Here is a 57,671-nt window from a genome sequence, read left to right on the forward strand (position 1 = left end):
TTTAAAGACAGCGAAACATACGAAACGGAGCAAGAAAAGCGCCGACTAAAACGCAGTAAAGGCAAGCCACGCTTATTTACCTCAGACGATTTTCATTATGATGAAGCAACTCAAACCTGCCGCTGCCCTGCAGGTAATGATATGTGGCGAAGTGGGATTAATGTAAAAAGTCATAACCAGCAATACACGCGATTCTGTGGTTACTTAAAAGACTGTAAAACGTGCCCGCTACAGCAGCAATGCATGCGAAAACCACCGATAGAAAGGGGACGACAAGTTCAGTTTATAAATAATGAATCACGCAAAAAGCTGAGCTATGTAGACAAAATGAAAGTAAAAATAGACAGCCCAATCGGACGACGACAATACAGTAAGCGATTAGGCTGTATTGAACCCGTGTTCGGCAATATTACCGTCAACAAGGGCATGAATAAATTGACCTTACGGGGTCAAACGAAAGTTAATACGCAATGGCAACTGTATTGCCTTGTTCATAATATAGAAAAACTGCAAAACACGATGCATTAAGAAGGGGAAGTCCTTTTAACCTAAATAAAACCACTCAACCACTCGTAATCGCTTCCAAAACGCCAATTTAAACAACACCAAACACTTCTTTATATGCTGCGTAAAAATACAGTAATCAATTGAACCAAAATAGGAACTCAGCTATGGTTTGTTTATCAATAAAACAAATTTTAAAACGAGTTAATCTACAGGCTCGTTAGGTTTCTTATTAAGGTTCTGAGTATGCTTAAGAATATATTTTCTTTTATTGGTGTTTTAGCCTCTGTTTTCCTTATATTAGACCTCTTTACAATGCTCACACCTAAAGTTGGAAATACACCGACAGAACTTTTCGATTGGATAGTTGTTGGAGAGTATTCGAATGAAAATAACACCGTTATTGCTATTTTAGAGTACGGAGTTATAAATACAGGTGCGAACACCGCGCCTATTTATAGGTTAAAGCTTAAAACTCAGGAAAATTCAGAGCATTGGCTAAATAATCAGAATGTGTGGAATAGCCAAGTTCGAGTAAAGCCTATTATTTCATGGCTCAATGAAACTACTGTCGAATTGAGTCAACATCCAGCTACAATTTGGGATTATAATCCAAGTATTGAATTAAATAAAAATTGGTATAACCTACAAATAAAGGTGCTACCAAAAACCTAACAAGCAATTCAACAAGGACAAAAAACAGTTGGCTTTTTGTTCACTACGTTCACTTATTTTAGCCAACAATTTTTTGCCTGTTAATTGGGCGTTAGTTTTAAAGGGATGTTCATGCGTAAATATTTAGTTTTGTTTCTTTGTCTCATTTCAAATTATGTATTTGCCTCATTTCCATTGGAAGTATCTGATAAGGCTTTAATTGAAAAAACAGATCATGTTTTAATTGGTCGTGTCATCGGTGTTGACATGATTGATGGAAGCGGCAAACAGATACATGACTTAAAAGCTAAAACTGGCCCCAAGTCCCCAAATAGTATCAGACTAATTTTTGTTGTTGATGAGGTATTAGAGACTAATTCAAATAGTGTACCTACAAAACTATTTGTCCCATTAGACAGTTTTATGCATTTTAGTTTCGCTCAAATCAAAGAAGACTACCCAGAAGTAACAGAGCAAAGACTTTTATTATTATCTGGTAATAAATTTCAGCCGCCAGTTGCAGGGCATTTTCAACGCAATTTACAAGACAAAGAATACTACTTGGAGTTGTTTAAAACTAACAAGTCACTAAAGCAGGACAAATAACAGTTGGTTTTTGCTCCTGCGTCGCTTATTTTAACCAACTATTATTTGCCTCTTAGTGAGGCGTTGAGGCTGTAGAATTACTCTTTTTAGGAACGTATCCTACTATTTTCAATTGATTGCTTTTTAACCTTGAATCCATTCATTCGCTGTGATCTAATAGATATTATTCACCCACGGTAAACTGTTATGGCTAACTATAAGCCTGACTTATCCTGTCAAAATAAATTCATTCCTATCAATTTCGCTGAGCAAATTTTGCCTGGCACCTTTGAATATGCCCTTTGTTATATCGTCGAAAATAAACTCGATTTATCGGGATTTGACGCGTGGTATAACAACGACAAAACAGGCGCGGCGGCGTATCCGCCTTCGGTAATGCTAAAGATTATTTTACTGGGTTATGCACATGGATTTATCAGTAGCCGTCGGATTGCAAAGGCTTGCGAGCATAATATTTTATTTATGAGTGTGTCGGGAGATATTCAGCCGCATTACACATCAATAGCGGGATTCGTGGCCAAAATGCATGAACAGATTGAGCCGCTTTTTACGCAAGTACTGATGATATGTGATGAGGAAGGCTTGATAGGCCGCAACATGTTTGCCATTGATGGGTGTAAATTAAAGTCCAATGCAAGTAAGGAGTGGAGCGGCAAATTCGATGAGTTAGACCGCAAAAAAGCAAAACTAGAACGCGCAAGCAAACGTATTATTGAACGCCACCAATCACAAGATGGACTGAGTGAAGAGTTGATAACTCAGGATTTAAAACAAAAAGAGAAGCTGGATAAAAGTGCAGATAAAATCACCGAGTTCTTAGCCACTCACAAAGAAAAAACAGGCAGTAAAGGCAAGCCAGTTAAAAGTAATATCACTGACCCAGATAGCGCAAAAATGACGACCTCAAAAGGGACAATTCAAGGCTACAACGGCATCGCGATAAACGATGATAAACATCAAATTATACTGCAAGCTCAAGCGTGGGGCTCAGTGGGTGAGCAACAAACCCTACAGCCAGCTGTTAAGCAATTAAAGCAGCAGCTTGATAAATTGAACACTGACAAGCGCAAAGACGATCACACGATTAANTAAATAAAAAAACGAGTTAATCTACAGGCTCGTTAGCATTACAAGGAGGTTTGGTGACAACATCTAAAAAAGAACTACCGTTTCTTACAACCTATATGACTCTGCTGTTTGTTTTATTAGGTTCTGATTGGATATTACCTTTAATAGGTTTTGAATATAATATATGGTCAGATCCTTTTGATATTATTAAATTTATAATTAAACTCATGACTATTTATCTTTTTTACTTTATTGGTATTAAGTTTTTTAGTTGGTTGTATTCTGCATCACCACAAAAAACTAAAGAGTAAACTTGGCAGTTATTTAAAGTAAAGCTAACAACACGCCCTGAGGTGGACGACTAGTCAAATTTAGCTATTAATTGCAAATTTTAAAAGTGGTGAGCCTCTTTGTTTTTCAACACTTAAATGTAATCCTTATCAATTTAAATACCACAGTTCTATATAGGCTTACCCTTCACTTTTTACTGCTTATAATACGCTTTAGCCCAAATCAACTATGTAACTACAACGAATAGAAAAACCAGCCACTCTACAAGTATTTGCCTTGGAATAGTGGGCAACTAAAATCTAAATATATCCATACCTCTTGACGGCTTCGTCCAATAAACTGCGCTATTTCCGTTTATTTTCACTTCAGCGATATCATTAAACGCGCGCAATCGCCCTTAAAATTAATTCCCGTAAAAACAAATTAATTATGGGAGGTCCTGTAGTCAAATAACAATACCTTAGTAAACGCTAGTTCATATTACGTCACGTAATATCCATACAGAACTTTAAGTTAAACATACGTTCGTGCAGCGTTCCCATTTTTATTTGACTCAATTTATTGGACATTCTTTTTATGAAATTAAAGTTATTTATCGCAATTATTTTTAGCACTTCGATGTCGTCTTACGCGACAGAAGCATTAGATAAAACGGAGTTTTCATTCGAAGACTTAAAAGTACTGGCAAAAGCCTCAGCCGAAAAGCCCTATACGGCAACCAAGGTTCCAGCGCCGGAGTTAATCGATAAAATTACGTATGACGAACACTGGAAAATACGCTTTAAAGAAGATGAAACCTTATATCCAAGTGGAAAAAACGCACCTGTACAATTATTTTACCCTGGCCGATATTTTCCTGAGCCAGTAAGTATTTATATCAGAGACGATAAAAATCAGGTGCAAAATGTACCTTTTAGTAATGACGTTTTTGATATGCCTGATGACAGCCCAGCTCACGAACTCCCTGAAGGATTTGGATTTGCAGGCTTTAGAGTAATGCGCCCAGATATGAAACCAGATTGGATATCTTTTTTAGGTGCGTCTTATTTTCGTACTGATGGGCCAGAGGGGCAATATGGACTGTCGGCGCGAGGTATCGCGATTAATACGGGTATGAATCAACCAGAAGAATTTCCGCGTTTTTCTGCATTTTGGATTGGTCCCGCAGAGAAAAAAGGCGAAAGTGTGTCTGTTTGGGCATTGCTTGAAGGGCCTTCTATCACCGGTGCTTATCGTTTTGGTTTAAGCAAAGATAACAAAGAAGATAAAGGGCATATCACCTCTGTGAGCGCTAATTTGTATATGCGCGCCGATGTTGAACGCTTAGGCGTAGCGCCGCTTACGAGCATGTATTGGTACTCACAAAAAGATAAAACAACTGCTAAAGACTGGCGCCCAGAAATTCACGACAGTGATGGGCTGGCTATTCACACAGGATCGGGTCAATACATTTGGCGCCCATTAAATAATCCTCAGTCGGTGTCGACCAATAGCTTTATTGATGAGAACCCAAAAGGGTTTGGTTTAATCCAAAGAGACCGTGACTTTAATAACTACCAAGACGACGGCGTATTTTACAATAAGCGTTCATCAGCGTGGATTAAACCTACTGACGATTGGGGGAAAGGGGCAGTTCAGTTAATCGAGATTCCAACAAAAGATGAAACGTTTGACAATATTGTTGCCTATTGGGTGCCTGAAAAAGAGGCGCGCAAAGGTGATGAGTTTACCTTTTCTTATGATATAGAGTGGCGTCCACTCGATCCAAAATCAAAAACGCTTGCAAGCGTTGTAAATACTCGCCAAGGCTTAGGCGGAATTCCCGGCCAGCCAATTCCTGAAGGCGTTAACAAAATGGTGATTGATTTTGAAGGTCCAGCATTTAAAGACTTAGATAACAAAAGTGGTATAAAGCCGATTGTTGAAGCCAGCAACGGTGAAATACTAGAACCTATTGGGGTTTATCCGGTAGTTGGTACAAACCAATGGCGATTAGCGTTTGACTACAAACAAGCTAACAATAATCCGGTAAACATACGCGCGTATTTAGTTGATAAAAATGATGAAGCTATAACTGAGACATGGGTAAGTGATGCAAAGGTTACGATTAAATAAGCCCTTAAATAAGCATTAAAGTAAAACGGGTGGCTATATTTTGATTTTCTGTCAATTATAGCCACCATAATGTCTTTTAAAACGCCAATCAAAACACCATTAAAACTCCCTTTTATATCCCACGTAAAATACAGTAATCGATTGAATCAAAATATGAACTCGGCTATGGTTTGTTTATCAATAAAAATAAAAAACGAGTTAACCTGCTGCTTGTTAGGTGTATCTAGGAGTTTTATGTTTTTTTTGAGTGAATTATTTTGTTGGGAGCGAGGCAGGCAAAAGTCAGGCTACGATAAAATGTTGATTTGTGGTGCTACGTGGCCAATTAAATTTGATACATATTTGCTTAAATTTCCACAAGGAAGTGAAATAGCACCACATACAGACAAGGTTGAATCTGGTAAACACTATCGATTGAATATAGTGCTTAAAAAGGCAGATTTGGGTGGTGAGTTTATTTGCACTAATCCGATATTTGAAACAAAGCGAGTTAAGCTATTCCGCCCTGATGTAAGTGAGCATCAGGTATCAAAAGTTATAAAAGGTAATAGATATTTACTCAGTATTGGGTGGATAAGAAGGAGCTCTAAATGCTAGATTTAAGACCTAATTGTGAATGTTGTGATAAGAATCTACCTGCACAGTCCACAGAGGCTTTTATTTGTTCATTTGAATGCACATTTTGTTCTGGCTGTGCTCAAACGGTGTTAAATAACGTGTGCCCAAACTGCTCAGGTAATTTGGTTCAGCGGCCAATTCGCCCTTTGGCTGCACTAAAAAATTACCCAGCACCAACTAAGCGGGTATTAAAAGAAAGTGGTTGTGCGCCAAATACATAAGAACACAAAGTATAATAATTACATTTTCTGGGTATGGAGATCTGATGAGAAAATCCTTTGAATTTACCGTTAAGTCAATCAAAGTTAAAATAATTAACGCTTGGTTTAGTGGTGCTAAATTATATGTGGATGGTGACTTACGAGATACTGACAAAACTTTGTTAGCTATTAGGAATAATACTTTACTATCTGCAAATTTAGGTGAGTTGGGTGTTCTAGAAATCAAGCCATTATCGGGTTTAATTACCGTTGAAATGGATGCATATTTGGTCAATGGTACAAACATTCAACATGTATATAGCTCACATAAACGCCTTAGCCTAAAAGAGCAAAGGGCAGTCCGATAAAGCTACTTTAAATAACGAATATTCCTGTATTTAGTAACAACCTCCAAATGACTTTGAGGAGGTTTAAGCCCCTAAGCATACCAAGTTAATATACTTGGTTTACTCGATTACCTTAAAATCACTCACACTCTTTCACATAAAGTAAAAGCGCGCTGTACATTACACTGAGTGCCTTTGTTACATCGCTGTCGGTAACGGCTTCTCCTGGGTGATGGCTTATACCGCCAGGGCTGCGTATAAACAACATGCCAACGGGGCAAATTGGAGCGATTGCCATTGCATCGTGCCCTGCGCCTGAGGCAAGTGAAGGCGATGCTTGGTTATTGAGTTTACATGCGCTTGAAAACAAATGCTGAATTTGAGTATCGCACGCAACGGCATCTGCTGCATGCGTCCATTGCCAATCGAGTGTTAAATTGCGTTTGCTTGCTATAGATTGAGCGCTGCTTTGTATGGCGCTTAGTAAGTTAGCGAGATCGGTGTCGCTCTGAGCGCGTGCATCTAGGCTTATGGTCGTTTTGCCTGCAATCACGTTTGTAGCCCCAGGGCGAGATTGTATTTGCCCTACGGTGGCAACTTCGCCATTACTCGCGTTTTTTGCTAGCTGCTCTATGGCAAGAGTAAGTTCGGCGCAGCCTGCTAACGAATCCTGTCTCAAGTTCATTGGCGTTGTACCCGCATGACCACTTTGCCCTGTTAGGGTAAGCATAGCGCGTTTAGCACCTGCTATAGCCGTTACTACTCCGAGCGCCTGATTAACCGATTCGAGCACCGGACCTTGTTCAATATGAGTTTCCCAGTAACCTAGTAATTCGTTTTTGTTTAGTGCGGCCTTTGCGTAGTCATTAGGATTTAAGCCAAAATCGAGCATGGCTTGGCGCATAGTTATGCCGTTTGTGTCTTCAATGTTTAGCCACTGTGGGTTAAATTCGTTAGCGAGGGCTTTTGAGCCAATTAAAGTTGTGGCAAAGCGGGTGCCTTCTTCATCGCAAAAGCCCACTACATCTAAATGAAAGGGTAGGTCGAGCTTTAACTTATTTGCAAGCGCTGCAATTTCTATCCCCAGTAGTACACCTAAAATACCATCAAACGCACCTGCATTCGGTACTGTGTCGAGGTGTGACCCTATAATTAAACGTTTAGCATGTGGGTTTGATGATTTAAGCCGACCCCAAAGGTTGCCCACTTCGTCTTGCCACGATTGCATGCCTGCCTCAACCATCCATGATGCAGTAACGGCGTTACACTCTTTGTGCTCTTTTGATAAGTACACGCGGTGAATACCACCTTGCATTTGCGATAGTGCGCTGAGAGTTTTACAGCGAGATAAAGCGCGTGTTGCGTATTCATCAGCAAGTTCTTTGTTTAATAAAGGCTTTAAAAGGGGGCTTACAATCGTCATGCTAAATCCTTTTTTTATTTATAGTGAGTGAGGGCGGCAATGGCGGCTTCGCCTTTAGGACCTTTGTAACCGTTGGCATGCAAGCAAGCGTCTAGGCTGGCAAGTGTTTGTAGTACGGTATCTTTTCGGGCGTTGTAGCCCATAGTGCCAATACGCCAAATTTTGCCATGAAGTGGTCCAAACGAGGTGCCAATTTCTATTCCAAAATCGGTTAGCATTTGCCCGCGTACGTGATCGGCATTAATGCCCTCGGGTATATAAACACCCAGTACGTTGTTCATTTTATGCGTTAAATCGCCAAATACATTTAAGCCCAGTGCTTGAATGCCGGTTAGCATGGCATCGCCATGTAATTTGTGGCGCGCTACGCAGTTATCTACGCCTTCTTCAATGACTATGCGGGCGCATTCTGAGGCGCAGTACAGCATGCTGGTGGCTTCGGTATGATGATTTAGGCGCTCTTCCCCCCAGTAATTCATTATCATGCCTAAATCAAAGTAGTTTGAGCGTACAAATGGCTCTGTGCCGTCGGTATGATCTGCAGTGCGAATACCTGCTTCTACTTTTTTACGTTTTTGGATCCACTCTGCGCATTTGTCACTGAGTGTTAAAGGTGCTGAGCCAGACGGCCCGCCTAAACATTTTTGCAGACCAACAGAAAGTGCATCGAGTTTCCATTCATCGGCAGGAAGTTCGTTACCCACAATGGATGCGGTGGCATCGCAATAAAATAGTACATCGTGCTTTTGGCAAATATCGCCAATATACTCAAGAGGTTGGTTCATGGTGGTGGATGTATCGCCTTGTACCATAGCAAGTACGTGGGGTTTTACATCAACAATGGCTTTTTCGATTTGTTCGGGCGTAAATACTTCGCCCCACGGTACTTCTATTGTGTGCACCTTTGCGCCAACGCGTTCTGCTATTTCAGCCAGTAAATGCCCAAAACGCCCCATAATTGGCACCAATACTTTATCGCCTGGGCGCAAAATAGAGCACAGTATGGCTTCAATCCCTGCGCGCGATGTGCCATCTATTAGCATGGTCCATTCGTTTTTGGTTTTAAAAATTTCGCGATAGCGCGCCATGGTTTCGTTCATAAAGCCGGTCATTACTGGGTCGTACTGACCTATAAGCTGCGCCGACATAGCACGTAAAACACGAGGGTCTGCATTAATAGGACCTGGTCCCATTAATAAACGCTGTGGTGGGTTTAAGGTTTGAACTTGCGTGTTATTAAACATATTTAGGCTCCTAGAGTCTGAATAAGCATACGAATACCGGTTATCATTAAGACAACGGCAAAGGCGCGTTTTAGTTGTTTTTGATCCAGCTTGCTACCAATTTTTACGCCAATAGGCGCAAATAAAATAGTCAGCGGAATAATAAGAAAAAAGGCCGGGAGGTTAACTAACCCCCACGTACCTAGGGGAGCATCGATTGGCGTTGTGCCAATACTTAATAAGGTAATAACGCCAGGTAGCGCAATCAATAAACCAAAAACGGCCGCAGTACCTACCGCAACATGGGCGCGTACGTTAAATGCGTTTAGCATAGGTACGCCAATCGTGCCGCCGCCTATGCCAATCATGACCGACAAACCGCCTACAATACTTGCCATAATGCCTTGCCCAAATTTACCAGGTAGTTGTTTTACAAGTGCAGGTGCGCCGGCTCTAAATAACATGTTTAAACTGACTAAAATAGCAATACAGGCAAACATGAGTACTAATGCGTTACCGCGAACAGTATGAGCAATAATGCTACCCACAACCGCCATAACTAATATAAACGGTGCCCAATATTTTATTAGGGCAAGGTCAATATTACCTTTGCTATGGTGCGAGCGAATAGATGAAAGCGAGGTAGGTACTATAGTGGCAAGTGATGTTGCGGTTGCTATCATCATTGCCGACTCTGGGCTTACGCCAAAACCTTGTAGCAGGAAGTACAGTACAGGCACGATAACAATACCGCCGCCTACGCCAAATAGTCCAGCTAAAATACCAGCAAAAATACCGGTTGCTATTAAGGCCATTACTATTGGCCATTGGTTAATTATTTCTGACATTGTGTTCCTGCTGTAGTTACTGTTGCACGTCCATCTGAACGAGGATCTGTTGCAGCTTCAAGGCTTGTAGGTGTATCTAAAATAGCCCCAGCGTGCCCCATCATTTCGTTATTATTATCAACGCTTACCCAATCGTGGTCACGTTGATTTAATTCATGTTCTATATGAAAAACTAACCCTTTTTCAATTTTTAAATTTGTACTTGTATCGCCCCATGTTCTTCCAAGTAACCAGCGAGGGTCGCTAATTGCTTGTTTTATTGATTTATTTCGCCATGCATAACCTGCAAAAACAGCGGCTTGGGTTTGTGGTTGCCCTTCACCGCCCATTGTTCCGTAGGCAAGGCGACGACCATCGTTAAATTTTGCCATTGCAGGGTTAAGTGTATGTGCAGGCTTTTTATTTGGGGCAAGGTTATTGACATCTTTATTGTTTAAACTAAAGCTTAAACCTCGGTTATTCCACACAAAGCCGCCTTTGCTCATTAATATGCCGCTGCCAAACTCCCAGTAAATACTTTGAATAAAGCTTACTAATTGCCCGTTTTTGTCTCGTGCTGCCATCCATACGGTATCGCCAGGCTCTGTATTAAATGGCCATTGTTGTGCTTTGCTCATATCAATATTGTTGGCAAGTTTGCTTAAGCGCTCATTAGTTAGTGCGTTTTTATAATCATCCCCTAATACGTTAGGATCGGCCCAAAGGGTAGGGCGATGGGTAAAGCTTTGTTTGGTTGCCTCTACAATTAAGTGCGTCCAGTCGGCATCGGTTTTAGCTAAATGCTTTAACTTATTTACGGCACCAATTATTTGTAGCGAATGCACGCCCTGTGTTGGCGCAGGTAAGTTGTAGCAGTCAATACCACTTAGGTTTGCACTTAGCGGGATAACTACCTCGGCTTGGGTATTTGCAATATCGTCAGTGGTAATTGAGCTGCCTGCTTTTGCTAAATCAGCGGCAAACGAGTTGGCAAGTGCACCTTCATAAAATGCGTTTAAACCCTGTTTTGCTAAGTGCTCAAATGTTGCTGCAAGTTGTGGGTTTTTAAAATGCTGACCCGCTTGCAAGGGTTTACCATTGGGTATGTAGAGGCTTTTAAACGCGTCATTGGTATTTTCAACCGCCGCTAGCTTTTCGCAGCCTGCTTGCAAGCTTTTTGTAACGGTAAAACCCTCGCGAGCAAGCGCAATGGCAGGCGCTAAAATTTTTGAAAGTGGCAGTGCTGCGTGTTCATCTACCTCAAGCGCTTTTTGCCAACCGCGTATTGTACCCGCTTGAGTTAGTGCGCTTAATCCGCCGCGCTCTGGTATTTGCGTGAGCGAGTTATACGCCGTTGTGTTAGTTGCTGCGCGGCCGCAGGCGTCAATAGCGGTGGGCGTTTTTTGGTTTGGGTTATCGATAAGCCAAAAGCTGTCGCCACCAATTGAGTTCATATGTGGATATACAACACTAATAGCAGCGGCAGCGGCTACCATAGCCTCGGTGGCTGTACCGGCTTGTTTTAATATATTTATACCCGCCTCTGTTGCCGAAAAATGAGACGCGGTAAATGCAATGTTGTGTGTGGTCATGCCGTTGTGCCTTGTTTAAAGTGTGCAGCTAATTGTTGTACGCAAGTAAGTAGGCTTTTATCGTTACCGTGGCTCATCATTAGCGAAAAACCATACGGATGATCATTTGCTAAATCAGCCAGCGGTAAATGCACTTGCGCTGAGCCACTAAGTCCTGCAATTGCCGAAAGTGTAATAATTTGCATACGTAAGGCGCTTGTGTCGGCGCCTAGTTTTGGTGCGGTTGTAGGGGTGGTTGGTAAAAATAAGCAGCTGTGTTTATTCAGGTTTTTAGCGACGATTGTTTGCCACTCGTGCTGTATTTTTAATGCCTCTTGTTCTTCTTGCTCGGTTAAAGCCAGTGCCATTTTAAAACGAGCCGCAATTGCTGGCGCAAAATGAGAAAGCTGATCTGGGAGTTCAAGCCAGTCTCGGTGCGTTTTAGCAATCGCACTACCTTGTAATATTCTAAAGGTATCGGCAAGCTCACTTAGCAGGCTGCTTTTGGGGAGCTTAAAATCGATATGATGATTAAAATAAGGTTTGGTTTTTTCAAGCAATTGTTTAAGTGGTGCTTGTAAAGAGGGTTCAACGAGTTCAAATAGTGCTTCGCAAATAACCAGCGTATTTACTTCATTAATAGGTTGTTGTGGTAATAATACATCGCCAACGCTGCTTAATAGCTCGGCGCTTTGGGTAAGCCAACCTATGGTATCAAAGGGCGGAGCCAACGGTATTAGGCCGTCTTTTTCAATTATGTTATGGCTTGGCCTTATACCAAATAAACCACAATAGCTGGCGGGTATTCTAATTGAGCCGCCAGTGTCGGTGCCTAAGCCAATGTCAGCTAAATTAGCAGCCACTGCAGCAGCAGACCCCATACTCGAACCACCGCAAGCATGCCCTTTTAATGTAGGATTTTGTGCAGCGCCATAATGTATATTATTACCCTCTAAGCTATAAGCCAGTTCGTCAGTATGGGTAAAGCTTGTAAAATTACAGCCTTCACTCATTAATTTGTTTATGGCGCTGGATGTTTGCTGTGCCGGTTTAGCTGTTTTAAGCCAGTGTGGGTTACCAGCGCTGTTACGCTCGCCTTTAATAGCAAATACATCTTTTACCACAAGGCGCTTATTAATAAGTGTGCCTTGGTAATGTGTTTGCCATGCTTTAGGACCATGGTCACAAAAAATACCGGGCGTATTATTATTTTTGGTACTCATATCACCACTCGTTATAAAAAATCTGACCAAGCAGTCCAGATTTAGGGTGATTAAAAAGACAGATTAATTTTTATTATTTTTCAGCCCACTGCGTAACATCTTGTTTTTATTTTACAGAGCCTGATCCGCTTTTTAATCGGTTAGCTTATTATATTGTTTAAAACCTAAGCAAGAGGAATGCCATAAATTAAAAACCTGTCCAACTGGTCAGGTTTTGGTGGGCTGTATGAGGTTTATAAATGTGGGCTATAAAAATAGTGAGATTAAAAATGAGTTAAAACAAACCAATTTGGTGCGAAGGTGCACCAAGTTGGTCTTTATTTATATGGTTTTAAGTGCTAAATAAGGGACGTTTTACTGATGATTAAACCGTTAATATCGGCGTAAACCCAATCGTTAGGTTCTATGGTGGTGCTAAGCATGGTAACAGCTTGGTTTTTATCACCAAAGCCGCGCTTTAAGGTACTGCGCGGGGTAGAGCCTAGCGCCATTACAGGTAAATTCATCGTGGCAAGTATTTCTATATCTCGGCAACAGCCATTTATTATTATGCCTTCCCAGCCATTACTTAAGGCCCGCTCAGCCATAATATCGCCTATAAACGCAAAGCGTTTGCTCGCAAAACCGTTAATAACTAACACTTTACCTTTACCGTTTTCATGCAATATATCGGCGGCAAAAGAGTTGTCTTCTGGGCAGGTAACGGTCACTACTTTGCCATAAAACGTGGTTTTTTTACCAAAGTGATAAAGGCCGCTGTCTGCTACTTGCACGTTATCGCGATGATCGTCAAATAAATCGGGTGTAGTAAAGGATGTCATGGGTTAAGTCTCACTTTGCTCAGGTATTTTAAGACCAATACCTTTTAAAATTATGTGGGCAATTGATTGCGTAATTTGTGCCACATCGGTTTCGTCGTACTCTAATTTGTTCATTACGAGTAAAACCTCCGCCTGAAAGTCGGCGTAATATTGCGTGGTAGACCAAATAGTAAAGAGCAAATGGTAGGCGTCAACCTTATCCATTTTATCTGCGTCCATCCATGCTTGAAGTACATCAACCTTTTGTTTAACCCAAGGGCGGGTATTGGTTCTAAAGTAGTTTTGTAAATAAGGTGCACCGCGCAGTATTTCACTGGCAAATAAACGCGATTGCATTGGCTGATTTACGGCAAGTATTACTTTGCTTTTAATATAGTTATAAAGCACGGTAGCTGGATCGTCGTTAATTGTGACGTTATCGAGCCCTAAGTTCCAATTAGCTATTATGCGGTCGATCACAGACTCGTACAGACCATCTTTACTTTTAAAGTAATACAAAATATTAGCTTTTGGCACCTGCGCTTCTTTAGCAACCATGCTCATACTTGCTCCGTCGTAACCTAATTGCGAAAACAATTGCTCGGCGGCATCTAAAATTAGTTTTTGGTTTTTCTCGCGTGTAACTTCTTTTTTATTTGGTTTTATTTGTGTGGTCATTATAGAGTTTGCGTGTTTAACGTATTGATTGATTGTAGCTTTACTGACCAAAAGGTCAATTACTAAAAAGGGTGAATGTTAAAAACAGACGAGAGGTTTAAGCTATTAACTTTAATTGTTTAATTAAATAATTACTGTTAGTTTAGTTTCAAATTTACGGGTAGTACTTTTAGGTTGGCAAATGGGTTTTATAAGCAAAAATAAATATACACTATATGGAGTCGCTGCAATATTACTGTGGAGTTGCTTAGTTGCATTACTACGAGATATTTCTGAGTTGTTTAGCCCCATAGGTGGTGCTGCGGCTATGTATTCTGTCAGTGCGATATTTTTAATTTTGGTTATGGGAGTGCCCAAGTTTAGTGGTTTTTCGAAACGCTACTTGGTAGTAGGTACTTTATTATTTGTATCGTACGAAATTTGCTTGGCGCTTTCTATTGGTATGGCAAATAGTCGTCATCAGGCAATGGAAATGGCGGTTATTAATTATTTATGGCCCACGCTAACAATATTGCTCTCTATTATTATTGGTCGTAAAAAAGTAAGTTACTGGGTTTACCCAAGCATGATCATTGCTTTTTTAGGCGTTGCTTGGTGTATTACGGGCGATCAAGAAATGTCGTTGGATACGCTTGTGACTAACTTTGCTGATAATCCTGCTACTTACCTAATGGCATTAGCTGCGGCGTTTATATGGGCTATTTATTGCGTAGTAACGCAAAAGCTGAGTAATGGTAAAAATGCGATTACATTATTTTTTACTATTACGGCAATGAGTTTGTGGGCGCAATATGGTTTTAGTAATGAAGCGCCATTAACGTTTTCGCTCAGCTCAAGCATGACGTTATTATTAGCCGGTGTAGTAGTGGGGAGCGGTTATGCGCTGTGGAATCAAGCTATTATTGGCGGTAACTTAATGCTTTTGGGAACGCTTTCGTACTTTACACCGGTGTTTTCTACTATTATTTCGGCGCTGTATTTATCTATTACGCTGAGTGCTTCGTTTTGGCAAGGGGTTGTACTGGTAACAGTGGGCTCGCTAATTTGCTACTTTGTAACGCGAGAAAAGCCTAAACGCACAGTAAACTAATCTACGTTAGTTAATGTTTTTATATTTTAAATCTAAATTTATACCTTTAATGAGGCGTGCAATACGCCTCATTAAGTTTTTCTTTATAATTTTGCAGGTATAACTGCATAGCTTACTGATTTATTTCTAACTTTTTTTGCACAATAATAAAATATTAATGCAAATACTGCAGCGCTAATATCAACAAAACCGCTTTGATAATATTTTAAAAAATCATCAGCTAATAAAGCCTGTATAAGTGTTGACCCCCCCATACCAGCAGATAAAAGTGTAATACCCATTAAGCCCCAATAGCTAGCGTGGTGAGTTCCTTTAAAAAAGGTATAAACAACAAAGGCAAAAAATACCAAATAGTAACTATAGAGATAACTATAATTTGCGTTACCCATATATTGGTTAGTCCATTTAGCTTGTAATAAGGTTGCCGTTACCGCAATCATTGAACCCAAACACACACCAATTGTTAAATTTGCCATAAATCGTGTGCTTCGTTTGTTTGCATCTTGTTTAAAGCGCTTGTCTAGCCATAATAAGTTACCAGAATAAAATAAGAATGCGCCAAGTAGTCCCATCACAAAATAGCCCCAACGTCCCCATTCGCCCCCATATGTACCAAAGTGAAGTGAAAAGAAACTTCCTACTATATTACCCCAAACACCATCATCTCCTTGCGGATAGCTTGAGTTAAGTACTTTTAATGTATAGGGGTGTAAAAATAAGTAGTCGGTATCAGGTCCGCGAACGACAGCGCTGCTATTACTCATTTTTAATGTTGCTGTTGGACTGTTTGTATTTAAACGACTAAATGTAATGTGAATTGGCTCATAACCTGGGGCGTAGTTTTTTGCCGCTAAGAGCTGCTTATTTATGCTTGGTAAGTTTGCAATATGATAATTATGTGCTGCTGGGGCAGGTCGTTGAAAAAAGGATTTATCGTCATAAAATGCTGATAGACCATCATAAACCAGATCATGAAATGCAAATACCACCACAGTAAACGCTATAATTAAATGAAAAGGCAAGCTGGCGATCCCAACTAAATTATGACTATCGAGCCAAAAGCGACTGGCGCCTTTTTCTTTTCGAATCGCAAAAAAGGTTTTTACAAGCGTAGGTAGTAAAATAATTACGCCAGACACCAATGCTAAAAAGTACAGCGCAGATGCTATACCAAGTATATATACGCCTGATTGGTCGTGCCCAATTTCGCCTAAAAACCCTGCGGTTCGATGTAAGTAATCTATTAAATCTGCAAGTTTATTCTCACTTTGTTGCTGTATTACAAGCTCATTTTGTTGGTTTAGATAGATCACCTGTAATTGATTATCAAGCTTCATCCCGCGCTCTTTACCTTGGCTATACCAAGATAGTGGCGCTTGATTTGTTAATATATCGAGAGAAAAACCATTACCCATTTGCTCAGGGTACTTAGCTATTGCTTGGTCAACTAATGTTTGGTGATTGTTAGTGTGTGGTTTAGTCACTGGTGCACTGGCGGGATTTGCCCACTGCGCTAATTCGTATTTAAACATGGTTAAACTACCAGCATAAAAACCTATAAAAAGTACTAAACCTGCAATTATTCCTGTCCATGTATGCACGCCTTGGTAGGTACGCAAAATATCGGCTCTTACTCTCATAGCCAATTCCTTAAAATTATAAATAAACTATATAGCGTTATATTTAAGCCCCCAAGTGTCAGCCAAGCATTTTTTGCTGAACTAAACAGGTAGGTAAAGCTAAAAATAGTTAACCATAAAATGGGTATCATCCACATATTAAATTGCACTTTGTCGGGCGCATCTATGCCTCCCGCTCCGTACCATGCAAAAAAAGCAACGAGAATAAACGCTAGCGCTAGCCCTAAAAAACAACCAGCCAAACTTTTGCCAAGCCAAGTTGGTTTTATTTTTTGCCTTTGTGCAGATGACATTATTTTACTTCCTTGTGTTTAATCAGGCCTACGAGCGGAATTATTATTAAAGCGAGCATTATCATTAAAATGATAAAAAATACGGCTGCCGCATTAGAAAAAGCATATAAGGCTAATGGTATGGCAATAACAAAAAGGATAAATGCGAGCTTGCGCCAGCTTTTGTTAATGGGTTTGCTTAGAAGTCGTTGGTGGCGGTTACTAAGATAAAACAGGGATGTAGCAGTAAATAAAATAAGAGAAAGGGTAAGTTGCAACATAAATTAAAACACTTATTAACGATGTTACTATTCTAAATGATAACTAAACTCAATTGCAACAAGTGTGTGTTTGTGCTATTTTTTCGAAAAATAAAACAACTATCCATAAAAGGAAATAACTGTGGTAGCTTCATTTAAGCCTAATAAACTTTCACTACTGGTTACAAGCTCTTTGTTATTGGCTCAAAGCAATGCATTTGCTGATGAAACAAGTCGAGAATCAATAGATACAATTATTGTAACAGGCGAAAAAATCGAAAGGTCACTCAAAGATACGATTACATCGGTTGCCGTGGTAGATAAGTCACTATTAGAAAATGGACAACTAGGTTCGGTTTCAGAAGCTTTGGCAGAAATGGCAAATGTAGTGGTACTTACTGGAGCCGTGCCAGATATGCGCGGTGTGTCGGGTAATGGTGGTGCAACAGGTTTTAACTCATTTAGTGGAGGCTCTAAAGCAAGAGTATCAACGCTTGTTGATGGTGTAAGTCAGCCATTTGTAGCTGATTTAACCGGTGATACAGGTTTGTGGGATATAGATCAAATCGCGGTATACCGTGGACCGCAGTCAACTAGCAATGGTCGTAATAGCATTGGTGGTGCAGTTTATATGACAACCAAAGCACCAACACAAGATTTTGAAGGTGCTGTACGCGTTGGGTATAGAAATCAAGATAGTTACCTTGATACAGCCGCTGTTGTTTCGGGGGCTTTAATTGAGGATGTACTAGCATTTCGTTTATCTACTCAATATGTAAATGGTGAAACCTTTAGCAACCCAACGATACATGAAACCAATCCAACAGATAAAAACTTAAATCAGCTTAATACCAGTAGTACGCGTGCAAAATTACTGTATACCCCAACGACCGATTTAGCTGTACAGCTAACTTACTCTACCTACAGTGAAGAGGGTAATACAGGTCGTAAGTACTTTGAAGGTGATGAACCGTTTGATTATGTACCGTTATTTCAGCGCGATATGGATACCCAGTCAGACACGACCCAGGTAAATATTGATTATAAAATAAATGATAACTTTTCGTTCGATATATTACTCGCTTATATGGATTATGACTGGGGCTTTGAAGCATATGAGGCACTTGCCAGTGCGGAGTCTGATATTTCTATGGATGAAAAAAATATCACAATTGATAGTAAATTAAATTTTGGCTTAAATAGTGATTTTTATTCGGGTTTTGTAGGTATTGCTTATTTTGACCGTGAACAAGACTTTAAAAGCGTTGGTGCAACCAATTATTTTGGTGACGATAGTAGTGACTCTAAAGCAATTTATGGCGAAACAAGCTTTGAGTTAACAAATGAGCTTACGTTAACAGCGGGGCTGCGAGTTGAGCGTGAAGAACAACTTCGTAATTTTGATATGGCTTTTGGCGGCAGTAGGTTAGTTGAGCAATTAGATAATTCTAATACGATAAAACTACCTACGTTAGCTGTTCAATATAAAGTAACTAACAACACTACCTTATCGGCAAGTGCTCGTCGTGGTTATAACGCTGGTGGTGGTGCCTTAGATTTTGCTGCACAAGAATATTATTACTACGAGCAAGAATCAGTAAATACCTATGAAGTAGGCTCGCGTAGCGTACTAAATAATGGTGATTTAAATATTAGTGCTAATATTTTTTACAATAACTTTAATGGTTATCAAGCCTTAAGCTCAAGTCGAAAAATCACTAATATTGACGATGCGCATAGCTATGGCTTAGAGCTTGAAGCATATAGCATGTTAGGTGAGCAATGGCAGTTACACGCAGGGCTAGGTTTGTTAAAAACTAAAATAGATGAATCAGCGACTTATTCAGATGCAGTGGGTAACGAATTAAACTCAGCACCAGAGCTAACTGCAAGTTTAGGGTTATCGCATTGGTTTACAGATAGCTTAAAGTTAAATGTGAGCGCTAATTATGTAGACGATTACTATGGAGATTTAACTAATACAGAAGAGCGTGTTGCCGGAGGTTATACAATTACGCGTGCAACAATAAGCTATAACAGCGATCATTGGTTGGTGAGTGCTTTTATTAATAATGCATTAGATGAAGAAGCATTTACGTCAGTTGAACCTGCAAGTGGTCCCTACCCAACAGGTTATGTTGCGGTAGTGAATCCTCAAACGTTAGGTGCTTCAGTAACGTATCGTTTTTAACGTGCTTCTAAAATAATGAATTGGAAATTGTAACGCTACTTTTTAAAGGTAAAATAATTTAAAGCCCTAAAGCCCTAAAGCCCTAAAGCCCTAAAGCCCTAAAGCCCTAAAGCATTAGGGCTTTTAAATAAAGGGGGAACTTTAACCGAGCTTAAATTAAATAATGTCGCGCACTTGTTGTTTAAATGACTTGCCAATTTTAACTGACACGCCTGATGCTAGTTGAACGCTTTCAGTACTTAACGCGACCACTTTATTTTTGTTAATCACGTAAGATTTGTGGACTTGAATAAATGAAGTATCAAGTTCCTGCAATATGTATTTGAGAGTACTGCTTGCAAGTAATGATTTTTCACCTTGCCATACTCTTACGTAATTTCCATACGCTTCAAACATGTCTATGTCGCTTAATTGAATTTTATGTTTTTCACGATCGATTTTAAGCGTAATAGTCAGAGGTGCCTTGGGATTTAGCGTTATGTGTTTTCTTTTTTTCCGTACTTTATTGAGTGCTTGTTCAAGGCGTTGCGCAGAGACTGGTTTTAGTAGGTAGTCAGTTACGTCAAGTTCAAAACCGGCTAAAGCATATTCTTGATACGCACTAATAATAATCACTTGTGGTCGATTCGCGAGCACTTTTAGTAATGCAATCCCTGATAGTTCGGGCATGTTTATGTCTAAAAATAACAAATCAATAGATGATGTGGCTAAAGCACATAATGCATCTTTAGCGTTAAGGTATTGTCCGCTTATATTAATATCTTTATGGGCACTTAAATGATGCAGTATAACGTCATGCGCGAGCGGCTCGTCATCAACAATTATTGTGTTTAGCATGCAGCCAGCTCCAATTTAAGTGTGGTTTGCCAAAGGTTTTTATTTTCATTAATAATTAATGTGTGCTTATTTGGATATAAAAGAGTTAGCCTACGGCGTAAATTGTTAAGTCCCATCCCATGCTCTGAATTGTTATTAGGTAGAATAGGGTTAGAGGAAAATAGCGTTAGTATGTTATCGGCCATGGTGATTTTAAACACAACCGTTACTTTTTGTGACGTGGGCTCTACACCATGCTTTATCGCGTTTTCTAAAATCATTATTAACAGTAGCGGCGAAATTAAATAGTGTTGTTGATGTTCAGGCCATTGCACATCAAAGTTGCAGCGCTCAGCGCTTCGCAAACGCTGTAATGCAATAAAACCTTTTAAGTAATTGATTTCTTTTTCTAAACTCACCTGTGCTTTTTGGCCTTCATAAACACTGTAACGCAGTAAATTAGCTAATTGCATAACAAGATCTGGTGCATTATCTGCTTTTTTTAATGTCAGCGCGTAAAGGTTGTTTAATGTATTAAATAAAAAATGAGGGTTAATTTGCTGCTGAAGTAGCATTAGCTCTGTTTTTGTTTGTTGCTGGGCAATGTTGCTAATTTGAACGTGTTGTTGCTGTCGTTCAAACGCTAAAATAATCGGTGTGCTTATAGCTAAAAACAAAAATACGAACTGATAATTTTCAGGGCTGAAAATATTATCATTACCGCCTGGTGTTAAGTTAGCAATGCCTGAGGGTAAATCGTTAATAGGTAACAGTAGCAAGCACGATGTTAATATAGGTGTAAGTACAACGAGGCTTATTAAACTTGCAAACAAAAATATTAATACGCCATGATAGGTTAATACGTAGCGTATTAATAAATATCTATTTAATAAATACACTCCATATACTAATCCGGCACAAACAGTAATTTGCCAAAGGTAACCCAAAAAAGTATCAAACTGTGTGAATACTTTATAAACATCAATAACAGGCTCAATAGGCTGGTTTAACATAGGATCAGTGTGCGTATTGAGTATGCTTGATGTAACTATTGCCCAACCTAAAAGTACTATAAACACGACTGTATCAAGTGAAAACAAGGATTTAAGCCATTTATTACTCAACACATTGTTATTTTTATTAGTGCGTTTAGTAATAAGCCATATACCACTTGCAGATGCGCACAGTGTCCAACATTGTGCATCAAGGTATTGCCATTGCGAAAAGTTAAGAAGTTGGTTATTAAATACTAGCAAGAGAGATGGATAGGCTAAAAAGCCTAACAGCCAAACTATGATTGCGGGTGTAAGTAATAAACGATATGCAAACGCATGGGCAATAAAAAAGGGAATACACTGTAAAAAAAGTTGAATATTAATAGCCAGATATTGGCTAGTTGAATCCATATGTGATGACAAAAAGCGTATATGAGAGTCGAGCATAATAGCGGCTATTAGCGGTAAAAAAATTATTAGCTGGGTAATGCTAAAGCGTTGCCATATTGGTGTATTGGCTTGCTGCATATGTGACTCCGTTTTTATTATAGTTTCTGAGCAGATACGCTTAGATAAAATTGTCTTTTTATTTTAAACATTACCTTTGCACAATTCACTACGCTGAGCGCGCTAGTTTATCCATAAAACTGTTTCAATCATAATTTATTTTTAAAATAATTATTTTATTTCATAGGGTTAGTAACCGTTTTAAGCATACTAGGCCGTTTATTTAAATGATGAAAGGTCATATTTAAATGACCAACGTTACTTTTTTATGTTCATCATTTATTTCAATACGTTAACCATTATTTTCTCGCTTGTATTGACTTGCTTTCTTAAGCTGGTGCTATACCAATTAAGGATGAAACTAATGCTTACACTGAAAAATATCAACAAAAAATACGCAGATGGTACGCAGGCTTTGAATGATGTGACGATCACTCTACCCGCCGGTATGGTCGGTCTACTTGGCCCTAATGGAGCGGGTAAATCAACACTTATGCGCACACTCGCGTGTTTACAAAATGCCGACTCCGGACATATTAATTTTAATGGCCTTGATGTGATTAGCCAACCAGATGCGCTTAGATCGCAGCTAGGTTATTTACCACAATATTTTGGTGTGTATCCCAATATGAGTTGTCGAGCGTTACTTGAGCATATTGCCGTATTAAAAGGTATAGATGGTAATGCACGCAAAAACCAAATTAATAGTTTACTTGAACTAACCAATTTGACTCAGTTTGCTAATAAAAAAGTTGTTAATTTTTCGGGAGGAATGAAGCAGCGTTTTGGCGTGGCTCAGGCTTTGTTAGGCAACCCAAAGCTAATTATTATGGATGAACCCACTGCTGGGCTTGATCCTGTGGAGCGAGAAAGTTTAAATAATTTACTCGTTAGTATTAGTCAAAATAGGTTGGTATTGTTATCGACCCATATTGTTGAAGATGTTGAAAATTTATGTCACTACGTGGCCATTATAGATCAAGGAGCACTCATACAAAGCGGTGACGTAAAAGAGTTACTAGTTCCTTTAGAAGGTAAGATTTGGCAGCTCGAAAGTTTACCCACGGGCATACCGAATCAGTATGTATTAAGTAAGAGCCATCGCTATGGTAGAGCGTCATTTCGTGTGTATGCAGACACGGCTCCTGCACAAAATGCAATAAACTCGCCCGCTACGCTTCAAGACAAGTACTTTTTTGCACTTAATGAAGGAAGTCAAACATGTTAATTTTTAATGAGTGGCGATATGCAGTGCGCCAACCACTTGTTTGGCTGTGCATTATTATCCCTTTGGTATTTGCGGTTATGTTGTCCTCTGGGCTTGCAGCAGTTGAAGTTGATTCGTTAAAACAATTTAAGTTAAATATTACAATGCTACAAATGATGCAGTTACCTGTGCTTGTAGGAGTATTGGCACCCGTTATATTTTTACGAGATCAGCACGCGTCAATGCAGGAGCTTATTTATGCTACGCAAACTAGTTTATTTAAGCGCAGTTTAGCAAGAGTATGCTTACTGATTTTCTTGGTTTTTATTATCAGCTTAATTAGCGATTTAGTAATGATATACATGCATGTAAGGCAATTGGGCTATATACCAAATGTGGTTTATTTTACTGTATTTAATAGCTTTTTAGTATTGTTACCAAATAGCTGCTTTTTAGTTGTTATTGCCTTTTTTGTTTGCCATAAATCAGCTAATTCATTACCCAATTATGTTGTTTTTACGGTGTTGTGGATAGGCTACATAATGCTTGCAAGTATTACCGGAAATCCAATGCTTGCTGGAAGTAGTATTATAAGCAATCGCTTTTATACATTATTTGTTTGGCTTGACCCTTTTGCATACACTGCCGTAATAAACAGTTTAACCAATTCATTAGGGGCTTCATTTGCTATTAATCGCGTTGTTGTGAGTATGCTTGCTGTTGGTATTTTTTATATTACTTTTAGTAAAAATAAAAAACACACATTATTAAAGAGTAAAAAAACTAAAAATACTAACGAATACATTCGTTACAACACGTTAAAACCCGCTGAATATAAAACAGCGAGAGTCACGCAAAAGCCATTTTTGATGATGGCCAGTTTATACAAAACTACGCTGGTTAATTTGGTTTCACACCCTGTTACTTTACTGATTATTTTTGTTTGGCCGGTGATGGTTTTTAATAGTGTTGCCTCGTCGTCTGGTTATGTTGAACCAATGAGTGTTATGAGTACCACAAGCCTTGATGCAATTAGCTATTATGCATTTGATATGCAATTGTTGTTTGGCACTTTATTAATGGCTTTGTGGAGCTGGCAAGTAAGCTGCTTTGCTAAATACTATAATATAGCTGAGCTGATCGCTGCTACACCGCTCAAAACATATTACTTTTTAAACAGTCAGTTATTGGTCCTAGGTACTATGATATTGGTTTTTTTAACAATGAGCTTATTAGGGGCAAGTGCAGCTCAGTGGTTTTTACACAGTGCATATCAATTTGAAGTACATTTAACCATTTTATTTTTGATGGCAATTGTGCTTGCCATTATTGCGTGTGTATTTTTGTGTGTATTTAATTTGTGTCGTTCGCAGCTTATTGCGGGTTTGCTAATTGCTGTTATTTTACTGATCAAATTTACACCGATAATGACTTATCTTGGTCTTACGCATACATTGTGGAGTGTTGGTTGGACGCCTTTGCAGGCACCTGATAACTTTTGGGGTTATCGTGCAAGTATAAGTAGTTATTGGCCTTATATATCAGTTTGGTTAGTGGCGTGTATAAGTTTAGTTATAATTACGGGAGTTTTTAATCACCGAGGTGCCGGGTTGAGCCAAAGAGTAATGGGGGTTAAACATTTTTGGTTACTTATACCTTTACTTATCACTGTGGCGCTATTTACTCAATTACATTTAAGACTGGTTGAGGAGAAGCCTTTAACCAACTCGCATAAACGCGAGGCATTTAAAGCACAATACGAAAAAGCATTCTCACAATGGCGCAATGTAGCACAGCCAAGCATTATGCACATTGATGCTAATGTAGACTTTTATCCGCATCAGCAGCAAGCTCATTTTTCCTTAATATATACCTTAAAAAACACCCATCAAGCCCCTATTAAAGAGATATTGGTTGGGCGCTCTGGTTTTTATAAATGGGCCGATATTGAAATCGATGGCGCGCAAAGGGCTAAAAGCTTTCCCTTGCTTAATCAAGCTGTGTTTAAGTTTGAGAATGAAATGCAGCCAGGAGAAATACGTAAACTAGTTACACGGTTTGATGTTCATCAAGCTAAGCTTTGGCCAGTAAGAGGCCATCAGATAATAACCCCTGAATTTAGCTATATACGATCAGTGCCTTTATTGCCGACTGTTGGCTATCAAGGTAATTATGAATTAACCGATCCGATACTTCGTCAGCAACACGCACTTAAAGTGAAGTCGGTTATTAGACCCACGAAGCTATTTGCTAAAACGGTGAAAGCAAGTACTCATTACCAGTGGCTTACTATGTCGAGTAAAGTGAGTACAACAAGTGGTTATCAGGTTATAACCCAAGGAGAGGAAATATCACGTACCAGCAAAGATGACCGCGAAATATTTCATTTTGAGACTCGTGCACCCATAAATGCAATCCCAGCTTGGGTGACGGTGCCTTATTCCCCTGTTACCAAGCAGCAAAATGGCGTGATGTTAAACGTGTTTGCTAAAGATAAAAACGAGCCAGCACGAGCGGAGTCTATAGCTATAAACCTCAGCGCAATGGGCGATACAATAAAATGGCTTAATAATATAAGCCCTTATAGAGCAAAACAATTGAGTTTAATAGGCTCGCCTAGTGTTGGTGCTAAAGGTTATGCATTGCCGCAACTTATACTTATTGAAGACAGTGTTGGTTTTAGATCAAAGCCAAGCGCTAATGCAGGCTTTGATCAACGCTATCGCCGTGCAGTTCACGAAACCGCTCATCAATGGTTTGGCCATGATATTGGTAATGGGGTACTTTCAGATAGCGCTTTTTTAGTGGAGTCTATGGCAAAGTATATTGAGCTTGTTGTTATAGAGCAGCGTTATGGGAAAGCGACAATGCAAGCGCTGGTTGAGTATGAAACAACACGCTACGAGCAAAGTATGTTGATGAACATAAAGGAGCGATCAGCCTTAGTTGATGCTACACAAAGCTTTGACCAATATTCGCAAGCAACTATTGTCTTTGCTAAGCTACGCGCTGCTATTGGGGATGAACCCATTATTAATGCGCTCAAGTTGGTTTGGGAAAATCATGGTTATCCAAACAGTCCCGCCAATTCTATGGATTTTATACGAGCATTAAAACATGAAGCTGGAAAAGAACAAGAAAGCTTAATAAACACACTGTTTTTAGAGTAAGTACGTTTAATTTGAACATATATTTAGTAAATCAAAAGCCCTATTATTTTAGGGCTTTTTGTTGCGTGCAGATTATTTTGCATTACTTACCTGTGCTAGTAACTCTATAACTTTTTGTTGACCAAATGTTTGTGCAAATTGCTCTGCCGTTTGACCTGCTTTGTTTTGATGCGCGTTGTCGCAATCAAGTGATACAAGTGTTTTAGCTATACTAAATTCACCTCTAAAAATAGCAGCCATAAGCGCTGTGTTACCTCGGTTATCTTCTAAACAGGCATTAGCGCCTAAGTGCAAAAGCGTGTTTACCGTGTTTTTATTGCCATGATAAGTGGCAATCATTAATGCGGTGTAACCTTTATTGTTGTAGCTGTCGATAGGAATACCGGCATCTACAAATTGCTCTATTACGGCTGTATCGTTTGTACGAGCTGCGGCAAAGTAATAAGCAAATAAGCTTTGGTATTGTGTTTTTGCAGAATGTTGGCTTTCAACTTGCGTACTGGGTGTTTGTGTACTTGGGGTATTTTGAGCGTAAACGTTACTGGTAAAGCTCAGTAGTAGAGCGACTATAATTAATAAATTACGCATAACAATTGTCTCTTATAAAAAGAGGAAGGGGGGGTTATCCCTTCCTCATAATTGTGGTTGCTTATATAGCAGCTTGCTTAGTTGGGACTAATTTTTACAACTGATTACTTACAGCTAGTTAATTACAACTAGCTACTTACAAGTTAGCTGCTAGTTGTTTAACCATTTTAATATCGCCGTTTACAGCTTTAGTTAAACGTGTACCGTACTCACTGTCTGCTTTGTAAAAGTGGCTAAGCATTTTGTGTTTAACATTGCTGTTTTGCACTTTGCCTAAATCGCCTGCAAGGTTATTAACGAGGTTTGTACGTTCTTGCTTGCTAAAACCACGGTATAAAACACCGGCTTGCGCGAAGTTTTGTTGCTTTTTAATCGCGGCTTGCTGTACGTAGCCTTTAAGCTCGGTTTGGCTTCTACGTGCAATTGGGTTTTCAGCAACGTTTTCTTGACTTGGCTGGTAGTTTACATTGCCTGTAGTGTTACCAATATTCATTGCGCCGTCTTGGTTGTAGTTAACTACTTCAACTTTTGCACGGTTAATTGGCAATTGCTGGTGGTTAGCACCTAGGCGGTACATTTGTGTATCAGCGTAAGAAAACATACGACCTTGTAATAGTCTGTCTTCTGATGGCTCAATACCTGGAATAATGTTTGCCGGTGCCATTGCTACTTGTTCTGTAGATTGGAAGAAGTTAGTTGGCATACGGTTTAAGGTCATTGTTCCTACTTTAGTTTCTTTAATGTCTAACCACATTTTTGTTGCATCTAACGGGTTGTAATCAAAGTCATCAAGTTGCGACGGATCAAGCGTTTTAATGTACAGATCCCATTTAGGGAAATTACCTTTATTAACTTCAGTGTATAAATCGTGAGTTAAGTGCTGGAAATCTTTACTTTGCACCTTTGCTACTTCTTTTGCGTCAAGGTTATCAATGCCTTGTTGGCTTACCCAATGAAACTTAACGTATTTAACATCACCCGATTTATTAATCATTTTGTAAGAATGAACACCCCAGCCGTCCATTTTACGAAGGCTTGCTGGTGTACCGTAGTCGCTGTAAACCCACGTTAGCATTTGTGTAGAACCTGGTTCGTGGGAGAAAAAGTCAAATACACGGTTAGGATCTTGAATGTTATCTACCGGAGATGGTTTCAAAGAATGGATCATATCTGGAAATTTAATCGCATCACGTATAAAAAATACCGGTAAGTTAAGGCCGACTAAATCCCAGTTACCTTCATCAGTATAAAACTTAATTGCAAAGCCGCGTGGGTCACGCAATGTTTCTGGGCTGCCTTTAGAATGAATTACTGATGAAAAGCGAACAAATACGTCTGTTTCTTTACCTACTTCTGAAAAAGGGGCTGCAATTGTTAAATCGTCTAACTCTTTAGATGCTACAAACACACCATGTGCACCAACACCACGGGCATGAACAACACGCTCAGGAATACGCTCACGTGCAAAGCGTTGTAGTTTTTGAATTAGTTGTACGTCTTCTAGTAATACACTGCCACGTTCGCCAGCAGTAATCGAGTTTTGGTTGTCGCCAACAGCTGCGCCGTTATCTTTAGTAAGTGTTGTTGCTGCGCTTGCCGGTAATGCCATTGCAAGTGCTAGTGCAGTTAGTGTTAATTTTGTTTTGTTTATTTGAGTATTCATTGTCGACCTCATCTATTTAAAAGTGCCGGCAGTGGTGCAGGCTGTTAATCTGTTAACGATAGTATTGACTTTATTAACTTCGGTAAAACTGATTAATTAGATTGATGTGATTTGTAAAACAGATGAAATAAATTAACAGGAGCACTTTTTACGTTAACGGAATTTTTTTACTACGACCTTGGTCGCAATATGCTTTTATAAAGTTGATTAAATACAAAGGTTTTTAGTTTTATCTGAGTGTATTTTCACCAAGCTGGTGCGTTTTATACTTACAGTGTGTTGACATATTCGTGCAATAAAGGGAATATGCTCAATCGATGGGCTTATGCTCATTATTGAGTTGCACTAAAAAGCTGCACAATATTAATCGCGCTTAACTCGTTATACTTAAATTAGCTAAACCAAACAGTTTTAATAAGGTGACAAGATGAATACTAACATTGAGCTAGTGATATTTGATTGTGATGGCGTTGTTATTGATAGCGAAATTTTAAGCGCACAAGTACTCATTAATATGCTTGTTGAAAAAGGCGTTGATATTGACCGTGCTTATGTACAGCAACACTTTTTAGGCTGCAATTTTAAAACAGTAAGCCAAAAAATAGCGGATGCATTTAATGTCACTCTTCCTGAAAGCTTTGAAGGTGACTACCGCGAAGCACTGTTAAACGAATTTGAAACCGGGCTAACCACGACTGACGGTATAAAAGACGTACTTAACAATTTAGCTGTGCCTATTTGTATAGCTACTAGCAGCAGCCCAGCACGCACCGCAAAAGCGTTGAGCGTAGTGAGTTTAAGTAAGTACTTTAGCGATACGGTTTTTACCAGCAGCGAAGTTAAGCGTGGCAAACCAGCACCCGATTTATTTTTACATGCAGCTAAACAAATGGGTGTAAAGCCAGAGCATTGTTTAGTGATTGAAGACAGTAAAGCCGGCGTAAATGCAGGAATCGACGCCAACATGCAAGTACTGCATTACAGCGGTGGGCAACATATGCAAGGCTCTGTTAATCATGTGCACAGTGCTTACCCAAATGTTGATCATTTACCGCATTGGCAAGATTTTTTTAGTGCATACCCTGCACTTAAAAAGCAGTAAACACGCGGCTTTTTAAATAAACAAAGTTTTAAACGTGATTTGCTCGCCTTACACACTGACAGGCAAGCAAACGCAAAATATAAATGTAGATGGTTTTGCTTTACTAAAAATAAAACAAGACATGGCGAAACATCATGCGTTTATAAGCCAAATTATAAAAGGCAAAGTATTTAGGTATTAAATCTTTTGCTGTTAACAATAGGAAATACCATGGCAACGAGTCCACACACACAAACATTTAAAGATGTAAACGAAGAGCAACTTCCTGTTGCTAATAATAAGCTTCACGGCTGGAAACATTTTGCAGGGCTATATGCTGGCGAACATGTTGCGGCTACTGAATTTGTTATTGGTGCAACGTTTGTTGCATTAGGCGCTTCAACCATCGACATTCTACTGGGTTTATTAATAGGTAACCTGTTAGCAATGTGTTCTTGGTGGCTGATTACTGCACCCATTGCAGTAGAAACCCGCTTAAGTTTATATAACTACTTAAACAAAATTGCTGGTAACTCAATGACCAAGCTCTATAACTGGGCTAACGTGGTTATTTTTAGTGTTATATCTGCCGCGATGATCACGGTATCCTCCACCGCCGTGCGGTTTTTGTTTGATATACCTGCACAACTTGATTGGTATCCAAATAGCTTTTGGTTTGTAGCCATTGTTTTAGCTGTTGGCTCTATTGTTGTGTTTGTTGCGATGTATGGCTTTTCTACGGTTGCTGACTTTTCGAAACTGTGTGCGCCGTGGCTATTTGTTATATTTATTGCAGGTTCGTTCGCGTTATTCCCTGAGCTTTCAAATCACGTATTAGGTTCTACCTCTTTAACTAGCTTTAGCGACTTTATGACCATAGGCGACTCCTCCATATGGACGGGCACCAATGCCGATGGTGAAAAAGGTATTGGCCTATTAGAAGTGATTGGCTTTGCATGGGCTGCTAACTCAATTACTCACTTTGGTTTAATCGACATGGCTATTTTTAGATTTGCTAAACGCAAAAGCTATGGTTTGTTTTCTGGTGTGGGCATGTTTTTTGGTCATTACTTAGCGTGGATCTCTGCCGGTATTATGGGCGCAGGTGTTGCGGTATTACTTAAAACAACTATTTCATCACTTGATCCGGGCGATGTTGCATACCATGCATTAGGTTGGACTGGTTTTGTTATTGTAATTATTGCCGGTTGGACTACAGCTAACGCAAACCTTTACCGTGCAGGCCTTGCAGCACAATCTATATTTGTTAATCAATCACGTGAACGCACAACCGCTATTGTAGGTGTTGTAACCGTGATTATTGCGTGTTTCCCGTTTGTATTTTCACAAATGCTTCCGCTACTTACCTACGCAGGCTTATTAGTTGTGCCAGTAGGCGGCATTGTGTTTGCTGAACATGTGTTATTTCCTAAAATTGGCCTAACACGTTACTGGGCTAAATATAAAAACATTACTCGCAGCGTACCGGCTATAGCATCTTGGGCGTTAGCGCTTGTGTTTGGCTTTGGCTTAAACGCAATTGATGTAATGTCGTTTTACTACTTGTTTATTCCTACGTGGATTTTCACAATTGTTATTTACACGCTTTTAGCTAAAAAATACGGCGCCGGTGAAGATTACACACAAGAGATTGAAGCAGAAGAGCAAGAGCAACGTGATATTAAAGAATATCAAGCCGCTGAAGCTAAAGACATTCCAAAGCCAGTAATTGACAGCTCTGTATTTACCAAAGTACTTAATGCGGTTTCTACGGTTTCACTGGTTATTATTTTTATATTTGCCAGCCAGGTGATGTTTTTCAGTGAAACTATGAGTATGTACAGCGCTAATAAATCGCAATTCGAAATAGCCTGTTTTATTTGTACTGTTATTTATTTTGTTACTGCGTACTGGTCGTTAAAACGCCATAAAGTACTCAATACAGCATCGTAATTACTTATCGTAATACAGTATCGTAATTTATATTTTATTTTTGTTTAGTAAGGTCGCACCATGACGCAACATCAACACACTGACGCTCTAGTTACAGGGCTAAACCAACTAAGCTTGGCTCAATTACCAAGCCATGTTGATACACCAACCTACGACCGTAGCGCAGTTAAAGCCGGTATTGTTCATATTGGCGTGGGCGGTTTTCATCGTGCTCATCAAGCGGTATATGTTAACGAGCTTTTAAAAACCCCAGGCTCTGAGCAATGGGGCATATGTGGTGTTGGCCTTTTAGAGGGTAATCGTGGTCTGCGTGATATTTTAAAGCAGCAAGATTACCTTTATACGCTTACTGTTAGACACCCAGACGGTAAAATAGATAACAAAGTAATAGGCTCAATGATCGACTTTTTGTTTGCTCCAGAGGACAAACAAGCGGTAATTAATAAGTTAGCGCACAGCGATACTAAAATTGTGTCGCTTACTATTACCGAGGGCGGCTACAACTTTAACCCTGCAACGGGCGAGTTTGACACCAGCAATCCAGATATTATTAACGACATTAATAACCCGAACGACCCAATTACAGCGTTTGGTTACATTACGGCTGCGTTAAAACTGCGTAAAGAGCAAGGCTTAGGCGCATTTACAGTGCAGTCGTGCGATAACATTCAGCACAACGGTAACGTAACACGCAAAATGCTTTTAGCCTTTGCTACAGAGCAAGACAAAGACCTAAGTGAGTGGATTGAGCAAAACGTATCGTTTCCAAATGCGATGGTTGACCGTATTACACCGGTATCTAAAAAGAGTGATATTGATTACGTGGTTGATGCATATGGTGTTAGCGACGAGTGGCCAATTACCTGTGAGTCGTTTACACAATGGGTAATAGAGGACACATTTAGTGACTCTCGTCCAAATTGGGATGTTGTTGGTGCTCAGTTTGTTACTGATGTAACGCCTTATGAAACCATGAAAATACGTTTACTTAATGCAGGGCATTCTGTACTTGGTTTATTAGGTTCAATCCATGGCTATGGCACTATTGATGAAACGGTATCGGATGAATTATTTGCCACATACCTGCGTGCTTTTATGGATAAAGAAGTAACGCCAAATCTTGAACCACTTGAAGGCATTGACCTTGAAAGCTACAAAGATACGTTAATAGAGCGTTTTGCTAATCCTAATATTAAAGACAGCCTAGCGCGTATCTGTAGTGAAAGCTCAGCTAAACTGCCTAAGTTTTTAATTGCCACAATTAACGAAAACCTAGTACAAGGTCGAGATGTATCACTGGCAACGCTTGTTATTGCAACTTGGTGTTTATACAGCGATAAGGGTTTAAGTGAAAACGGCGAAAAGCTTGAAATTCAAGATGCGATGCACAAAGAGCTTAATTCTTACGCGCAAGAGACTCAAACTAGCCCGTCTGCATTTTTAAAGTTAACGAGCTTGTTTGGTAAGCTTGAGCATAACGAAACGTTTACTGCTGAATATAAAAAGTCGATTGCTGCGTTGTATGCACCTAATAGTAAAATTAAAGCCATTATGCAGGCTGTACTTGATCAAAAGAGTAACTAATTATGAGCATTTTAATTAATCATAAATCAGGCGAAAACGTAAGTGTTAGCTGCTTTGGCGAAGTGCTGTGGGATTGTTTTGATTCAGGTAAACGCTTAGGTGGCGCGCCACTTAATATGTGTGTGCGTATCAACTCACTAGGCATTAAAGCCGATATGATCAGCGCTGTTGGCAACGACGAGTTAGGCGCTGAGCTACTAGGCGAAATTACTAGCAAAGGCGTAAGCTGCGAATACATTGCTATTAATAGTGACAAAAAAACCAGCACGGTTGAGGTAACACTCGACAGTGGCGGCTCAGCAAGTTATGAAATAGTGGCAGACACTGCGTGGGATAATATAGCGCTTACTGATGAGTTACTTAGTAAAGTTAAAAGTAGCGATGTATTTGTATTTGGCAGCCTAATTGGGCGAAGCGAAGCGTCACTGGCAACATTAAATCAACTAGTTGATGTAGCAAACTTTAAAGTATTTGACGTAAACCTACGTGCACCGCATTACAAGCTAGAAACACTTGTAGATTTAATGAATAAAGCAGACTTTATTAAATTAAACGATGAAGAGCTATACGAAATAGCAAAAGCGATGGGTTGTAAGTTTCATTCGCTTGAACAAAATTTAGCGTTTATAGCACAGCAAACAAATACCGATTACTTATGTGTAACCAAAGGTAGCCACGGTGCTTTATTAACAATCAAAGGCGAGAATTTTTATAATTCAGGTTATTTAATTAGCGTAATTGACACTGTTGGCGCAGGGGATTCGTTTTTAGGTTCGTTAATTTATCAGCTTTGTAGCAACGACGACGCGCAATATGCCGTTGACTTTGCATGTGCCGTTGGAGCAATGGTCGCCGAAAGTTCTGGCGCAACACCTACTTTAACGCATCAACAAATTAGTGAGTTTATGAACCCACTTTAAAAAACATTGTGTGTGAAAGCGGTTATAACGTAAAAGTTTAACCGCTTTTTTTGTGCCCAAAATAAGACGTGTGTAATAAACATTCAATGTGGAGCGTTAAGTGTGCAGGTTGCGTAAATAGTGGCTTATATCGATTATTGTATTAGCTAAACGTCTTATTGTTTGAGGGTTGAAGCTTTGTTATTGTTCGTCGATTATTCACGGATTGAAAAGGCGGGGCGACACACAATGCGCTCTATAACTAAAATACAAAAAGAGAAACGTGCTTTATGATCATCTTTTTTATCTGCCTCACTATTTTAATACTGGGCTATAAGTTTTACAGCCCATTTGTTGAAAAACAAGCCGGTTTGGATTCAACTGCTGACACACCACAAAAACGCTTTAGCGAAGGTGTTGATTACGTAGCTATTCACCCTGTACGAGCATTTTTAATTCAGTTTTTAAACATTGCTGGCGTAGGTCCAATATTTGGCCCAATTTTAGGTGCTTTATACGGACCAGTTGCACTAGTATGGATTGTACTTGGTAATGTTTTAGGTGGCGCTGTACACGACTTCTTCTCAGGTGTAATGAGTATAAAAGAAGACGGTAAAAGCCTACCAGAAATCGCAGGCCATTATTACAACGTCGTATTTAAAGGCTTTATGCTTGTATTTACTGCCATGCTACTGTTTTTTGTAGGTGTAGTATTTATTATGAGCCCTGCAGGTTTGCTAAGTAACCTTGATTTTTTTGAAGGTACAATACTGGCAAATAATACCTTTTGGGTACTCGCTATTTTAGCGTATTACTTTTTAGCTACCTTGCTACCAATTGATAAAATCATTACTAAGTTTTACCCAATTTTTGGTGCGCTAATGATTGTAATGACAGTGGCAATTGCTATTTCATTACTTATTAATGCGCCGCACTTACCGGTACCAAGTGACTTTTTAGCTTACTTTGAAGCTGATCACGCTCATGACTTTTTAGAGCCAAATCCTGATGGACTACCAACATGGCCATTGTTATTTATAACAATTACCTGTGGTGCTATTAGTGGTTTTCACTCTACTCAAGCGCCAATTATTGCGCGTTGTTTAACTAACGAAAAATACGTACGTCCAGTTTATTACGGCGCTATGATGTGTGAAGGTATTGTAGGTTGTGTATGGGCACTTGCTGGTATTGCAGCGTTCCCAGATGGTTACGCGGGCTTAAAAGCATTGCTTGATCAAGGTGGTCCAGGTTTAGTTGTTAACCATGTAGCTAACAGTTACTTAGGTGTATTTGGCGGTATAATGGCAATTATTGCAGTAGCCGTTTTCCCAATTACTTCTGGTGATACAGCGTTCCGTTCACTACGTTTAACCGTTGTTGATGCGTTTAATATTCCGCAAAGTTTACGCAATCGCTTATTAGTAGCGGTGCCTATTCTTACTATTGCGTACTTTATGACGAAGCTCGATTTCTCATTAATTTGGCGCTACTTCGCGTTCTCAAACATGTTACTTTCTACAAGCGTGTTATGGCTTGCCACTAAGTACTTATTTGACCGTGGTACGTTCCATTGGATTGCGAGTATTCCGGCTGTTATAGCAACAGCGGTAACGGTTTCTTATATTGGTACTGCCGCAATTGGTCTTAACTTATCAAGCGATTATGGCAAACCTATTGGCGCTGTAGTTACAGTGATTGGCTTAATTGTTTTGGTGATTGTGCATTCTAAGCATAAAGTTAAACCAACAACGGTTTAGTTACTTATGAGTTGCGTAAAGTAAACTACGTAACTTAGCCAAACAAAAAAACGAGCTATTTTATAGCTCGTTTTTTATATTTAAATTAAAGCTAAACTAAAGCTAAATTAAACAGTTTGGGTAGCAAGTTCAAAGTAACTGTTGTCGTCGAGTGTTTTGCTTATCATCATTGCGCCCTCTAGTAAGCTCACTGTTTTAATAGCAGCTTGGGCGGGATTAGGTTCATCATTAGCTAAATGAGCTGCTTTAAGCCACTGTAAGTTATGATTAAAAAATCGCTGTACTTCAAGGCGTACTTTATCAGGTAGGCTATCGCTTTCGGCACCTAACAAACCACATAAACACATTTTTTTATCGGTAACTAATGCCCCTCTAAAAAGCTGCGTGTACACTTCAATAGGGTTTTTACCGCTCGCTTTTAGCTCGTCCGGCTCACCTAACGCAGCCAAAAAAGAGTTGGTATAGTGATGAGCAAGCTCTGCACCTAAATCAGCCTTAGTCGGAAAGTGATAATGCACACTGGCGCTTTTAATACCGACTTCGCTCGCAAGCTCTCTAAAACTAAAGTTACTGTAACCACCTAGGCGTACTTTATCCTGCGCAGCTTTTAATAGTTCTTCTTTTTTACTCATTTACATACTTCCCCATTGCAATAATAAAATTATCGACCAGTAGATAGTCATTTACAAGCCATTTTATTTTTATAAGCAACTTTATGATTTTAAAGGTTATTAAATTATGACCAAATGAAGGGTTAATTTAAAAATTGACTTACATTTAATTTAGGAATATAAGATACCTATCGATAGGTAGGTTGCTGCCATCAATTAACTTTTAAACAATAAAGAATGAGACTGCTATGAAAATCTATGATGTAGAAAACTTTCCAAATCCACTTCGTGTTCGTATCGCTTTAGCTGAAAAAAATGCCACTGCGAATGTTGAGTTTGTACCTGTTGACTTATTAAATGGTGAACATAGAACAGACGCATTTTTAGCTAAAAACCCTTCAGCCGGTGTGCCCGTATTAGAGCTAGATGACGGCACGTTTATATCAGAAAGTACGGCTATTACTGAGTACATTGATACCGCGTTTGAAGGTCCATCGCTAATGGGTGAAACCGCAAAAGAGCGTGCAGTAATTAACATGATGCAAAAGCGTGCAGAATCTATGGTGCTTGACGCTGTGGCAACTTACTTTCATCATGCAACTGATGGCTTAGGCCCAGAGCTAGAAACGTATCAAAACGTAGCGTGGGGTGAAAAACAAGGTGAAAAGGCACGCCAAGGGTTTAGCTATTTTAATGATGTATTAGCGCAATCAGCATTTGTTGGTGGTGAGCAGTTTAGTATTGCTGATATTACATTGTATGCTGGGCTGGTATTTGCTGGATTTGCACAAATAGCAATCCCAAATGAGTTAACCCATTTAGTAGCATGGCAAGAAAAAGTAGCAAAACGCCCAAGTGTTGCTGCTTAATTTACTTGTTTTAGGTTAGGGTTTAAGTAAAACACCGGTTAGGAGCCAAATATGAAAATTGCTGCCGATTTTAGTAAACGAGTTGTAGTACATAGCGAAACACTCCCGTGGGTTGCATCGCCAATGGCGGGCGTTGATAGGCGAGCGCTGGACCGGGTGGGCGACGAAGTTGCCCGCGCAACAACTATTGTTCGTTATGCACCGGGCAGTGAATTTTCACCACATGTACATACAGGTGGTGAGGAGTTTGTTGTGCTAGAAGGTGTATTTCAAGATGAGCATGGTGACTTTGTGGCAGGTTCTTATATCCGTAACCCACCGCAATCAATGCACAAACCGGGGTCTGAAAATGGCTGCGTTATATTTGTAAAGTTATGGCAGTTTCAGCCAGATGATCGAACCCACGTGCGTTTACAAACGGACTTGATGCAAAGTACGGCGCACCCTAGTTTTAAAAATGTAGCCGTAACCCCTTTATACAAAGACGATTTTGAAGACGTAAGCTTGTTGCACTTTAAGCCCAGCGCCTGCATGGTTATAAACGCAAAAGGTGGAGCAGAGCTGCTAGTACTTGAAGGCTCATTTGATGAACAAGCCGATACCCTTGTAAAAAACAGTTGGTTAAGAGTGCCTATTAACAGCTCTGTTAACGTTAAAGCGGGAAGTAATGGTGCAAAAGTATGGCTTAAAACGGGCCATTTAACTGATGTAGAAAACCAGATATCCCGCGTACAAAACGCATAATTGAGTAGTTTATTTAAGATTATTTATTGATCTAGTTCAGGACTATTTATTGATTTAGTTCAGGACTAATTAATTTTAGAGGGTGTACTTTTACCATTCAGCCTATTTAAGGAGAGCAGTAATGGTACACACAACACATGGTTTATCGATTGGTCTTGAACGTGCAGGAAGAGAGTTTTTTTTAAAACTTAAAGCCGTTGGAACGCTTACTCACGACGACTATAAAATAATCACCCCAATGATAAATTCAGCACTTAGCGAAGTTAAGCACCCAGTCGTGAACGCCTTAATAGATGGTAGCGAACTTGAAGGCTGGGAACTACGCGCAGCGTGGGATGACTTAAAGTTAGGTGTTAAACACTCTAAAGAATTTAAAAAAGTAGCTATTTACGGTAATAAAGAGTGGCAAGCTCGAATGGCAAAAATAGGTAACTGGTTTATCTCGGGTGAGGTTCAATACTTTGAAAATGCTACCGCAGCCATAGATTGGCTAGATGAATAGCTTGATTGAAAAAATTAAATTAAAGCTCTCTTATAGAGTGCTTTTTTCTTTATGGGTAACGTTATTTGATGAATTACTATAACTGGCGCGGGCCATATAGCTATAATCGAATGCTTGCCCCTGCTGTAGCAGAAGACAAACTTAACCCACTGTCCGGAATTAGTTGACCACAACAGTCTTGTTTTGTAGTAAGAGCGCTAATGACTTATTTAATGGATGAAATGAAATAACCCGGCGATAAAAGATAAATTATTAATCTAAAATTAAATTTAATGGCACCGTTTTGTATATTTCATTAGGGTGGCAGTCTAGTTCAGTAAAAAGATGAACGCTTAGTCCAAAAGTAAATTTAGTGACTCGGCTTTGTCTATTTAATTATAGTAATTAAAGTGGTTCTCTTGTTTAATCCTTCCGCATAATAGAAATATCAAATGTTTGAGTAAATACTTAATTCAGGGATAAAAATGAAAACTATAATCAAAAAAATGTCATACCTTGTATTATGTGTATTGCTAACAAGCGGTTGCACTACCGCTAGTCCTAGTAGATTAGGGCCTGATGTAACGCCTGCGTTGTATAGTATTGAAACCCCATACACTATTAGTAAAGTGAGATCAGCTAATCGCAAATCTGGCTCATACATCGTAGGCTCAAGTTACGAGGGGACTTTATTTGCAGTAGATTATGACGGTAAAGTTTTATGGGAAAATAAATTGTCTGGTTTTATGAACCATGATGTTTGGACACAAGATATTACCGGTGATGGTAATGATGAAATATTGACCGCTAATGCAGATGGTCATGTGTATTGTTTATCCGACAAAGGTAAATTGAAATGGTCATTTAAAATTAATGATGCACCTATGTACTCTGTTACCGCTATAAAAAAAGATAATACTTCATATGTGGTCGCCGGTGGTTTTGATAATAATTTTTATTATTTAGACACTCAAGGTAAGTTAATAAAAACCATTGCATCTTCAACTTATTCAATTGAAAAATCGCGCCCAAACAAAGCAACCAAAGATAACCCTCAGGCACGTTCTCAACCAGCGAAACGTCACTCAATCAACTTTTTAAGAGCACTTAAACAAGCCGACGGTAGTGATGTTTTAGCGGTGCTAGGTGTTGTTAATTCAATGCAAGGATCTGGCGCTATATATTTATTTAAACCACTCGCAGATAAGCCATTTATTGCTGACCCATTAAAAGCGATGCGCTCACCCATTGGTGATATACGTGTAGTAGATATTGATGACGACGCAAATCAAGAGGTGCTTTTGGGCAGCACTAAAATGAAAAACCAAAGCATCGCCTTATATGATCCTAAAACAAAGTCTGAAACCGTTATTCCATTAAAAACAATATCACCTATATTCGGTAAGTTTGGTTATCGAATAGCTCAAACCGAACTAGTTGAATATCAAGGTGAAAAAAGTATATTTATCCTTTACGGTAATAGTTTAACTATTATTCCTGCCACTATGAAAAAAGCTAAAACTAATGTGGTTACAGGAAAGTATTCGTATAACGATATGTGGAAAGACCCTGCAACAAATAAAATTATTTTAGCCAGTAGTCAAAGTGGTGGTAGCAGCATTCACGTTTTAGATATTGCGAAAAAAGGATGGGATAATCAATTTAAAAACTTAAATCCTCCTGGAAAAATTGCTGCTATTTTGAATAATATTGACAAGGTAAACCAGCAGTTAACGCATTACCAAGAAACGACATATAAACATAAACCATTACCTGTATATTTAATGTCTGATATAAATAAGACATCAAAGAAAGTGGTTAAACACATCACGAATGAATACGATAGCCCTATATTTCTTGATTCAGGCAACCTGGGTACTGAAAATTGGGATCGTTCTGCAATACCGAACAAGGTTTATCAAAATAAACGTGACCGAAGAAAAAAATATGATTTATCGCAAGCCGAAATATTAGAAAAAGCCAAACAACTCTACAGTGGTGATGTTGGTGCAGCCTATTGGGGCGGTCATGGTAACGATCCATACTACCGTAGTTTAGATACTCATATTAAAACCTTAAAAGTAGCCAATGGGAAAAAATCTGTTTTAATTTTTCCTGAAGTGGCTCACTACGATAAAGATTTTGAAATAATGTTAGAAGATTTTATGTTTCCTTTAGCGGAGGCGGCACAAAAACTCAACGGCAACTTGTTTTTAAGGAACAAGCACACGTTCTGGCAATCAATGGTTTATAAAAAAGGGTGGTCAAGGCTAATTTCCGGTGAATTTGCCGATGTTTTTGTACCTGCAATGGAAGAAACTACTGATAAATCGATGGAATTAAGCATTGCCGGTAGAGTCGGTTTGTGGGCTAGTGGTTCGGTTAACAATTGGGGAGCGCGTTTAGCTCGAGATAACACAAGTTATGATCGATTAAGACAAAATTCGCATCAAATGTTGCCTAATCATGCTCTGCGACAGTACATCTATAGTGCAGCCAATGGCGCGACTTATATTAATAATTTTCCTGTTGACCAAACACACATGAAAACCTTTTGGGATTTAATTGGCAAAGGCGCGTTGTACATACCTAAACCTAATGAAATTTTAAGCTATTCACCTGTAAATATTGGCATGTTGCCACCAGATAACCATTATTTAGATGAAGGGAATAATGTTAAAACAACGTCGCTGTATGATCAAAAGGTCGAAGATGAAAATCCAATGGTATTCAGCCGACTAAATGGCTCATGGCCTGGTGCTCCTGTGACTGAGTGGGATTTTTCACGTTATGCCGCAGGTGTTAAAGAAAGGCGTTTGGGTTTCTTACCTCAATACCCAAACGGTTTAGTGTTAATTACACCACCACAAAAGGGCGTATTCGCTGATGATAAAGCAGCTAGAGGTGCTTTAGTTGATCATTTACACCCTATTTATAAAAACATTATGCAAGAGTACTTAACTGACGGTAGGGAGTATGTTTCTGCAGATGGAAAACAACATTTTTCAGCAAAAGAGTTTTATAAAACGATAGAAAAAAGTATTAAAGAGAAATCAGCGTTATTACCAATTACCGTTAAAGGAAATGTTGCCTGGGTTGTTGCGCAAACATCCCCTACTAATTTACGTTTAACCTTGATTGACGGCGGTTATATTAATCCACAAACAGCACTAGCTGAGGTAACCTTTAACACTATATCGCCTAAAAAAATTAAAGATATTTTGTCAGGGGATGAGTTTAAAATCACAAATGGGAAGATTAATGTTCAGTTACCTACAGGTGGGTTTAGGTTTTTAGATATCACTTTAGAAAAACGATTATAGAAAAATGGGTGCAATAAAAGAAACCGTATATTTTGGAGCTTACAAAATATAGTACTATAAAATTAATTACTCTGATTAAAGTTTACGTGATAAAGAAACCTTAATGTATATAAAATATTACTTATAGTGCGCTGCTATTTTAGAGCGCGCTGACCTTTGGTTTTTTCTAGGGAAGATGCTCCTTTGTTACCTACACGGATGTCATAGTTAAGTACTTAAGAAAAATGTTAAGTACAGCCTTAATAATTTGGCTCAGGTCTTTCTTTTTGCCTTTAGTGTTTATAAATAATGAATCACACAAAAAGCTGAGCTATGTAGACAAAATGAAAGTAAAAATAGACAGACCAATTGCTCGACAACAGCTGTTTATTAAAGAAAGCCAAATGACTTGACCGTATAGAGCCTACTTTTCTTCAAATAGAAAGCGGAATATTACAGTGATTTAAGGCATGAATAAATTGACCTTACGGGGCCTGGTGAAAGTGAATGCCTTTAATTTATTGTGCGGCAGCTGTATTACCTTGTTCATAATATAGAAAAGCTGCAAAATACGATACATTAAGAAGGGGAAGCCCTTTTAACCTAAATTTAAGCTACTCAAGCACCCTTAATCCCTTCCAAAACGCCAATTAAAACAATATCAAATACTTCTATATTCTGCGTAAAAATACAGTAATCAATTGAACCAAAATAGGAACTCAGCTATGGTTTATTAATCAATAAAAACAAATAAAAACAAATAAAAAAACGAGTTAATCTACAGGCTCGTTATATTTACAGGAGGTAACTTGAGAGAGAGGCATCCCGTTTGGGAAGTATATGACTTGCTACGAACAGCAAAGTTGAATGAGAAATACTTTGGATACAGGCTCCAAAAGTATGTACGAATTAACAATTTAATGGAGTTTACTATCGCTGCAACAGCCTCGACATCTGCTATAGCTGGCTTAACTTTGTGGAGTGACGGTCTGGGTGGTGTTTTTTGGCAAGTATTTTTGGTCATTTCGGCGGTTATATCTGTTGCGAAACCAATCTTAGGTATAACCAAAAGAGTGCGTCTATATGAAGAAGTACTTAGCGAATATCGAGTTTTATCATATGAGTTGATACAGCTAAAAGTGAGTATCAGTACGACTAGGGAATACAATGAAACTCACGAAATTAAGTTCAATGAAATTATGGAAAAACAAGCGACTTTAGTCAGTAAGTCTCCTGAAAGCACTGAAAAAAAAGCAGTAAAAACAAAATGTATCGATGAAGTTCTCAAAGCATATCCACCTGAAAGCTTCTTTGTTCCAAAAGGTATCTGAGATGTCAAAAAAAGAAAGTAACGACGTAGGTAAAGGCTCTACGAAAGGTAGCGATAAAGACGGTGTTGGGCGAGGTAAAGCATCTCGTGGTGATTCAGGTAAGGGTCCGTGGCGGGGTACTCCTAGTGGTAAGGGGCGCAGTCAGGGAAAGGGCTCTGATGACAAACCTATGATACATGTTGAACCTGATAACCCATGGCCAAGAAAATAAACATAGCAAACTGTTTAAGAGTGATTCACAACACGCGGCATTTTTACTATCCGTTGGTTTTAGTGGTTAAGGTGTTATGCGGCGGCATCGGTATTGCGTTGCTCACACCTTAACTCGGCGTTGAGGCTGTAGAATTACTCTTTTTAGGAACGTATCCAACTACATTCAATTGATTGCATTTTAACCTTTAATCCATCTATTCGCTGTGATCTAATAGATATTATTCACCTATGGTAAACCGTTATGGCACTTTCTTTGGGTGAGAAGTTAAGCCTGACTTATCCTGTCAAAATAAATTCATTCCTATCAATTTTGCTTAGCAAATTTTGCCTGGCACCTTTGGGTATGCCCTTTGTTATATTGTCGAAAATAAAATCGACTTGTCGGGCTTTGACACGTGGTATAACAACGACAAAACGGGCGCGGCGGTGTATCCACCCTCGGTAATGCTAAAGATTATTTTACTGGGTTATGCGCATGGTGTTATTAGTAGCCGCCGCATTACACATTGGCGAACTAATGTGAGTAATTGTAAAAATTTACTCGCATAACATTTGAAATTATTAATAAGCACCAAGCCTGCATCACTGCAGTTATTTTCATGCGTGTAATTCAGGTTTAATAGCAACAATGGCATATTTAATTGATTAGATGAGAGCAACCAAGTAATAAAAGACAAATACCCAGGCTAAAAAACAAATTTAGAAGTATTATCTTATTTTTTAAATTAAGATGGATGTTTAGCTTAGAAAACCACTAAACAATCGAGTCGAGGCTAATTTTTAGATAGGATTGAGACATTAAAAGTAACATAACGAATTATGATTTTAATACAAGTAAATAGGCAGGGCCAAACTCTCCCTCATACTAAAAATACTAATGCATCTTATATACAGGAATGTAGATGAAAATCTGGAAAGGCACGTTTGCGATACTTACCACACTGACATTACTGGTTGGGTGCGATTGGTTTGACGATAAAGTAACAGTGGCACCTGAGCAACAGGCTTATTTGATACCTGAACGTCATATAGAGAACGTTAAGTTACAAAAGCTATCGGCTAAAACATTATCTAATGAGCAGCTTTATCGTCGTGCTTTAAGTTTGTGGCCTGTAGCTTATCGCGAGCTTAGTATTCCTACCTCACTTGGTCAGGCTCGGGTTATTGTAGCAGGGCCAGAAGATGCTGAGGCTGTTGTTCTATTGCATGGTATGCAAGCGAACTCAGCTATGTGGTACCCTAATATAGCGGCGTTAGCCGAACACTATCGGGTTTATGCCATTGACGATTTACTTGGTTCTGGAGGCTCACTTGCTGATACCGATATTTCAGGAATGACTCAAGTGGTAAGTTGGTATCAAGAATTATTTGATCTATTGCAATTGGACTCGATAAATCTAGTTGGTGCCTCGCGGGGAGGTTGGCAGGCGACTGCTATTGCACTAGCAGAATCAAATAATGAAATGTCGCGCATTCAAGCTTTGGTGTTGCTTAGCCCTGCGCAAACGTTCGGTTGGATTGAGCTAAGCGGTGACTTATTGTCGAGTATTTTGTTTACGTTAAACCCTGTACGCGATGAGGTTCAAGAGAGCTTAAAAACTTTGTCTACCAAAGTGTACTTGATTAACTCTATTTACTTGGATCAATATGTGGCAGCACTTGATGATAATCCAGTACCAGGTTTAATTACCGAAATGCGACCATTTTCAGATCAGCAACTCCAACAAATTACTCTGCCTACACTAGTTATGATTGGTGATAATGACATAATGAACAATCAAGATAGTCTTGAGAGGGCAAATAAAATGCTGAAAAAAGTTCAAACTATACAGATTCAAGATGCGGGACATTTTTTAACAGTCGATCAAGCTGAGCAAGTAAATCGTGCAGTATTAGATTTTTTATCTCTTTAATTTTTGGTGAGTTTACGTAAGCATAAAATTTTTACTCAAATCCCCACGGATATCACGTTAACTATTGAAGCAAATAAAGTAAGACACTTAGCTTTTCGCAGTTTGTATTTGGGTGCAGGTTGTACGGAACAACTAAATTGTAATTTTTAGTGTTAATACTTTTCTCAGCTATTTTAAAGGTTCTTTTAGAAGTGCAAATTACGCCTTTTTTATTTCCTCGAATTTCTCATCGTTTGCGACCATCTCAATGAGTTAGGGTAATTTAATGAAAGGTGAATACTTAAACCAGCCATTGCAACGTTTTAATAGGAATAGATAAAGTAATTATTCCTAACAAGGTTTTTGTTGATAGGACAACTAATGTGTTCCTTGAGCAAATAAAAGCGTTATAAAAAAAGCCGCTCGTTGTAACGAGCGGCTTAACTATTCTAACTAAGGGATGCTTTAGAACGTGTAACGAGCACCAATTGAGTAACGAGGACCGTATTGATTAGCAAATAAGAACTGCTCTTCGTAACGTCCGTAACCTTCTTCGGTTGCATTGTTTAAGTTTATGCCATCAAAAAATACCGTTACGTTTTCGTTTACATCGTAGTTAACGCTCATATCCCATTGGCCATACGCTTTAGCATATTGCGGAGGCGCATCAGCTGAACCTTGCGCTTGGCCTACACCAATTAAGTACGCGTCGCGCCATGCGTAAGTAATTTTAACTGATAGGCCGTCTTTTTCGTAAAAGCCTTGGAAGTTAGCTGAGTCACTTAAGCCTGTAAGTGGTGCTTGTTGATCAAGGCTTTCGCTATCAAATTCAACGTCGCCATCTACAAATGTTGCGTTAACACCAATACCAAAACCGGTTTCACCAATTAAGTGCTGAACAGCTACTTCAAAACCATCTACCGATTTACTGTCGGTGTTTTGTGGTTGGCTAATATTCCATGTTATTAGCGGATCGTCGCTGTTTGGTTCAATAACGCCATTTGCATTGCCGTAACCGCTGGCAATCATTTGTGCAAAAATAGCGTCGGTTGTTGCTTGCTCGCCACGTGATTCAATATCGCTTACGGCTTGTAAGTAACGAGGACCGTTTAAAATATCGTGCAAGCCATCAATAGTGGTTTGCGTAATGGTGGTTTGAATAAAGTTATCAACATCTTTTTTAAAGTAACCAACAGATGCGTAGCTGCCTTCTGCGTAGTAATACTCAAGTGATAAATCAAGGTTTGTTGATTCAAACGGTAATAAGTTTGTATTACCTTGGCCACCTGTACGAGAACCTGGTTTTGGGCTGCCTGTTAAACTACGACCACCGGCTAGATTACCTAGTGGTGCACGCGACATTGTTTTACCCCAAGATACGCGGGCTACTACGTCTTCAGTTAAATCAACACTTACGTCGATTGAAGGCAGTAAAACATCGTAATCACCTTGTTGCTCTAAGAAGTTATCATCGCCGCCAGCAGCGTATTGCATGATCCACTCTGAAGCGCTGATCCAATTAACTTGATCTTCAACGCGTTGGCGCACAGTACTTGTTACGTCTGTTTGCTCATAGCGTAGGCCTGCATTTACTTTTACGTAGTAGTTACTTACGTCAAATTCCCAGCTTGATTGAACATAAAAGCTATTAGTGATTTCTTCTACGTAGCTCTCGCTATCTATTCCGTCTGCGTATGCATTAGCTGTATATGCATCGCCACCCGTTACATCAGCCGTTAAATACGCAATTTGGCGCGCAACAGCTTCGTCAAAGTCATAGGTATAGTAGTAACCAGGTTGTAAGTCGCTGCCGCCGCCATCAAACTGATCTAAAAGGCCTGATGTATCGTTGCGGGTAAACATACTATCTGGGAATATTTCTGTATACGATGGGTTAAAGCCTGGACCACCTACTAAACCACTCCACGCGGTGTAACCACCGGTGTTTTGTTCTGTACGTGATGCGCCAAATTTAACTTTAACTAAACCAATGTCATAGCTTTCGTTATACCATGTCGTATGCAGCTGTAATTGTTCAATGTTTGATTCACCTGGTGAATGAATAAACTGACTAAAGTTTGAATCAATTTCGCCAGGCGTTAATTCACTTGTGCCATTTAACCAATTAACTTGTGCACTGGGTACTTCGCCCGTACGGTAATCATAAATTTTATTAGCTAGCTGATCAGAACCTAAAATTACTTGGCCGGCACTTCCCAGCCCGTTGTCGGCGCCGTTATCAGTTTCGTTTTTAGAGTCGTGGTAATCAAGCTCTACGTGCCACGTGTCGTTAATTTCCCAATCTAGATTTAAACCTAGAGAGCGCGCTTTTACTTCTGTAGTACCTTTATTAGCTGTGAATGATGCATCGTTACCGCTAATATCAGCATAAACAGCTGTACCATTTTCATCTAGTTCGTAGCCATTAATATTGCTACCAAAGTCGTTCCAAATACCCCAACCAATACTTTGAGAACCTGTTACAGCTTTACTTGCGGTGTAATCAAGTGTTGCTACAAAGCCATCTACCGGTGCAAACTGAAAAGTAACTTGTCCGTTCGTACGTTCACGTTCTACATCTTCAATAGAGTAGTTCATGTCTTTAGGGAAGTAGTAGTTACCTGATGTATCTGTACGGTTATCAACAACGTTGCTGCTATCTAAATCAGGTAGGTCTACGTTTGCTTGCCAGCCTTGAATATTGGCACTTTGTTTTTGAAAGTCACGCTCTTGGTGCGAAAACGAAAAACCAAAACCAAAAGTGTCATCTACAAAAGTATTGCTGTAAACAGCAGAAAACTCTGGTGTTACGTCATCGCCAGCTTCGTTTGACGAGTCGTGGTTTGCTTTAACGGTTGCTGAAAAGTTCTGACCCGGCTTTTGAAAAGGGCGCGCAGTAGAAATATTAACTGTTGCACCTAAGCCACCGCTTGGCACGTCTGCACGTGCAGTTTTAAATACTTCAAGCGCGCTTACACCTTCAGAGGCGATGTTTTCAAGGTTATACGAACGTGTATAACCTGTGCCCGGCATTTGGCGGCCATTTAAGGTAATTAAGTTAAACTCAGGGCCAAAACCACGTACTGTAATTTGGCTACCTTCACCGTTTGCACGGCTCACCGATACGCCGGTAATACGTTGTAATGATTCTGCTAAGTTGGTATCTGGGAATTTACCCATTTCTTCAGATGAAATGGCATCTACAATGCCAGAAGAGTCGCGTTTCATATCCATAGAACGAATAAGTGAACCACGAATACCTTTTACTTCAATAACTTCTACATCAGATGAAACGCTTGTTTCTGCTTCTGCCGCAATAGCTGTGTTTAATGTGCTCGCAGCAATGATGAGAGACACAGAAGCCGCAAGTTGGCTCTTTTTAAAATTGAATGTGTTCATAATAGCTCTGCTTTATAAAATGTTGTTGTGTAGCAATAGGCGCTAAGCGCCTATTGGTGTGTGTTTTATGGATTTGCAATAATCACGTTGTCTATACGGTAAAGCGCGCCATCGCCCATGTCCCAGCTAGGAAAAACCATAATTACGTTTAATGCGCTAATGTCTAAGCCGGCATCAAATAATTGCTGAAGAGGGAAGGTGTATGTTTGCCATTCGCCCGTTACAGGTACTTGGCCTTCAACACTGCTAGATAAAGCAAGCTCTACGGCACTCGATGTACCAATTGATTCAATTTTAAATAGCCATTGTGCGTCAATATCTGAAGGCGCAGAGACTAGTTTCATATCAAATTGAACTACACCATTTTCAAGTATTGCAGAGGCATCGAACGATACGTCTTCATCAGCAATAAAGCCCATTACTGTAGCAGTAGAACCAATGCTAAATTGCGCTACTGCGCCATGCGCGTCATCATCGGTTTCTGTTGTTGGTGTAGAGCCACCACAACAATCCCAAATACTCCACTGATCGGCAGCTGCATCTTTAAATACAGTAAGCTCACCCGTTGCAGCTGGCGCTGCATTTGGATTATAAATCTTAACGTTATCTACACGGTAAACAGAGCCTTCACCTGCACCCCACGCTGGGAAAATCATTAGTACATCTATAGTACTTACATCTAAGCCAGCAGCTGCAAGATCAGAAAGCTTAAACGTATATGTTTGCCACTCGCCATTAACTGGCGCTACGCCTTCAACACTTGCCGTTAATTCAAGCTCTACTGCAGAGTCACCTTCGTTTGACTCAACTTTAAACAACCACGGTGTAGTTGGGTCACTCGGTGCAGACGTTGCTTTTAAATCAAATTGAATAACGCCTTCATCTAAAATGCTACTAGCATCAAACGATTCACCTGCGCCACCTGACGATGTGCGGCTATTAAAGCCCATTACAGTAGGCTCTGCACCAATGCTAAATTCTGCGGTTAAACCATGCTCTTCATCATCCATAGCTTCAACAGGGGTTGAGCCACCACAACAATCCCACATTGGCCATGCTAGATTTTGCTCATCAGTAAAAATAGTAAGCTCAGGTGATACGCCTAAGTTATCTTGAGTAATCTCAACATCGTCAATTAAATAAACAGCGCCTTCACCTGCGCCCCATGCTGGAAACACCATGATCACATCAATTGCACTAATATCTAAATTTGCAGCATCTAGATCTTTTAATAAGAATGTATAAGTTTGCCATTGGCCAACAACAGGACTTACGCCTTCAATGCTATCTGTAATCGGCATTTCTAATGCGCTAGAACCTTCATTACTTTCAAGTTTTACAAGCCAAGCTGCATCAGCAGTGCCTGGTGCATTTGTTACTTTCATTTTAAAACGAACGTAACCTTCATCCAGCATTGGAGAAGCATCAAACGGGCTGGCTTTTCCTGCTTCGTCAGTAATAAAAATCTCACGGCTAATAAAGCCCATTACAGTGGGTTCTGCACCTACTACAAATTCAACTACATCACCTTGGGTTTCATCTGCAACAATAGCGGGAGTAGATCCTCCACAACAATCCCATGCAGGCCAATTTGGATTAAATGACTCACCAAAAATAGTCAGTGGTGTTGCAATGCCTGTCGAAGGTGGGCTAGGAATTGGTGCATCGCCTTCAAGCAAAGCATCGTCTAGGCTATTGTAACCTGGGCGAATAGTTTCACAGCCTTTACCTGTTTCAGGGTTTGATGCACATTGATAAACACGTACGTAATCAATAGCAAAGGTTTGGCCGTTTTCAAATGCGCTAGCATCTATACCTAGATCATTAACGTTTTCAGGCCAGTCGCCGCCTACTGCTAGGTTTAGCAATAAATGAAAGTCTTTATCAAATGGTGCGCTATCCCAGTGAGTTTCAAGCTCGCCAGAACCTTGCTCAAAATATTCAGCAAACCAGCCACGGTGTTTTAGACCTACAGCCTCGTCACTTGCATTAGTACGAACTTCTGATTGACGCTGAGTTGCATAAAGGTAACCGTCTACGTACCAACGAATTTCACCTTCTTGCCATTCAACAGCATACGTGTGGAAATCATCTGCCGGGTTAGTATTTTCAGGGAATTTAAATTCTTTGCCCGTAGAGCTGTTATCTGGCCACGCGCGTCCGTAATGAAGTGTGCCGTGGATGCTTGACTCTATTCCACCGTCTTCATCCGGTGTTTTAAGATTTACTGATTCTAAAACATCTATTTCGCCAGAACGAGGCCAAGTGCCGTAAACTTCATCTGTTGGCAGCATCCAAAATGCTGGCCAGCTACCTTGTCCTGATGGAAGTTTGGCGCGCACTTCAAAGCGACCATACGTAAAGTCAGCGTTGTAACGCGTATTTAAGCGCGCTGAAGTGTAAGGTTTTTCTGCACCTTCTTCAGCGGGTAGGGCAACAATGTTTAACACACCGTCTGCAATAAATGCATTTTGCTCGCTGTCGGTGTAACACTGTTTCTCGTTGTTACCACCGCCATTGCAGTTTAATTCATAGTTCCATTTGTTTGTATCAATGGCTGAGCCTTCAAACTCGTCGCTCCAAACCATTTGCCAATCTGATACTGGTTCAGAGGCATCTACATTTTCAAAATTTGATTTAGTGGCAGAGTCGCCACCACAGCCAGCTAACGTAACTAAAGAGATAGCGGCAAGTAAACGTGTAATGTGCGTTGTTTCAATGTTCATAACTGAACCCCGGTTTCAACAGATTATTGTCAGATTAATTGTTTTACGATCTATGTATTTTTGTGTTGTAAGCGCTTACATTTGTAAATGTGTTTTGTAAGCGCTTACAAATGATATTGTGGAGTACGCAAATGGTCAACATATTTGTTTATTTTATTTACAATTAGTTTACGGTAAGACCAGTTGCAGGACTGAAAAATACATAAATACGAGGAGCGTAAGCAGTTTACTTATTTACATATGTATTGCTAAACAGTTTATAGTAAAGCATTTTTATTATTTTATATTTGAAAAACACACAACCTATATTTAAAAACGATAATTAAAAGGTATATTGATAAATATCACCTTGAATAGTTTTTAGGCGTACCCAGAATATATGTTGCTGATCAGGTGCCACTGTATATTGGTGAACAAAACCATCAGGTTTTGGCATGATCAAATTCTCTTTTTGAGTATTGATATTAAAAGTCCAAATTCCCGTTGCTTCTCGATAAAAGTATAATTGGTGGTCAATAAGTTGCCAGTTTAGCCAGTTGATTCGATTGAAGTTTTTAATAACAAGTTCTTCACTTGTTGTTGTTAAATTTTTACGCCATAAACCATCTACATTAAATTTAGAGTAATAGAGGTATTGATCTACGATTCTGCCGCTATAACCCCCATTTAAAGTTAATTGACTGTGTGTATCGGTACTTCGTTGATACAACCACAGTTGCCATTGTCCAGAAGCGTTTGTGCTATAAATAATGTTATTTTGTGCGTCGTAATTAGCAACATAGCTATTGTGATTTTTAGTAAACACTTTTTGATAGGCATTTTTATTTAAATCTAGTTCAAAAACATCGCCGTGCTTAGTAAATAAAATACGGCTGCCATCATCAGATAGTTCGTAGCGTACAAACTGTAGATCAAAGGGTAAATCGATATCAATTAATTGGGCCTCGTCGTTTTTAACTCTCCAAAAGTGATGGCTTTTGTAACGCGTAGACAAAAAAGTTTGAATGTTTGCCCGCATACGAGGAAGCAGCTCTGTGCGCGCACTTTGCTGCCACACATGTTGACTGCTGTTAATAGTGTTATATTTTACAATTTCGCTTACGACATTAAGGCTACTTACTAATAGCGAGGCATTCAATTTAGCTGGGATAATAGCTAAAGAGTTAATTGTAAAATCTAATTTTTTTATCGAATAATATTCACCACTCGCGGCTTCTAAAGAGAAAATAGTGTTGTTGTTTGCGATAACTAAAGTATTGTTTTTAGAATGCCATACAAGACTTTTTACACGCAGATTAACTACGTATTCGTTTAATTTTTCTTCTTCATTTTTAATAATTATTTTTGAGTCGTTTTCGCTTATATAACGAACAATAGCAAGTTGATTACTATGGTTATTGTAGGAGAAATCAAAATCGCCCTTAGTATTATTTTTACTACTTGGATTTGTAATTTGTCTTAATCTACTCGTGTTTATATTATAGCTATATACTTGATATGGATGAGATTTACTAAAACGTTTATTGAAGTAAAATGTATTGTTTTCTCCCCAAGCTAGTGAGGTTGGGAACTCATCACATGAAAATAAAAACTGCTTTTTCTTAGTGTGTACATGATAAGTCGAAATTAAACATTGTTCATCAATGTGTGTGGCATAAACGATATATTCTCCATCAGCACTTATCGTCGCCAACGAATTTGTTAGTACACTGTTTTGAGTATGTGTTTTTGTATCATATAAATAAACCGATTGACGGTCATCCTCATCAAGGTGATGGAACAAAATGAGTCCCCCAGATTGGGTGGCCGAGAGCTTATATTCTCTACCTTGCAAACCAATCAATGGCGCACTAACAAGTGATAATTTATTTGGCGTGATTAAGTTTTCAACTTTGAAGAGTGTGCTAAAAAGGGTAGTTAATAGCAGAGCTATAATAATTGCAATAATTGATGCTTTTTTGATATTGCGCACAGGTTTCTTGAATGATGGGCTTTTAAAAGCAACCTTTTGCTCAACAGGCATTTCATCGTGAGAAATATCTGTGTTCGTTACAGTAGCAACTAACCGATACCCTTGAGTTGGGACAGTTTCAATAATATTTTCATTAGTTAACGCTGAAAAATGGTTTCTCAATAAAGACACGGTTCGATTGATCGCTCCCTCACCTACAACCCGATTATTCCAGACTTCAACGATGAGTTGGTTGCGAGTGACAATTTTCCCATTAGCTGCTAGTAAAGTAATTAATAAACTGAATACTTTTGGTTCAAGTTTTCTAGTTTGACTGTCATTTTTTAATGTTCGCTGCTCTTCGTCAAAAATAACACCAGAAATATGGACAGCCATAGGGTTCTCTATCATATTGAAATTACATTGCTTTTTAAAACATAACATAAATATAACAAAAACATAAGCGTCAACTATGGCAACAACAAATAAGTATATGATTTGCTACCAACTCATATTTAATGAGAGTAGAGAAGATGCGTACTTATTTATATTTATTATTGAAAATAATGACAGTCACATTATTAATGGCCGGTTGTAATGGTACTAATAAGGATTCGAGTTTAACAAGTACCCAGCCCAAGGGTTTAACTAAAGTTAAATTAAAAAATCGAAGTTATTATGTGGCAACACCACGTAATAACTTTGATACAAAAAAATCTTATAAGCTTTTATTAGCTTTTCATGGTTCTGGGCAGAGCGCTAAAAATATGCAGAGTATGGCTGCGTTTGAATCTGCATCAGAAAATTATATAGTTGTTTACCCACAATCAAAAGTTGAAGAGTGGAATGAAGGATGTGATTGCAATAAACCCCATCGATTAGGCATTAATGATTTGGTGTTTGTCGAAAATGTTGTTGATGATGTTAAAGCTAAATACAACATTATTGATGGAGAGCTTTTTGCGGTCGGGTTTTCTCAAGGAGGTTTATTTACACAAAATTTAATGTGTAATAGTAGTTTAAAGTTTGCGGCCATAGCATCAGTTGCCTCGCCTATGTCAGAGCAGCTGTCTCAACGATGCGAGATAGTAAATCACACCAACTACATGATGGTACATGGCACAAATGATCAGACTTTACCCTTTGAAGGTAAAACTCATTCAAATTTTGGATTAATCCCAAGTAGGCTTGCTATTGAAATAATAGCCAAAGAAAACAGTATTGATTCGGGTGTACAATTAGAAAAAAGTCAGGCAATCGCTAAATATACATTTAAAAATGATAGCTATATCAACCAATTGGTAGCAATTGAAGGCGGTGGGCATAGTTGGGCATTTAGTAGTTTTAACACCACTGAAGAATTAATAAGCTTTTTTGATACAGTAAGTAAAACTAAACTCGATACCTACTCAAAATTATATCGCGTTGATCAACAACAAAAAATCGATGTACATGTACGTAGCATGGGCCTTGAACATTCGGGGCCCGCGATTATTCTTTTATCGGGCTTTAATAAAAACTTTCATAGTGACAGTGCTTGGTTTGCTTTACTGCAGCCATTGATAGCAAAAACTCATCGTGTACACGTCATAGAACGCTTTGGAAGCGGTTTTAGTAGCCCTGCTGAGCAACCATCGTATGCTTCTTTTGTGCCTGCATTAGATAAAACGTTAGGACTGCTTAATGAAAAGGAGCTAATTATTGTTAGCTTTGCCAGTGCAAATATTTTGGCTCACTTATGGCAAAATTCACCTGATTCACAATTTGTAACTAGCCTTAACGGTATGGTGTGGATTGACCCCGATGTTTTGCTGCCACACTCTATTAGCTTGTATCAAGATTGGCCCGTATATTGGTATAGAGACGCGGGTGATACCTTAATCACACATATAGAAGAAGGTAATTGGACGCAAAGGACTCGAGATAAATTAATTGATGAACGTACAACGACCGAAACACTCATCCCTTCACAGTATAAAGCAGAAATGAATTGGCCGTACTTTGATTTAATAAGCCAAAGCCGTACTCAAATTGATAAACAAGTAACACGAGCAAGAGAGATTATGAATTATCATGATGATTTAAATCGTGTTATTAGTGCCGATATAGCCACATCCACTCCAATCTCCGTTATAGATACTGATTTTGAATCGTATGATATTAAAAATGCAGAACCTGACTTCGTCGATAATTTAGTATTATGGCAACAAGAGGGCTCTTTATGGAGCCAGCAAATTAGTGAGCAATCGGGTGGGCAATATATACCTCTAAGTAATAGCGATCATATGGCAGTTTTTCAGCGCCCAGACGACATTTTAAAAGCAATAAAAAATATAAAAAGTAAATAACCTGATGTAATATATTAAATAAGTGAGCTTATGCTCACTTATTTTTAAATGGCATAATCAATAAACCCCACAATGAGGCATTTTGCTTTTGGCTTGGGTATTCTTTTAAGCCAATATTTATATCTGCATCAGTTTTTTTAGCTTTATCTTTGTAGCTACCAAATAATTTATCCCACCAAATTACACTAAAACCATAGTTTGAGTTAGTTTCGCTAACCACTTGGCTATGGTGAATTCGATGCAATATTTGCGTCATTAATATTAAACGCAGTGGTTTTTCAATGGCATTAGGTAGGCGTATATTTGCATGATTAAATAATGCTAAACCATTAAGTGCTATTTCAAATATAAGTACCGCAATGGCAGGTACGCCAAGAGCAGTTACTGCAATGAGTTTTATAAGTATGCTCAGTACAATTTCGATAGGGTGAAAGCGCAAGCCTGTACTGGTATCTACATGTGCATCGGCATGATGTACGCGATGTAAGCGCCATAAAATAGGCACTTGATGAAATAACCTATGTTGCCAGTAAATTAATATATCGAGTAAAAGTATGCTCAATATAATGATTATAATGCTTGGTAGGGCTATTTGATTAAATAAGCCAATGCCATGCTCTTGATTGTAAAGTGCCACGGCGGTTAACCCAATAGGGACCACTAAGCGCGCAATAACTGATGAAGCAAACACTAACCCAAAATTAGCAAACCAACGTGTACTGCTTTTAATAGGTGCTTGGCGTGCTGGGTTTTGCCATTCAAGTAACATCATAATAATTAAAATGCTAAAAAAGCAGCCGAGTCGCCACCATACTTCATTAGTCATTTATTACCTCTGAATTTGCACATGCTAGGCATGTTTTCAGCTGCTTCTTGTTGCTTAAGCGTGTGATAACCGCCATGTATACGGGTAAAAATAGTTATGCCACACGCAATAGCAAAAATGCTCGCCATAATCGCAAAGTGCTGCGGCCAAATACAAAATGCAATAAATAGCGCTATTGTTTCAGTGCCTTCGGTTAAGCCGTTTAAGTAGTAAAAGCTTTTGTATTTAAATTGCGGTTTTTCGAGTTTAAATTTTTCGGCGGCAATCGCAAAAGCTAAAAAGCTTGAGCCCGTACCAATAAAAGTGGCAAGTAATAACGATCCCGCTATCGCGTTTTGCTCTGGGTTTGCCAAAATAAAGCCAAGCGGAATAGCCGCGTAAAATAAAAAGTCGAGTGTGATATCTAAAAAGCCACCCGCGCTTGAACTTTGGTTTGCATAGCGTGCTAATGCGCCATCAAGTCCATCTAAAATTCGATTTAAAGCAATGGCAACTAATGCCCCGTACCACATTTCAAATGCCAGTAATGGCACGGCTAATAAGCCAACTAAAAAGCCAATCACAGTGAGCTGATCGGCAGTTATGCCGCGTTTATGCATAAGCATAACCACAGGTGTTAAAAGTGGCTTAATTATAGGGGTGATAAATTTGTCTAGCATGTTTTTTGCCTTATGCGTTTAAAGCTATGTATTTAAAGTGCGCTACTTAAAGTAATTAGTTTGCCACTTGCAGCGTCGGCGTCGCTATGGTCGTGAGTTACCATAATTGCAGGTAGCTTATGATCGCGTATTTGGCTAAACACGAGTTCGCGTGTATCAACACGCAGTTGGCTGTCGAGTTTGCTAAAGGGTTCGTCGAGTAAAATGGCTTTAGGTTCACTCAGCAGCATACGTAATAATGCAACACGGGCTTGCTGCCCGCCCGATAAGTTATCGGGATGACGATTACCCATGTCTTTAAGACCTACTTGCTCAAGTGCGTGTTCTATTTTTTCAAGGCGTTGTTTTTTATTTCCTTTGGGCATTGCAAAGGCAATGTTACCAGCAACAGTTAAATGAGAAAACAATAAAGCGTCTTGATAAAGCACTCCAATATGGCGCAAGTGTGGAGGGGTGTTATCGATATTTTGACCATTAAGCCACACCTCACCATTG

At 39.2% G+C, this 57,671-nt stretch carries 44 protein-coding genes and 3 pseudogenes (1 of these 47 running past the window's edge); 28 read left to right on the forward strand and 19 right to left on the reverse strand.

What is annotated here, in order from left to right; all coding sequences use genetic code 11:
- The 9 genes and pseudogenes from I6F48_RS13370 to I6F48_RS13410 all read left to right on the forward strand — a co-directional run.
- On the forward strand, positions 1–528 hold a 528-nt coding region (locus I6F48_RS13370; protein WP_197119613.1), incomplete at its 5' end, for a transposase.
- Between the two features lie 222 nt (positions 529–750).
- Positions 751–1,179 (forward strand): hypothetical protein, encoded by a 429-nt coding sequence (locus I6F48_RS13375; protein ID WP_197119614.1) that lies wholly within the window; start codon positions 751–753, stop codon positions 1,177–1,179.
- Between the two features lie 111 nt (positions 1,180–1,290).
- On the forward strand, positions 1,291–1,764 hold the full coding sequence (locus tag I6F48_RS13380; protein WP_197119615.1) for a hypothetical protein: 474 nt from the start codon (positions 1,291–1,293) through the stop codon (positions 1,762–1,764).
- A gap of 186 nt (positions 1,765–1,950) precedes the next feature.
- Positions 1,951–2,850, forward strand: a pseudogene (locus tag I6F48_RS13385) (transposase); the annotation flags it as partial.
- A gap of 56 nt (positions 2,851–2,906) precedes the next feature.
- Positions 2,907–3,143, forward strand: coding sequence for a hypothetical protein (locus I6F48_RS13390; protein WP_165729013.1), 237 nt, complete (start codon positions 2,907–2,909; stop codon positions 3,141–3,143).
- Between the two features lie 556 nt (positions 3,144–3,699).
- Complete coding sequence (locus tag I6F48_RS13395) at positions 3,700–5,238, forward strand: glucan biosynthesis protein (RefSeq protein WP_197119616.1); 1,539 nt, start codon at positions 3,700–3,702, stop codon at positions 5,236–5,238.
- 234 nt (positions 5,239–5,472) lie between these two features.
- A complete protein-coding gene (locus I6F48_RS13400) occupies positions 5,473–5,835 on the forward strand; it encodes a 2OG-Fe(II) oxygenase (protein WP_197119617.1) in 363 nt (120 codons plus the stop codon).
- Positions 5,829–6,077 carry a DUF1272 domain-containing protein gene (locus tag I6F48_RS13405; RefSeq protein ID WP_197119618.1) on the forward strand — a complete coding sequence of 83 codons (249 nt, stop codon included), beginning with the start codon at positions 5,829–5,831 and terminating at the stop codon, positions 6,075–6,077. The genes I6F48_RS13400 and I6F48_RS13405 overlap by 7 nt, the downstream gene beginning before the upstream one ends.
- Before the next feature lie 44 nt (positions 6,078–6,121).
- Positions 6,122–6,424 (forward strand): hypothetical protein, encoded by a 303-nt coding sequence (locus I6F48_RS13410; RefSeq protein WP_165729009.1) that lies wholly within the window; start codon positions 6,122–6,124, stop codon positions 6,422–6,424.
- Between the two features lie 118 nt (positions 6,425–6,542).
- On the opposite strand, the gene I6F48_RS13415 is transcribed toward I6F48_RS13410, so the two are convergent.
- From I6F48_RS13415 to I6F48_RS13445, 7 genes are all read right to left on the reverse strand, one after another.
- Positions 6,543–7,826 carry an allantoate amidohydrolase gene (locus I6F48_RS13415; RefSeq protein ID WP_197119619.1) on the reverse strand — a complete coding sequence of 428 codons (1,284 nt, stop codon included), beginning with the start codon at positions 7,824–7,826 and terminating at the stop codon, positions 6,543–6,545.
- Positions 7,827–7,840: 14 nt separating this feature from the next.
- Positions 7,841–9,070 (reverse strand): pyridoxal-phosphate-dependent aminotransferase family protein, encoded by a 1,230-nt coding sequence (locus I6F48_RS13420; RefSeq protein ID WP_197119620.1) that lies wholly within the window; start codon positions 9,068–9,070, stop codon positions 7,841–7,843.
- A gap of 2 nt (positions 9,071–9,072) precedes the next feature.
- Positions 9,073–9,897 (reverse strand): sulfite exporter TauE/SafE family protein, encoded by an 825-nt coding sequence (locus tag I6F48_RS13425; RefSeq protein ID WP_165729006.1) that lies wholly within the window; start codon positions 9,895–9,897, stop codon positions 9,073–9,075.
- The gene (locus I6F48_RS13430; RefSeq protein ID WP_197119621.1) at positions 9,885–11,468 is read right to left on the reverse strand and encodes a gamma-glutamyltransferase family protein; all 1,584 of its coding nucleotides are present in this window, start codon (positions 11,466–11,468) and stop codon (positions 9,885–9,887) included. The genes I6F48_RS13425 and I6F48_RS13430 overlap by 13 nt, the downstream gene beginning before the upstream one ends.
- Positions 11,465–12,670 carry an amidase family protein gene (locus I6F48_RS13435; protein WP_197119622.1) on the reverse strand — a complete coding sequence of 402 codons (1,206 nt, stop codon included), beginning with the start codon at positions 12,668–12,670 and terminating at the stop codon, positions 11,465–11,467. Before I6F48_RS13435 ends, I6F48_RS13430 begins: the two co-directional genes overlap by 4 nt.
- Before the next feature lie 338 nt (positions 12,671–13,008).
- Positions 13,009–13,491 carry a putative 4-hydroxy-4-methyl-2-oxoglutarate aldolase gene (locus I6F48_RS13440; protein WP_197119623.1) on the reverse strand — a complete coding sequence of 161 codons (483 nt, stop codon included), beginning with the start codon at positions 13,489–13,491 and terminating at the stop codon, positions 13,009–13,011.
- Positions 13,492–13,494: 3 nt separating this feature from the next.
- Complete coding sequence (locus tag I6F48_RS13445; RefSeq protein ID WP_197119624.1) at positions 13,495–14,148, reverse strand: TetR/AcrR family transcriptional regulator; 654 nt, start codon at positions 14,146–14,148, stop codon at positions 13,495–13,497.
- Positions 14,149–14,329: 181 nt separating this feature from the next.
- On the opposite strand from I6F48_RS13445, the gene yddG reads away from it, so the two are divergent.
- Positions 14,330–15,238: an aromatic amino acid DMT transporter YddG gene (gene yddG, locus I6F48_RS13450; RefSeq protein ID WP_197119625.1), complete on the forward strand. Its 909-nt coding sequence runs from the start codon at positions 14,330–14,332 to the stop codon at positions 15,236–15,238.
- An 83-nt stretch (positions 15,239–15,321) separates the two neighbouring features.
- On the opposite strand, the gene I6F48_RS13455 is transcribed toward yddG, so the two are convergent.
- Positions 15,322–16,878: a PepSY-associated TM helix domain-containing protein gene (locus tag I6F48_RS13455; RefSeq protein WP_197119626.1), complete on the reverse strand. Its 1,557-nt coding sequence runs from the start codon at positions 16,876–16,878 to the stop codon at positions 15,322–15,324.
- A gap of 674 nt (positions 16,879–17,552) precedes the next feature.
- On the opposite strand from I6F48_RS13455, the gene I6F48_RS13460 reads away from it, so the two are divergent.
- On the forward strand, positions 17,553–19,601 hold the full coding sequence (locus I6F48_RS13460; RefSeq protein WP_197119627.1) for a TonB-dependent receptor: 2,049 nt from the start codon (positions 17,553–17,555) through the stop codon (positions 19,599–19,601).
- Positions 19,602–19,757: 156 nt separating this feature from the next.
- On the opposite strand, the gene I6F48_RS13465 is transcribed toward I6F48_RS13460, so the two are convergent.
- Together I6F48_RS13465 and I6F48_RS13470 are read right to left on the reverse strand one after the other, a co-directional pair.
- Positions 19,758–20,438 (reverse strand): LytR/AlgR family response regulator transcription factor, encoded by a 681-nt coding sequence (locus I6F48_RS13465; RefSeq protein WP_197119628.1) that lies wholly within the window; start codon positions 20,436–20,438, stop codon positions 19,758–19,760.
- Positions 20,432–21,940 carry a sensor histidine kinase gene (locus tag I6F48_RS13470; protein WP_165728999.1) on the reverse strand — a complete coding sequence of 503 codons (1,509 nt, stop codon included), beginning with the start codon at positions 21,938–21,940 and terminating at the stop codon, positions 20,432–20,434. Before I6F48_RS13470 ends, I6F48_RS13465 begins: the two co-directional genes overlap by 7 nt.
- Positions 21,941–22,283: 343 nt before the next feature.
- On the opposite strand from I6F48_RS13470, the gene I6F48_RS13475 reads away from it, so the two are divergent.
- Positions 22,284–23,147 carry an ABC transporter ATP-binding protein gene (locus I6F48_RS13475; protein WP_166377431.1) on the forward strand — a complete coding sequence of 288 codons (864 nt, stop codon included), beginning with the start codon at positions 22,284–22,286 and terminating at the stop codon, positions 23,145–23,147.
- Positions 23,141–26,296, forward strand: coding sequence for a M1 family aminopeptidase (locus I6F48_RS13480; protein ID WP_197119629.1), 3,156 nt, complete (start codon positions 23,141–23,143; stop codon positions 26,294–26,296). Before I6F48_RS13475 ends, I6F48_RS13480 begins: the two co-directional genes overlap by 7 nt.
- Positions 26,297–26,368: 72 nt before the next feature.
- Here the strand turns inward: I6F48_RS13480 and I6F48_RS13485 are convergent, their stop codons facing one another.
- Positions 26,369–26,884 carry an ankyrin repeat domain-containing protein gene (locus tag I6F48_RS13485; RefSeq protein ID WP_165728997.1) on the reverse strand — a complete coding sequence of 172 codons (516 nt, stop codon included), beginning with the start codon at positions 26,882–26,884 and terminating at the stop codon, positions 26,369–26,371.
- A gap of 136 nt (positions 26,885–27,020) precedes the next feature.
- Positions 27,021–28,547 (reverse strand): catalase, encoded by a 1,527-nt coding sequence (locus tag I6F48_RS13490; RefSeq protein WP_197119630.1) that lies wholly within the window; start codon positions 28,545–28,547, stop codon positions 27,021–27,023.
- Between the two features lie 427 nt (positions 28,548–28,974).
- Between I6F48_RS13490 and I6F48_RS13495 the strand changes: the two genes are divergently transcribed.
- The 5 genes from I6F48_RS13495 (at position 28,975) to I6F48_RS13515 (ending at position 35,824) form a co-directional block, all read left to right on the forward strand.
- Positions 28,975–29,649 (forward strand): HAD family hydrolase, encoded by a 675-nt coding sequence (locus tag I6F48_RS13495; RefSeq protein ID WP_165728995.1) that lies wholly within the window; start codon positions 28,975–28,977, stop codon positions 29,647–29,649.
- Positions 29,650–29,859: 210 nt separating this feature from the next.
- Positions 29,860–31,581 (forward strand): purine-cytosine permease family protein, encoded by a 1,722-nt coding sequence (locus tag I6F48_RS13500; protein WP_024591939.1) that lies wholly within the window; start codon positions 29,860–29,862, stop codon positions 31,579–31,581.
- 60 nt (positions 31,582–31,641) lie between these two features.
- On the forward strand, positions 31,642–33,165 hold the full coding sequence (locus tag I6F48_RS13505; protein WP_197119631.1) for a mannitol dehydrogenase family protein: 1,524 nt from the start codon (positions 31,642–31,644) through the stop codon (positions 33,163–33,165).
- 2 nt (positions 33,166–33,167) lie between these two features.
- On the forward strand, positions 33,168–34,085 hold the full coding sequence (locus I6F48_RS13510) for a carbohydrate kinase family protein (protein ID WP_007584308.1): 918 nt from the start codon (positions 33,168–33,170) through the stop codon (positions 34,083–34,085).
- A gap of 269 nt (positions 34,086–34,354) precedes the next feature.
- On the forward strand, positions 34,355–35,824 hold the full coding sequence (locus tag I6F48_RS13515) for a carbon starvation CstA family protein (protein WP_197119632.1): 1,470 nt from the start codon (positions 34,355–34,357) through the stop codon (positions 35,822–35,824).
- A gap of 107 nt (positions 35,825–35,931) precedes the next feature.
- Here the strand turns inward: I6F48_RS13515 and I6F48_RS13520 are convergent, their stop codons facing one another.
- On the reverse strand, positions 35,932–36,456 hold the full coding sequence (locus I6F48_RS13520) for a TetR/AcrR family transcriptional regulator (protein WP_166420381.1): 525 nt from the start codon (positions 36,454–36,456) through the stop codon (positions 35,932–35,934).
- Between the two features lie 227 nt (positions 36,457–36,683).
- Between I6F48_RS13520 and I6F48_RS13525 the strand changes: the two genes are divergently transcribed.
- The 9 genes and pseudogenes from I6F48_RS13525 (at position 36,684) to I6F48_RS13560 (ending at position 45,288) form a co-directional block, all read left to right on the forward strand.
- The gene (locus I6F48_RS13525; protein ID WP_166420380.1) at positions 36,684–37,304 is read left to right on the forward strand and encodes a glutathione S-transferase family protein; all 621 of its coding nucleotides are present in this window, start codon (positions 36,684–36,686) and stop codon (positions 37,302–37,304) included.
- A gap of 51 nt (positions 37,305–37,355) precedes the next feature.
- Positions 37,356–38,048 (forward strand): cupin domain-containing protein, encoded by a 693-nt coding sequence (locus I6F48_RS13530; protein ID WP_166377425.1) that lies wholly within the window; start codon positions 37,356–37,358, stop codon positions 38,046–38,048.
- Between the two features lie 121 nt (positions 38,049–38,169).
- Positions 38,170–38,550, forward strand: a complete 381-nt coding sequence (locus I6F48_RS13535) for an STAS/SEC14 domain-containing protein (RefSeq protein WP_197119633.1) — start codon at positions 38,170–38,172, stop codon at positions 38,548–38,550.
- Between the two features lie 464 nt (positions 38,551–39,014).
- A complete protein-coding gene (locus I6F48_RS13540) occupies positions 39,015–41,852 on the forward strand; it encodes a PQQ-binding-like beta-propeller repeat protein (RefSeq protein ID WP_197119634.1) in 2,838 nt (945 codons plus the stop codon).
- Between the two features lie 278 nt (positions 41,853–42,130).
- Positions 42,131–42,414 (forward strand): annotated as a pseudogene (locus I6F48_RS21545) (hypothetical protein); the annotation flags it as partial.
- 262 nt (positions 42,415–42,676) lie between these two features.
- Positions 42,677–43,162, forward strand: coding sequence for a hypothetical protein (locus I6F48_RS13545; protein ID WP_165740551.1), 486 nt, complete (start codon positions 42,677–42,679; stop codon positions 43,160–43,162).
- 1 nt (position 43,163) lies between these two features.
- On the forward strand, positions 43,164–43,373 hold the full coding sequence (locus I6F48_RS13550) for a hypothetical protein (protein ID WP_165740552.1): 210 nt from the start codon (positions 43,164–43,166) through the stop codon (positions 43,371–43,373).
- A 299-nt stretch (positions 43,374–43,672) separates the two neighbouring features.
- A pseudogene (locus tag I6F48_RS21550) lies at positions 43,673–43,876 on the forward strand (transposase); the annotation flags it as partial.
- Positions 43,877–44,277: 401 nt separating this feature from the next.
- Entirely contained in the window at positions 44,278–45,288 is a 1,011-nt protein-coding gene (locus I6F48_RS13560; protein WP_197119635.1) for an alpha/beta fold hydrolase, read from the forward strand.
- 444 nt (positions 45,289–45,732) lie between these two features.
- Here the strand turns inward: I6F48_RS13560 and I6F48_RS13565 are convergent, their stop codons facing one another.
- The 3 genes from I6F48_RS13565 to I6F48_RS13575 all read right to left on the reverse strand — a co-directional run bounded on the left by I6F48_RS13565 (position 45,733) and on the right by I6F48_RS13575 (position 53,739).
- Positions 45,733–48,666, reverse strand: coding sequence for a TonB-dependent receptor (locus I6F48_RS13565; protein WP_197119636.1), 2,934 nt, complete (start codon positions 48,664–48,666; stop codon positions 45,733–45,735).
- 65 nt (positions 48,667–48,731) lie between these two features.
- Entirely contained in the window at positions 48,732–51,392 is a 2,661-nt protein-coding gene (locus tag I6F48_RS13570) for a glycoside hydrolase family 16 protein (protein WP_197119637.1), read from the reverse strand.
- Positions 51,393–51,714: 322 nt separating this feature from the next.
- Complete coding sequence (locus I6F48_RS13575) at positions 51,715–53,739, reverse strand: winged helix-turn-helix domain-containing protein (protein WP_197119638.1); 2,025 nt, start codon at positions 53,737–53,739, stop codon at positions 51,715–51,717.
- A gap of 170 nt (positions 53,740–53,909) precedes the next feature.
- On the opposite strand from I6F48_RS13575, the gene I6F48_RS13580 reads away from it, so the two are divergent.
- Positions 53,910–55,691, forward strand: coding sequence for an alpha/beta hydrolase (locus tag I6F48_RS13580; protein ID WP_165728980.1), 1,782 nt, complete (start codon positions 53,910–53,912; stop codon positions 55,689–55,691).
- 34 nt (positions 55,692–55,725) lie between these two features.
- Here the strand turns inward: I6F48_RS13580 and I6F48_RS13585 are convergent, their stop codons facing one another.
- The 3 genes in view from I6F48_RS13585 to I6F48_RS13595 are tightly spaced (at most 32 nt apart) and all read right to left on the reverse strand, a layout consistent with a single transcriptional unit that may run on beyond the window.
- Positions 55,726–56,517: a sterol desaturase family protein gene (locus I6F48_RS13585; RefSeq protein WP_197119639.1), complete on the reverse strand. Its 792-nt coding sequence runs from the start codon at positions 56,515–56,517 to the stop codon at positions 55,726–55,728.
- The gene (locus tag I6F48_RS13590) at positions 56,514–57,176 is read right to left on the reverse strand and encodes a CDP-alcohol phosphatidyltransferase family protein (RefSeq protein ID WP_197119640.1); all 663 of its coding nucleotides are present in this window, start codon (positions 57,174–57,176) and stop codon (positions 56,514–56,516) included. Before I6F48_RS13590 ends, I6F48_RS13585 begins: the two co-directional genes overlap by 4 nt.
- A gap of 32 nt (positions 57,177–57,208) precedes the next feature.
- A protein-coding gene (locus tag I6F48_RS13595; RefSeq protein ID WP_197119641.1) for an ATP-binding cassette domain-containing protein crosses the window boundary here: on the reverse strand, positions 57,209–57,671 show its 3' portion. 176 nt of this gene lie beyond the right edge of the window; only the last 463 of its 639 coding nucleotides appear in the window; its start codon lies off the right edge, out of view — the gene reads right to left on this strand; its stop codon occupies positions 57,209–57,211.

Origin of the sequence: Pseudoalteromonas sp. SWYJ118 (assembly GCF_015864505.1) — a bacterium.
In the GTDB taxonomy this organism is placed as follows: Bacteria; Pseudomonadota; Gammaproteobacteria; order Enterobacterales; family Alteromonadaceae; genus Pseudoalteromonas; species Pseudoalteromonas arctica.

Excerpts from the sequence above, each read along its gene's own strand:
- I6F48_RS13375 (WP_197119614.1), top strand. The coding sequence starts at position 751 with ATGCTTAAGAATATATTTTCTTTTATTGGTGTTTTAGCCTCTGTTTTC.
- I6F48_RS13380 (WP_197119615.1), top strand. The coding sequence starts at position 1,291 with ATGCGTAAATATTTAGTTTTGTTTCTTTGTCTCATTTCAAATTATGTA.
- I6F48_RS13395 (WP_197119616.1), top strand. The coding sequence starts at position 3,700 with ATGAAATTAAAGTTATTTATCGCAATTATTTTTAGCACTTCGATGTCG.
- I6F48_RS13400 (WP_197119617.1), top strand. The coding sequence starts at position 5,473 with ATGTTTTTTTTGAGTGAATTATTTTGTTGGGAGCGAGGCAGGCAAAAG.
- I6F48_RS13405 (WP_197119618.1), top strand. The coding sequence starts at position 5,829 with ATGCTAGATTTAAGACCTAATTGTGAATGTTGTGATAAGAATCTACCT.
- I6F48_RS13410 (WP_165729009.1), top strand. The coding sequence starts at position 6,122 with ATGAGAAAATCCTTTGAATTTACCGTTAAGTCAATCAAAGTTAAAATA.
- I6F48_RS13415 (WP_197119619.1), bottom strand. The coding sequence starts at position 7,826 with ATGACGATTGTAAGCCCCCTTTTAAAGCCTTTATTAAACAAAGAACTT.
- I6F48_RS13420 (WP_197119620.1), bottom strand. The coding sequence starts at position 9,070 with ATGTTTAATAACACGCAAGTTCAAACCTTAAACCCACCACAGCGTTTA.
- I6F48_RS13425 (WP_165729006.1), bottom strand. The coding sequence starts at position 9,897 with ATGTCAGAAATAATTAACCAATGGCCAATAGTAATGGCCTTAATAGCA.
- I6F48_RS13430 (WP_197119621.1), bottom strand. The coding sequence starts at position 11,468 with ATGACCACACACAACATTGCATTTACCGCGTCTCATTTTTCGGCAACA.
- I6F48_RS13435 (WP_197119622.1), bottom strand. The coding sequence starts at position 12,670 with ATGAGTACCAAAAATAATAATACGCCCGGTATTTTTTGTGACCATGGT.
- I6F48_RS13440 (WP_197119623.1), bottom strand. The coding sequence starts at position 13,491 with ATGACATCCTTTACTACACCCGATTTATTTGACGATCATCGCGATAAC.
- I6F48_RS13445 (WP_197119624.1), bottom strand. The coding sequence starts at position 14,148 with ATGACCACACAAATAAAACCAAATAAAAAAGAAGTTACACGCGAGAAA.
- yddG (WP_197119625.1), top strand. The coding sequence starts at position 14,330 with ATGGGTTTTATAAGCAAAAATAAATATACACTATATGGAGTCGCTGCA.
- I6F48_RS13455 (WP_197119626.1), bottom strand. The coding sequence starts at position 16,878 with ATGAGAGTAAGAGCCGATATTTTGCGTACCTACCAAGGCGTGCATACA.
- I6F48_RS13465 (WP_197119628.1), bottom strand. The coding sequence starts at position 20,438 with ATGCTAAACACAATAATTGTTGATGACGAGCCGCTCGCGCATGACGTT.
- I6F48_RS13470 (WP_165728999.1), bottom strand. The coding sequence starts at position 21,940 with ATGCAGCAAGCCAATACACCAATATGGCAACGCTTTAGCATTACCCAG.
- I6F48_RS13475 (WP_166377431.1), top strand. The coding sequence starts at position 22,284 with ATGCTTACACTGAAAAATATCAACAAAAAATACGCAGATGGTACGCAG.
- I6F48_RS13480 (WP_197119629.1), top strand. The coding sequence starts at position 23,141 with ATGTTAATTTTTAATGAGTGGCGATATGCAGTGCGCCAACCACTTGTT.
- I6F48_RS13485 (WP_165728997.1), bottom strand. The coding sequence starts at position 26,884 with ATGCGTAATTTATTAATTATAGTCGCTCTACTACTGAGCTTTACCAGT.
- I6F48_RS13490 (WP_197119630.1), bottom strand. The coding sequence starts at position 28,547 with ATGAATACTCAAATAAACAAAACAAAATTAACACTAACTGCACTAGCA.
- I6F48_RS13495 (WP_165728995.1), top strand. The coding sequence starts at position 28,975 with ATGAATACTAACATTGAGCTAGTGATATTTGATTGTGATGGCGTTGTT.
- I6F48_RS13500 (WP_024591939.1), top strand. The coding sequence starts at position 29,860 with ATGGCAACGAGTCCACACACACAAACATTTAAAGATGTAAACGAAGAG.
- I6F48_RS13505 (WP_197119631.1), top strand. The coding sequence starts at position 31,642 with ATGACGCAACATCAACACACTGACGCTCTAGTTACAGGGCTAAACCAA.
- I6F48_RS13510 (WP_007584308.1), top strand. The coding sequence starts at position 33,168 with ATGAGCATTTTAATTAATCATAAATCAGGCGAAAACGTAAGTGTTAGC.
- I6F48_RS13515 (WP_197119632.1), top strand. The coding sequence starts at position 34,355 with ATGATCATCTTTTTTATCTGCCTCACTATTTTAATACTGGGCTATAAG.
- I6F48_RS13520 (WP_166420381.1), bottom strand. The coding sequence starts at position 36,456 with ATGAGTAAAAAAGAAGAACTATTAAAAGCTGCGCAGGATAAAGTACGC.
- I6F48_RS13525 (WP_166420380.1), top strand. The coding sequence starts at position 36,684 with ATGAAAATCTATGATGTAGAAAACTTTCCAAATCCACTTCGTGTTCGT.
- I6F48_RS13530 (WP_166377425.1), top strand. The coding sequence starts at position 37,356 with ATGAAAATTGCTGCCGATTTTAGTAAACGAGTTGTAGTACATAGCGAA.
- I6F48_RS13535 (WP_197119633.1), top strand. The coding sequence starts at position 38,170 with ATGGTACACACAACACATGGTTTATCGATTGGTCTTGAACGTGCAGGA.
- I6F48_RS13540 (WP_197119634.1), top strand. The coding sequence starts at position 39,015 with ATGAAAACTATAATCAAAAAAATGTCATACCTTGTATTATGTGTATTG.
- I6F48_RS13550 (WP_165740552.1), top strand. The coding sequence starts at position 43,164 with ATGTCAAAAAAAGAAAGTAACGACGTAGGTAAAGGCTCTACGAAAGGT.
- I6F48_RS13560 (WP_197119635.1), top strand. The coding sequence starts at position 44,278 with ATGAAAATCTGGAAAGGCACGTTTGCGATACTTACCACACTGACATTA.
- I6F48_RS13565 (WP_197119636.1), bottom strand. The coding sequence starts at position 48,666 with ATGAACACATTCAATTTTAAAAAGAGCCAACTTGCGGCTTCTGTGTCT.
- I6F48_RS13570 (WP_197119637.1), bottom strand. The coding sequence starts at position 51,392 with ATGAACATTGAAACAACGCACATTACACGTTTACTTGCCGCTATCTCT.
- I6F48_RS13575 (WP_197119638.1), bottom strand. The coding sequence starts at position 53,739 with ATGGCTGTCCATATTTCTGGTGTTATTTTTGACGAAGAGCAGCGAACA.
- I6F48_RS13580 (WP_165728980.1), top strand. The coding sequence starts at position 53,910 with ATGACAGTCACATTATTAATGGCCGGTTGTAATGGTACTAATAAGGAT.
- I6F48_RS13585 (WP_197119639.1), bottom strand. The coding sequence starts at position 56,517 with ATGACTAATGAAGTATGGTGGCGACTCGGCTGCTTTTTTAGCATTTTA.
- I6F48_RS13590 (WP_197119640.1), bottom strand. The coding sequence starts at position 57,176 with ATGCTAGACAAATTTATCACCCCTATAATTAAGCCACTTTTAACACCT.